General features: G+C 50.6%; 55 protein-coding genes (2 of these 55 cut by a window edge). 29 read left to right on the forward strand and 26 right to left on the reverse strand.

Annotated elements, in window-relative coordinates; translation table 11 throughout:
• From gpsA to ACZRKO_RS21210, 4 genes are all read right to left on the reverse strand, one after another.
• A protein-coding gene (gene gpsA / locus ACZRKO_RS21195; RefSeq protein WP_463739219.1) for an NAD(P)H-dependent glycerol-3-phosphate dehydrogenase crosses the window boundary here: on the reverse strand, positions 1 to 122 show its start. 898 nt of this gene lie to the left of the window's left edge; 122 of the gene's 1020 nt are visible here — the first part of the coding sequence; the start codon lies at positions 120 to 122; its stop codon lies beyond the left edge, outside the window.
• Complete coding sequence (secB, locus tag ACZRKO_RS21200; RefSeq protein ID WP_463739220.1) at positions 122 to 592, reverse strand: protein-export chaperone SecB; 471 nt, start codon at positions 590 to 592, stop codon at positions 122 to 124. Before secB ends, gpsA begins: the two co-directional genes overlap by 1 nt.
• A gap of 69 nt (positions 593 to 661) precedes the next feature.
• Positions 662 to 910, reverse strand: coding sequence for a glutaredoxin 3 (gene grxC, locus ACZRKO_RS21205; RefSeq protein WP_463739221.1), 249 nt, complete (start codon positions 908 to 910; stop codon positions 662 to 664).
• A 51-nt stretch (positions 911 to 961) separates the two neighbouring features.
• Positions 962 to 1393, reverse strand: coding sequence for a rhodanese-like domain-containing protein (locus ACZRKO_RS21210; RefSeq protein WP_463739222.1), 432 nt, complete (start codon positions 1391 to 1393; stop codon positions 962 to 964).
• A gap of 314 nt (positions 1394 to 1707) precedes the next feature.
• Here ACZRKO_RS21210 and gpmM point away from each other — a divergent pair, with 314 nt between their 5' ends.
• The 3 genes from gpmM to ACZRKO_RS21225 all read left to right on the forward strand — a co-directional run bounded on the left by gpmM (position 1708) and on the right by ACZRKO_RS21225 (position 5619).
• Positions 1708 to 3252 carry a 2,3-bisphosphoglycerate-independent phosphoglycerate mutase gene (gene gpmM / locus ACZRKO_RS21215; protein ID WP_463739223.1) on the forward strand — a complete coding sequence of 515 codons (1545 nt, stop codon included), beginning with the start codon at positions 1708 to 1710 and terminating at the stop codon, positions 3250 to 3252.
• A gap of 172 nt (positions 3253 to 3424) precedes the next feature.
• Positions 3425 to 4690: a murein hydrolase activator EnvC gene (gene envC / locus ACZRKO_RS21220; protein WP_463739280.1), complete on the forward strand. Its 1266-nt coding sequence runs from the start codon at positions 3425 to 3427 to the stop codon at positions 4688 to 4690.
• Positions 4691 to 4692: 2 nt separating this feature from the next.
• Positions 4693 to 5619 carry a divergent polysaccharide deacetylase family protein gene (locus ACZRKO_RS21225; RefSeq protein WP_463739224.1) on the forward strand — a complete coding sequence of 309 codons (927 nt, stop codon included), beginning with the start codon at positions 4693 to 4695 and terminating at the stop codon, positions 5617 to 5619.
• Between the two features lie 65 nt (positions 5620 to 5684).
• Here the strand turns inward: ACZRKO_RS21225 and tdh are convergent, their stop codons facing one another.
• Entirely contained in the window at positions 5685 to 6710 is a 1026-nt protein-coding gene (gene tdh / locus ACZRKO_RS21230) for an L-threonine 3-dehydrogenase (RefSeq protein WP_463739225.1), read from the reverse strand.
• 9 nt (positions 6711 to 6719) lie between these two features.
• Positions 6720 to 7916: a glycine C-acetyltransferase gene (gene kbl / locus ACZRKO_RS21235; protein WP_463739226.1), complete on the reverse strand. Its 1197-nt coding sequence runs from the start codon at positions 7914 to 7916 to the stop codon at positions 6720 to 6722.
• Positions 7917 to 8159: 243 nt separating this feature from the next.
• On the opposite strand from kbl, the gene rfaD reads away from it, so the two are divergent.
• The 5 genes from rfaD to ACZRKO_RS21260 all read left to right on the forward strand — a co-directional run bounded on the left by rfaD (position 8160) and on the right by ACZRKO_RS21260 (position 13227).
• Positions 8160 to 9092, forward strand: a complete 933-nt coding sequence (gene rfaD / locus ACZRKO_RS21240) for an ADP-glyceromanno-heptose 6-epimerase (protein ID WP_463739227.1) — start codon at positions 8160 to 8162, stop codon at positions 9090 to 9092.
• Between the two features lie 47 nt (positions 9093 to 9139).
• Positions 9140 to 10201: an ADP-heptose--LPS heptosyltransferase RfaF gene (gene rfaF / locus ACZRKO_RS21245; protein ID WP_463739228.1), complete on the forward strand. Its 1062-nt coding sequence runs from the start codon at positions 9140 to 9142 to the stop codon at positions 10199 to 10201.
• Entirely contained in the window at positions 10189 to 11157 is a 969-nt protein-coding gene (gene rfaC / locus ACZRKO_RS21250; protein ID WP_463739229.1) for a lipopolysaccharide heptosyltransferase RfaC, read from the forward strand. Before rfaF ends, rfaC begins: the two co-directional genes overlap by 13 nt.
• Positions 11158 to 11237: 80 nt before the next feature.
• Positions 11238 to 12071 carry a sugar glycosyltransferase gene (locus tag ACZRKO_RS21255; protein ID WP_463739230.1) on the forward strand — a complete coding sequence of 278 codons (834 nt, stop codon included), beginning with the start codon at positions 11238 to 11240 and terminating at the stop codon, positions 12069 to 12071.
• A complete protein-coding gene (locus ACZRKO_RS21260; protein WP_463739231.1) occupies positions 12046 to 13227 on the forward strand; it encodes an O-antigen ligase family protein in 1182 nt (393 codons plus the stop codon). Before ACZRKO_RS21255 ends, ACZRKO_RS21260 begins: the two co-directional genes overlap by 26 nt.
• A 32-nt stretch (positions 13228 to 13259) precedes the next feature.
• Here the strand turns inward: ACZRKO_RS21260 and ACZRKO_RS21265 are convergent, their stop codons facing one another.
• Both ACZRKO_RS21265 and ACZRKO_RS21270 read right to left on the reverse strand, forming a co-directional pair.
• Positions 13260 to 14360, reverse strand: a complete 1101-nt coding sequence (locus tag ACZRKO_RS21265) for a glycosyltransferase family 9 protein (protein ID WP_463739232.1) — start codon at positions 14358 to 14360, stop codon at positions 13260 to 13262.
• 1 nt (position 14361) lies between these two features.
• The gene (locus tag ACZRKO_RS21270) at positions 14362 to 15318 is read right to left on the reverse strand and encodes a polysaccharide deacetylase family protein (protein WP_463739233.1); all 957 of its coding nucleotides are present in this window, start codon (positions 15316 to 15318) and stop codon (positions 14362 to 14364) included.
• A 205-nt stretch (positions 15319 to 15523) separates the two neighbouring features.
• Between ACZRKO_RS21270 and rfaQ the strand changes: the two genes are divergently transcribed.
• The 3 genes from rfaQ to ACZRKO_RS21285 are packed head-to-tail and all read left to right on the forward strand — an operon-like array spanning position 15524 to position 18833.
• A complete protein-coding gene (gene rfaQ / locus ACZRKO_RS21275) occupies positions 15524 to 16606 on the forward strand; it encodes a putative lipopolysaccharide heptosyltransferase III (RefSeq protein WP_463739234.1) in 1083 nt (360 codons plus the stop codon).
• Positions 16603 to 17730: a glycosyltransferase family 4 protein gene (locus ACZRKO_RS21280; RefSeq protein WP_463739235.1), complete on the forward strand. Its 1128-nt coding sequence runs from the start codon at positions 16603 to 16605 to the stop codon at positions 17728 to 17730. Before rfaQ ends, ACZRKO_RS21280 begins: the two co-directional genes overlap by 4 nt.
• Before the next feature lie 2 nt (positions 17731 to 17732).
• Positions 17733 to 18833 carry a glycosyltransferase gene (locus tag ACZRKO_RS21285; RefSeq protein WP_463739236.1) on the forward strand — a complete coding sequence of 367 codons (1101 nt, stop codon included), beginning with the start codon at positions 17733 to 17735 and terminating at the stop codon, positions 18831 to 18833.
• A gap of 28 nt (positions 18834 to 18861) precedes the next feature.
• Here ACZRKO_RS21285 and ACZRKO_RS21290 read toward each other — a convergent pair whose 3' ends face one another.
• Positions 18862 to 19875 carry a glycosyltransferase family 9 protein gene (locus tag ACZRKO_RS21290; RefSeq protein ID WP_463739237.1) on the reverse strand — a complete coding sequence of 338 codons (1014 nt, stop codon included), beginning with the start codon at positions 19873 to 19875 and terminating at the stop codon, positions 18862 to 18864.
• A 391-nt stretch (positions 19876 to 20266) separates the two neighbouring features.
• Between ACZRKO_RS21290 and waaA the strand changes: the two genes are divergently transcribed.
• From waaA to coaD, 3 genes are read left to right on the forward strand one after another with little or no spacing between them, the layout of a single operon-like run.
• The gene (gene waaA / locus ACZRKO_RS21295; RefSeq protein ID WP_463739281.1) at positions 20267 to 21541 is read left to right on the forward strand and encodes a lipid IV(A) 3-deoxy-D-manno-octulosonic acid transferase; all 1275 of its coding nucleotides are present in this window, start codon (positions 20267 to 20269) and stop codon (positions 21539 to 21541) included.
• On the forward strand, positions 21541 to 22311 hold the full coding sequence (locus ACZRKO_RS21300; RefSeq protein ID WP_463739238.1) for a glycosyltransferase family 2 protein: 771 nt from the start codon (positions 21541 to 21543) through the stop codon (positions 22309 to 22311). Before waaA ends, ACZRKO_RS21300 begins: the two co-directional genes overlap by 1 nt.
• A gap of 6 nt (positions 22312 to 22317) precedes the next feature.
• Entirely contained in the window at positions 22318 to 22803 is a 486-nt protein-coding gene (coaD, locus tag ACZRKO_RS21305; protein ID WP_463739239.1) for a pantetheine-phosphate adenylyltransferase, read from the forward strand.
• Positions 22804 to 22805: 2 nt separating this feature from the next.
• Here coaD and mutM read toward each other — a convergent pair whose 3' ends face one another.
• The 4 genes from mutM to radC all read right to left on the reverse strand — a co-directional run bounded on the left by mutM (position 22806) and on the right by radC (position 25129).
• On the reverse strand, positions 22806 to 23615 hold the full coding sequence (gene mutM, locus ACZRKO_RS21310) for a bifunctional DNA-formamidopyrimidine glycosylase/DNA-(apurinic or apyrimidinic site) lyase (protein ID WP_463739240.1): 810 nt from the start codon (positions 23613 to 23615) through the stop codon (positions 22806 to 22808).
• A gap of 126 nt (positions 23616 to 23741) precedes the next feature.
• On the reverse strand, positions 23742 to 23909 hold the full coding sequence (rpmG, locus tag ACZRKO_RS21315; RefSeq protein WP_004392084.1) for a 50S ribosomal protein L33: 168 nt from the start codon (positions 23907 to 23909) through the stop codon (positions 23742 to 23744).
• A gap of 11 nt (positions 23910 to 23920) precedes the next feature.
• The gene (rpmB, locus tag ACZRKO_RS21320) at positions 23921 to 24157 is read right to left on the reverse strand and encodes a 50S ribosomal protein L28 (RefSeq protein ID WP_004953342.1); all 237 of its coding nucleotides are present in this window, start codon (positions 24155 to 24157) and stop codon (positions 23921 to 23923) included.
• A 267-nt stretch (positions 24158 to 24424) separates the two neighbouring features.
• Complete coding sequence (gene radC / locus ACZRKO_RS21325) at positions 24425 to 25129, reverse strand: RadC family protein (RefSeq protein ID WP_463739241.1); 705 nt, start codon at positions 25127 to 25129, stop codon at positions 24425 to 24427.
• Between the two features lie 154 nt (positions 25130 to 25283).
• Between radC and coaBC the strand changes: the two genes are divergently transcribed.
• From coaBC to slmA, 3 genes are all read left to right on the forward strand, one after another.
• Entirely contained in the window at positions 25284 to 26501 is a 1218-nt protein-coding gene (gene coaBC / locus ACZRKO_RS21330) for a bifunctional phosphopantothenoylcysteine decarboxylase/phosphopantothenate--cysteine ligase CoaBC (RefSeq protein ID WP_463739242.1), read from the forward strand.
• Complete coding sequence (gene dut, locus ACZRKO_RS21335; RefSeq protein ID WP_463739243.1) at positions 26479 to 26937, forward strand: dUTP diphosphatase; 459 nt, start codon at positions 26479 to 26481, stop codon at positions 26935 to 26937. Before coaBC ends, dut begins: the two co-directional genes overlap by 23 nt.
• A 223-nt stretch (positions 26938 to 27160) precedes the next feature.
• Positions 27161 to 27757, forward strand: a complete 597-nt coding sequence (gene slmA / locus ACZRKO_RS21340) for a nucleoid occlusion factor SlmA (RefSeq protein WP_463739244.1) — start codon at positions 27161 to 27163, stop codon at positions 27755 to 27757.
• A 56-nt stretch (positions 27758 to 27813) separates the two neighbouring features.
• Here slmA and ACZRKO_RS21345 read toward each other — a convergent pair whose 3' ends face one another.
• From ACZRKO_RS21345 to rph, 4 genes are all read right to left on the reverse strand, one after another.
• Positions 27814 to 28347 (reverse strand): GDYXXLXY domain-containing protein, encoded by a 534-nt coding sequence (locus tag ACZRKO_RS21345; RefSeq protein ID WP_463739245.1) that lies wholly within the window; start codon positions 28345 to 28347, stop codon positions 27814 to 27816.
• A complete protein-coding gene (locus tag ACZRKO_RS21350; protein ID WP_463739246.1) occupies positions 28337 to 30541 on the reverse strand; it encodes a DUF4401 domain-containing protein in 2205 nt (734 codons plus the stop codon). The genes ACZRKO_RS21345 and ACZRKO_RS21350 overlap by 11 nt, the downstream gene beginning before the upstream one ends.
• 45 nt (positions 30542 to 30586) lie before the next feature.
• Positions 30587 to 31228, reverse strand: coding sequence for an orotate phosphoribosyltransferase (pyrE, locus tag ACZRKO_RS21355; protein ID WP_463739247.1), 642 nt, complete (start codon positions 31226 to 31228; stop codon positions 30587 to 30589).
• An 86-nt stretch (positions 31229 to 31314) separates the two neighbouring features.
• A complete protein-coding gene (gene rph / locus ACZRKO_RS21360) occupies positions 31315 to 32031 on the reverse strand; it encodes a ribonuclease PH (protein ID WP_140474799.1) in 717 nt (238 codons plus the stop codon).
• Positions 32032 to 32157: 126 nt separating this feature from the next.
• Between rph and ACZRKO_RS21365 the strand changes: the two genes are divergently transcribed.
• The gene (locus tag ACZRKO_RS21365; RefSeq protein WP_463739248.1) at positions 32158 to 33021 is read left to right on the forward strand and encodes a YicC/YloC family endoribonuclease; all 864 of its coding nucleotides are present in this window, start codon (positions 32158 to 32160) and stop codon (positions 33019 to 33021) included.
• 79 nt (positions 33022 to 33100) lie between these two features.
• Here ACZRKO_RS21365 and fabF read toward each other — a convergent pair whose 3' ends face one another.
• Both fabF and ACZRKO_RS21375 read right to left on the reverse strand, forming a co-directional pair.
• Positions 33101 to 34375 (reverse strand): beta-ketoacyl-ACP synthase II, encoded by a 1275-nt coding sequence (gene fabF, locus ACZRKO_RS21370; RefSeq protein WP_463739249.1) that lies wholly within the window; start codon positions 34373 to 34375, stop codon positions 33101 to 33103.
• Positions 34376 to 34531: 156 nt separating this feature from the next.
• On the reverse strand, positions 34532 to 35152 hold the full coding sequence (locus ACZRKO_RS21375) for a TetR/AcrR family transcriptional regulator (protein WP_463739250.1): 621 nt from the start codon (positions 35150 to 35152) through the stop codon (positions 34532 to 34534).
• Between the two features lie 377 nt (positions 35153 to 35529).
• Here ACZRKO_RS21375 and ACZRKO_RS21380 point away from each other — a divergent pair, with 377 nt between their 5' ends.
• Positions 35530 to 36147, forward strand: coding sequence for a trimeric intracellular cation channel family protein (locus ACZRKO_RS21380; protein WP_463739251.1), 618 nt, complete (start codon positions 35530 to 35532; stop codon positions 36145 to 36147).
• On the opposite strand, the gene ligB is transcribed toward ACZRKO_RS21380, so the two are convergent.
• The gene (gene ligB, locus ACZRKO_RS21385) at positions 36144 to 37880 is read right to left on the reverse strand and encodes an NAD-dependent DNA ligase LigB (protein WP_463739252.1); all 1737 of its coding nucleotides are present in this window, start codon (positions 37878 to 37880) and stop codon (positions 36144 to 36146) included. The two genes, ACZRKO_RS21380 and ligB, sit on opposite strands and share 4 nt — an antisense overlap.
• A gap of 279 nt (positions 37881 to 38159) precedes the next feature.
• On the opposite strand from ligB, the gene gmk reads away from it, so the two are divergent.
• Genes gmk through recG form a run of 5 tightly spaced genes read left to right on the forward strand, consistent with a single transcriptional unit; the run spans position 38160 to position 44017 of the window.
• Positions 38160 to 38783 (forward strand): guanylate kinase, encoded by a 624-nt coding sequence (gene gmk / locus ACZRKO_RS21390; RefSeq protein ID WP_463739253.1) that lies wholly within the window; start codon positions 38160 to 38162, stop codon positions 38781 to 38783.
• 54 nt (positions 38784 to 38837) lie between these two features.
• On the forward strand, positions 38838 to 39113 hold the full coding sequence (gene rpoZ / locus ACZRKO_RS21395; protein ID WP_056777549.1) for a DNA-directed RNA polymerase subunit omega: 276 nt from the start codon (positions 38838 to 38840) through the stop codon (positions 39111 to 39113).
• 19 nt (positions 39114 to 39132) lie between these two features.
• Complete coding sequence (gene spoT / locus ACZRKO_RS21400) at positions 39133 to 41238, forward strand: bifunctional GTP diphosphokinase/guanosine-3',5'-bis pyrophosphate 3'-pyrophosphohydrolase (protein ID WP_463739254.1); 2106 nt, start codon at positions 39133 to 39135, stop codon at positions 41236 to 41238.
• A gap of 5 nt (positions 41239 to 41243) precedes the next feature.
• On the forward strand, positions 41244 to 41939 hold the full coding sequence (trmH, locus tag ACZRKO_RS21405; RefSeq protein WP_463739255.1) for a tRNA (guanosine(18)-2'-O)-methyltransferase TrmH: 696 nt from the start codon (positions 41244 to 41246) through the stop codon (positions 41937 to 41939).
• Positions 41936 to 44017: an ATP-dependent DNA helicase RecG gene (recG, locus tag ACZRKO_RS21410; RefSeq protein ID WP_463739256.1), complete on the forward strand. Its 2082-nt coding sequence runs from the start codon at positions 41936 to 41938 to the stop codon at positions 44015 to 44017. The genes trmH and recG overlap by 4 nt, the downstream gene beginning before the upstream one ends.
• A 47-nt stretch (positions 44018 to 44064) precedes the next feature.
• Here recG and gltS read toward each other — a convergent pair whose 3' ends face one another.
• The gene (gene gltS / locus ACZRKO_RS21415) at positions 44065 to 45276 is read right to left on the reverse strand and encodes a sodium/glutamate symporter (protein WP_463739257.1); all 1212 of its coding nucleotides are present in this window, start codon (positions 45274 to 45276) and stop codon (positions 44065 to 44067) included.
• Between the two features lie 238 nt (positions 45277 to 45514).
• Between gltS and ACZRKO_RS21420 the strand changes: the two genes are divergently transcribed.
• Together ACZRKO_RS21420 and ACZRKO_RS21425 are read left to right on the forward strand one after the other, a co-directional pair.
• Complete coding sequence (locus ACZRKO_RS21420; protein WP_463739258.1) at positions 45515 to 46906, forward strand: nucleobase:cation symporter-2 family protein; 1392 nt, start codon at positions 45515 to 45517, stop codon at positions 46904 to 46906.
• A gap of 152 nt (positions 46907 to 47058) precedes the next feature.
• Positions 47059 to 48750 (forward strand): AsmA family protein, encoded by a 1692-nt coding sequence (locus tag ACZRKO_RS21425; RefSeq protein ID WP_463739259.1) that lies wholly within the window; start codon positions 47059 to 47061, stop codon positions 48748 to 48750.
• Between the two features lie 75 nt (positions 48751 to 48825).
• Here ACZRKO_RS21425 and fabY read toward each other — a convergent pair whose 3' ends face one another.
• The 5 genes from fabY to typA all read right to left on the reverse strand — a co-directional run bounded on the left by fabY (position 48826) and on the right by typA (position 53716).
• Positions 48826 to 49758, reverse strand: a complete 933-nt coding sequence (gene fabY / locus ACZRKO_RS21430) for a fatty acid biosynthesis protein FabY (protein WP_463739260.1) — start codon at positions 49756 to 49758, stop codon at positions 48826 to 48828.
• 33 nt (positions 49759 to 49791) lie between these two features.
• Entirely contained in the window at positions 49792 to 50229 is a 438-nt protein-coding gene (gene dtd, locus ACZRKO_RS21435) for a D-aminoacyl-tRNA deacylase (protein WP_463739261.1), read from the reverse strand.
• 23 nt (positions 50230 to 50252) lie between these two features.
• The gene (locus tag ACZRKO_RS21440; RefSeq protein WP_463739262.1) at positions 50253 to 51128 is read right to left on the reverse strand and encodes a virulence factor BrkB family protein; all 876 of its coding nucleotides are present in this window, start codon (positions 51126 to 51128) and stop codon (positions 50253 to 50255) included.
• A gap of 11 nt (positions 51129 to 51139) precedes the next feature.
• Complete coding sequence (yihX, locus tag ACZRKO_RS21445) at positions 51140 to 51727, reverse strand: glucose-1-phosphatase (protein ID WP_463739263.1); 588 nt, start codon at positions 51725 to 51727, stop codon at positions 51140 to 51142.
• 165 nt (positions 51728 to 51892) lie between these two features.
• Complete coding sequence (typA, locus tag ACZRKO_RS21450; RefSeq protein WP_463739264.1) at positions 51893 to 53716, reverse strand: ribosome-dependent GTPase TypA; 1824 nt, start codon at positions 53714 to 53716, stop codon at positions 51893 to 51895.
• 441 nt (positions 53717 to 54157) lie between these two features.
• On the opposite strand from typA, the gene glnA reads away from it, so the two are divergent.
• The 3 genes from glnA to glnG all read left to right on the forward strand — a co-directional run.
• Positions 54158 to 55567, forward strand: a complete 1410-nt coding sequence (gene glnA / locus ACZRKO_RS21455; RefSeq protein WP_463739265.1) for a glutamate--ammonia ligase — start codon at positions 54158 to 54160, stop codon at positions 55565 to 55567.
• Positions 55568 to 55799: 232 nt separating this feature from the next.
• On the forward strand, positions 55800 to 56849 hold the full coding sequence (gene glnL / locus ACZRKO_RS21460) for a nitrogen regulation protein NR(II) (RefSeq protein ID WP_463739266.1): 1050 nt from the start codon (positions 55800 to 55802) through the stop codon (positions 56847 to 56849).
• 7 nt (positions 56850 to 56856) lie between these two features.
• A protein-coding gene (gene glnG, locus ACZRKO_RS21465; RefSeq protein WP_463739267.1) for a nitrogen regulation protein NR(I) crosses the window boundary here: on the forward strand, positions 56857 to 57671 show its 5' portion. Its footprint extends 598 nt past the window's final position; the window shows 815 of its 1413 coding nt (coding positions 1–815); the start codon lies at positions 56857 to 56859; its stop codon lies beyond the right edge, outside the window.

The following is a 57671-nucleotide window of genomic DNA, read 5'->3' on the forward strand; positions in this document are numbered from 1 at the left end:
ATATTTTCGGCGTTATGTCCCCACAACACGACGTTGTGGCCATTTCTGGCAAGGGTTATTGCTAAAGCGGTGCCGTACGAGCCGGCACCGATCACAGTCATTGAAGCATTGACGGTTTTCATCAGGCATCCTGATGTGGTTCTGCACCTTCGCCATCAGCTTGCTGTTGCAAATAGTTCATGAACAGCGCGTCAAAGTTAACAGGTGCTAGGTTGAGCTGCGGGAAAGTACCGCGCGATACCAGGCTGGTAATGCACTCACGGGCATAGGGGAACAGGATGTTCGGGCAGTATGCACCCAGGCAATGCGCCAGCTGATTCCCGTCAATACCAGAGATGGAGAAAATGCCGCCTTGCTGAACTTCACACAGGAACGCAGTGTCATCGCCCAGTGAAGAAGTTACGGTAACGCGCAATACCACTTCATATACGTCATCAGCCAGTTGGCTTGAAGCCGTATCAAGATCAAGTTTAACTTCTGGCTGCCAGTCTTGCTGGAAAACCTGAGGCGCATTTGGCGCTTCGAAGGAAATATCTTTGGTATAGATACGCTGGATCTGGAAAGCCATCTCGGTGTTGTTTTGTTCTGACATGTGAGTAGTACCCTTAAGTTAACAGTCCTTTTAAACACTTAATGAAAATACACAGCAGCAGGATGTCGCTTACAGCAACGGATCCAGCCCGCCTTGCGCATCAAGTGCATGTAAATCGTCACAGCCGCCAATGTGCTGCCCGTCGATAAAAATCTGAGGTACGGTAGAACGACCGCTACGCGCGATCATTTTTTCACGTTTTTCCGCATCGCCGTCAATGGCAATCTCATCGAATGCGGCACCTTTGCTATTGAGCAAAGCCTTCGCACGATGGCAGTAAGGGCAGGTTGCCTTAGTGTAGATTTCAATTTTAGCCACGGGTGCCACCTCTAATCATGTAGGTTTTGGTGCTGCTTAAATGCCCGGTAATTATTTACCGCGCGCCAAAGGCAGGTTTTCACCGCTCCAGCCTGAGATACCATCTTTCAGTGTATAGACACGCTCGAAGCCAGCGCTGATCAAGCCTTCTGCCGCGGTACGCGAAGAAGTGCCATTGGCGCAAACGACGATCACCGGCTGAGATTTATGCTTAGTGAGTTCGCCTAAGTTATTGCTCTTAATGTCAGTACTCAACACGTTTAAAGACGTGGAGATATGACCTTTACGAAATTCTTCACGCGTACGCACGTCAACCACTACAGCGTCTTCTTTGTTGATCAGGCGGGTCGCTTCACCACGGGTGATCTCTTTTACTTTAGAAAAACGTGTTTTAAAGGTGGTCACAATCACTGCAATCAGCAACGCAACCCACGCCAGGCTGAGAACCGGATGCGCACTAATGAACGGCATAATATCTTGCATGGGGTGTAGCAACTCCCGTCTGTTGGGGGAAAATTCAAGGCTTGAGAGTATACCTGCGCGCTGCGGCAAATACAGCCAGTAAGCATCTCCAAATGCCACAAACTGCGGCATATCTCGAAAAACTAACATGCATTTATACCCAAAGTTAATCCAAACATTGCGTCATCTTTGATCTCTCATGGCTATTTGTGTTTCCCCGCTGGGGTAAAATCCCCGCTCAAAGTGGGAATAGTCACGCTGGCTGCCCTCCAGAAGCGGTTGTCGGGAACCAGCAGGCCTATTTCGCATTTACTCTTTTAACGAGGTCATTTGACATGTCGAGCAACAAAAAACCCATGGTACTGGTCATTCTGGACGGCTACGGCCATCGCGAAGAACAGCAGGACAACGCCATTCTGAATGCAAAAACCCCGGTGATGGACAACCTGTGGAATACCTACCCGCATACACTGATCGCAGCATCAGGTCTGGATGTCGGTTTACCAGACGGTCAGATGGGCAACTCAGAAGTCGGTCACGTCAATCTGGGCGCAGGCCGTATCGTTTATCAGGATTTAACTCGTCTCGACAAAGAGATAAAAGAAGGTGACTTCTTCGAAAACCCTGTATTGGCCGCTGCCGTTGACCGTGCCGTAAATGCCGGTAAAGCGGTGCATATTATGGGCCTGCTCTCTGCAGGCGGCGTTCATAGCCATGAGGATCATATTATGGCGATGGTCGAAATGGCTCATCGTCGCGGCGCGAAAGCAATTTACCTGCACGCCTTCCTTGATGGCCGTGACACGCCACCGCGCAGTGCCGAAGCGGCGTTAAAACGCTTCAGTGAAAAATTCGCGCAAATTGGCACTGGCCGCATTGCATCCATAATCGGTCGTTACTACGCCATGGATCGTGACAACCGCTGGGACCGTGTGCAGCTTGCCTATGATCTGATGACTCAAGCCAAAGGTGCTTTCACTGCTGACAACGCCGTAGCGGCGTTGTCAGCAGCCTATGCGCGTGATGAAAATGACGAGTTCGTTAAACCGACCGTGCTACGTAAAGCGGGCGAAGCGGATGCCGCTATTGAAGATGGCGATGCCATGATCTTCATGAATTTCCGTGCGGACCGCGCGCGCGAAATCACCCGTGCGTTCATCAACCCGGATTTTGATGGTTTTACCCGTGAAAAAGTGATCAACTTCGGCGATTTCGTCATGTTGACTGAATACGCTGCTGACATCGATGCCGCCTGTGCCTACCCGCCAGCGTCCTTGAAAAACACCCTGGGCGAGTGGCTGATGGCGCATGATAAAACCCAGCTGCGTATTTCTGAAACCGAAAAATATGCCCACGTCACCTTCTTCTTTAACGGCGGCATGGAGCAGCCTTTCAACGGCGAAGACCGTATTCTGATTAAATCCCCGAACGTGGCGACCTACGATTTGCAACCGGAAATGAGCTCCGCAGAGCTGACCGACAAACTGCTGGGCGCCATTGCCAGCGGTAAATATGACACCATCATCTGTAACTACCCGAATGGCGATATGGTCGGCCATACCGGTATTTATGATGCGGCAGTGAAAGCCGTTGAAACTCTGGATGCGTGCATCGGTCAGGTGGTTGATGCCGTTAAACAGGTGGGCGGCCAGTTACTGGTCACCGCCGACCACGGCAATGCCGAGCAGATGAGTGACCCGGCCACCGGTCAGGCGCACACCGCGCATACCAGCCTGCCGGTACCGCTGATTTACATCGGCGGCAATGCTCAGGCGGTTGAAGGCGGTAAACTTTCTGACATCGCGCCGACAATGCTTTCGCTAATGGGGATGGATATCCCGCAGGAAATGAGCGGAAAACCGTTATTTATCGTAAAATAAACCAGCGATAAACAGCGTTGATGAGGCGTATCTGCGCAAGCGGATACGCCTTTTTTGTTTGTGCATCAGCCTGTTGATTAGTGTTACGATAACCTGAAGGACAGCCAGATTGTCTATCATCCACGGTCGGCAAGCAGGAAAAAGTTTGAGCAAATTCATTATTTTCAGCGCAATGAGAAACCGCCTTTCTGCCAAAGAAAAGGCCACTTCGGGGATCCCGGCGTCGACCCTTTTGCTCTGCGCCTCGTTGCTCGTTCCCTCTTTGGCTGCTCATGCTGATGACAATAAAGATCAGCTTAAAACCCTCCAGCAAAGCATTGCCGAAAAAGAGAAAAGCGTTAAGCAGCAGAAGCAACAACGCGGCTCTTTGCAGCAACAGCTGCAGGCACAGGAAAAAATCATCGCCTCGGCCAGCCGTGGATTACGTGATACCCAGTCGGCCTTATCGACACTCGGTAAAGATATTTCCAGCCTGAATGCCTCAATAGAGAAACTGCAAAAACAGCAAAAAAGTCAGGAAGCCATTCTGGCGAAACAGCTCGATGCCGCTTTCCGCGTCGGCCAGCACAGTGGTTTGCAGCTGCTCCTCAGCGGTGAAGAGAGCGAGCGCAGCGAACGCATCCTGGCCTATTTCGGTTATTTCAACGAAGCGCGTCAGAAATCCATCGAAGAACTGAAGCAAACGCGAACCGATCTCGCTTCGCAGCGTGTCACACTGCAATCAAAACAAACTCAGCAGAAAAGCGTGCTCAACGAGCAGCAAACTCAGCAACAGAAGCTGGAGCAGGCCCGTGCCGCCAGAAAACAGACCCTGACCGCACTGGAAAGCGCATTGCAAAAAGATGAGCAAAGTCTGGCTGAGCTACGCGCCAACGAAACTCGTCTGCGTGACAAAATTGCCGCTGCCGAACGCGCCGCCCGCGCCCGCGCGGAGAAAGAGGCGAAAGAGGCCGCCGCGGTCCGCGCCAAAGAACAGCAGGCGAAGAAAAAAGGCTCAACCTACAAACCGACGCAGGGCGAACAGGCTCTGGTATCCCGCACCGGCGGTCTCGGCCGACCTGCAGGCCAGGATATGTGGCCAGTACGCGGGTCTGTTCTGCACCGCTTCGGCGAACAGTTGCAGGGGGAACTACGCTGGAAAGGCATCGTCATTTCAGCCCGTGAAGGCAGCGAAGTGAAAGCCATTGCCGATGGCCGCGTTCTGCTGGCCGACTGGCTGCAAGGCTACGGTCTGGTGGTGGTCATTGAACACGGCAAAGGCGATATGAGCCTGTATGGTTACAACCAAAGCGCACTGGTGAATGTGGGTGACCAGGTGAAATCTGGTCAGGCCATTGCACTCGTGGGCACCAGCGGCGGTCAGGGCCAGCCATCGCTGTATTTCGAAATTCGTCGTCAGGGCCAGGCCGTTAACCCACAGCCGTGGTTGGGAAGATAGCATTGCGATATAAAAAGTCCGTTTTAGCCGCACTTTGTGGCACAGCCCTGTTTGCCTGCCAGGCACAGGCTGCGAAGTTAGCCATTCTTATTGATGATTTCGGTTACCGCCAGCAAAACGAAAATCAGGTGTTGCAGATGCCGAAGGCTGTCTCCATCGCGATTTTCCCTAATGCTCCGGATACGCGCGTGATGATGGAAAAAGCCCACCAACAGGGCCGTGAAATTCTGATCCATCTTCCAATGGCTCCCCTGAGTAAACAGCCGCTGGAAAAAGACACCCTAACGCCGTCAATGAGCCGTGAAGAAGTCAAACGCATTGTCGACAAAGCCATCGCCAGCGTGCCCTACGCCGTCGGGATCAACAACCATATGGGCAGCGCGATGACCTCCAGTCTGTCAGGTATGGAAAATGTGATGCAAGCGATGAACGCGCATAACCTGTTTTTCCTCGACAGCATGACGATTGGCAATACCAAATCCGTGCAGGCCGCGGCCGGAACGCGGGTTCAGGTGATTAAACGCAACGTCTTTTTAGACGATGTGCAGAACGAAGCCGAGATCCGCCGTCAGTTCGAGCGCGCAATTGCCCTGGCGCGGCGCAACGGTTACGCCATTGCCATCGGCCACCCGCACCCGACTACGGTGCGCGTTCTGCAACAAATGCTGCCCAATTTACCGTCTGACATTGTGCTGGTTCGCCCAAGCGATCTGCTGAATGAGCCGACGCGCAGCGCGCCTTTAGGCAAGAGCCCGATCAAGGTCACTGCGCCTAAAAGCGTGTTCAAAGGTGTACGAGTCTGTTCTGTTAAACAACCTCCTGCCCCGATCTATGCGGACGTAATGTTTAAAACCCTGGGTGAAAGCATCGCGCAACTTCCTGCCGTCACTTTCGTTGAGCGCACCTGGAACACTTGGTTTGCCAAGTAGCCCTGAGTGAAAGTCACGAAAACAAAGGCCAGCTTAGCTGGCCTTTGTTGTTTCTGATGAGGTGTTTACTGCCAGTCGAGGATCACCTTACCCGACTGCCCGGAGCGCATCGCGTCAAAGCCTTTCTGGAAATCGTCGATAGGAAAATGATGAGTAATAAGCGGCGTGAGATCCAGGCCAGACTGGATCAGGGCCGCCATTTTGTACCAGGTTTCAAACATCTCACGGCCATAAATTCCCTTGATAAACAGACCTTTGAAAATAACCTGATTCCAGTCTATCGACATATCTGATGGCGGAATGCCCAGCAAAGCAATGCGGCCGCCGTGATTCATCGCATTGAGCATTGTGCGGAAGGCTGGCGGCGCACCGGACATTTCCAGGCCTACATCAAACCCTTCGGTCATCCCCAGTTCAGCCATCACCTGCTCGAGGTTTTCGTTTTTCACGTTAACCGCACGAGTAACGCCCATTTTGCGCGCCAGAGCCAGACGGTACTCATTCATATCGGTGATAACGACATGACGCGCGCCGACGTGTTTACAAATCGCCGCCGCCATGATGCCAATCGGCCCGGCCCCACAGACCAATACATCTTCACCCACCAAGTCAAATGAGAGTGCGGTATGCACGGCGTTGCCCAGTGGGTCAAAAATCGCCGCAAGGTCATCAGAAATATTGTCGGGAATTTTGAAGGCGTTAAAGGCGGGCAGTACCAGATATTCGGCAAATGCCCCCGGGCGATTCACGCCCACGCCCTGCGTGTTACGGCACAAATGAGTACGTCCACCACGGCAGTTACGGCAATGTCCGCAGGTGATATGTCCTTCACCGGACACGCGGTCACCCACCGTAAAGCCTTTTACTTCCTGACCAATACCGACCACTTCACCCACATATTCATGCCCAACCACCATCGGAACCGGAATAGTTTTTTGCGACCACTCATCCCAGTTATAGATATGTACGTCAGTACCACAAATGGCGGTCTTACGGATTTTAATCAGCAGGTCGTTATGGCCCAGTTCCGGCACCGGTGCATCGGTCATCCAGATGCCTTCTTCACGCTTTAACTTCGCTAACGCTTTCATGTGGCTTCCTCAGGCAATAACGCCAAGCTTTTTACCAATGCGGGTGAAGGCGTCCACTGCCTGTTCGATTTGTTCTTTGCTGTGCGCGGCAGACATCTGAGTGCGAATACGGGCCTGCCCTTTGGGCACCACAGGGAAGAAGAAGCCTGTGACGTAGATACCTTCATGTTGCAACAGAGAGGCAAACTCCTGCGCCAGCTTGGCGTCGCCCAACATGACCGGAATTATCGCGTGATCGGCACCGGCCAGCGTAAATCCCGCAGCGGTCATTTTTTCGCGAAATAGCTGCGCGTTACTCATCACACGCTGTCGCAGTTCGTTGCCCTCTTCGAGCATAGACAGCACTTTCAGCGAAGCGGCGACAATTGACGGAGCGAGAGAGTTGGAGAAAAGATATGGGCGGGAACGCTGACGCAGCCAGTCGATGACTTCTTTACGCGCTGCGGTATAACCGCCTGAAGCCCCACCCAGCGCCTTGCCGAGCGTGCCGGTGATAATGTCAACTCTGCCGATCACGTCACAATATTCATGCGTTCCGCGACCGTGCTCGCCGACAAAACCGACGGCGTGTGAATCATCAACCATCACCAGCGCGTCATAACGCTCGGCCAAATCGCAGATACCGCCCAAATTGGCGATAACGCCATCCATCGAAAATACGCCATCCGTAGCGACCAGGATGTGTCGCGCGCCTTCAGCTTTGGCTTTTTCTAAACAGGCTTCAAGTTCAGCCATGTCGTTATTGGCATACCGGTAGCGCTTGGCCTTACATAAGCGCACACCGTCGATAATCGACGCATGGTTGAGCGCATCGGAAATAATGGCATCTTCGGCGCCAAGCAAAGTTTCGAACAGTCCGCCGTTGGCATCAAAACAAGAGGAATAAAGGATTGCATCGTCCATGCACAGGAAATCTGCCAGACGGCTTTCCAGCTCTTTATGCGTATCCTGCGTCCCGCAGATAAAGCGTACTGAAGCCATGCCAAAGCCGTGGCTGTCGAGGCCCGCCTTGGCGGCAGCGATCAGTTCTGGATGATTGGCTAAGCCGAGGTAATTATTGGCGCAAAAATTGATGACCGGTTGCCCTCCGGCCACGGTGATCTTCGCCTGCTGAGCGGAAGTCAGAATTCGCTCTTCCTTAAACAGACCATCAGCACGAGCCTGATCGAGATCTTCTTCCAACTGGCGATAAAACGAAGCGGACATAACGTTATCTCCTGAAAATGACTCATTCGTCAGATACATTACTAATCCGCCTAAGGAATAACGAGGGAAGCCGCCAGAATATCTTCGTTTTGCAGCATAGTTCACGCCTTAAGTTCAGATACACAAGAATACGACTTATCGGATAGCTTCCCAATGTAGCCTGCATAATGAAGTGTTATGATATTGCCAACTGTATAAGTCACGCATGGTGCGTGATTTTCTAAATGATTAAAGGTGAGTCCCATGATAATCGTCACTGGCGGCGCTGGTTTTATCGGCAGCAACATCATTAAATCTCTTAATGAGATGGGATACCGCGATATTTTAGTGGTTGATAACCTGAAAGACGGCACCAAGTTCGTCAATCTTGTCGATCTGGATATCGCGGATTACTGCGACAAAGAAGATTTCATTGCCAGCATTGTCGCGGGCGATGATCTTGGTGAAATCGACGCTATCTTCCATGAAGGTGCCTGCTCTTCCACGACTGAGTGGGATGGCAAGTACATGATGGATAACAATTATCAGTACTCGAAAGATATTCTGCATTTCTGTTTAGATCGCGGCATTCCATTCCTTTATGCTTCTTCCGCAGCGACTTACGGCAGCCAGAGCACCAGCTTTGTTGAAGACCGTAAATATGAACAACCGCTGAACGTTTACGGCTACTCCAAATTCCTGTTTGACCAGTATGTGCGTGACATTCTGCCGCAGGCTGAGTCACAAATTTGTGGTTTCCGTTACTTCAACGTATACGGTCCGCGTGAAGGCCATAAAGGCAGCATGGCAAGCGTGGCATTCCATCTGAACAACCAGATCAATGCCGGTGAAAATCCAAAACTGTTCGCAGGCAGCGAAGGGTTCAAGCGTGATTTCATCTACGTCGGCGACGTGGCAGCGGTCAATCTGTGGTTCTGGCAAAACGGAGTTTCCGGTATTTTCAACTGCGGAACCGGCCGTTCAGAATCCTTCCAGGCCGTCGCGGAAGCGGTGATCGCACACCACAAAACCGGTCATATCGAAACCATTCCATTCCCTGAAAAACTCAAAGGTCGCTACCAGTCCTTTACGCAGGCAGATATGTCAGCCCTGCGCGCTGCGGGTTATGACAAACCGTTCAAAACCGTGGCTGAAGGCGTAGCTGAATACATGGCCTGGCTTAACCGCACGGCATAATGCGCGTTGAGTAACGTATTAAGCGTTAGCTGAGGAATGAGTACGGAATGAAAATGCTGGTCATTGGCCCTTCCTGGGTGGGCGACATGATGATGTCGCAAAGTCTTTATCGCACCATTAAGGCCATTGAGCCAGCGGCAGACATTGATGTCATGGCGCCCGCGTGGTGCCGGCCTCTGCTCGACAGAATGCCGGAAGTCAGCCGCGCACTGCCAATGCCTCTGGGCCACGGCGCTCTGGAGTTAGGTGAACGCCGCCGTTTGGGGATCTCGCTACGCGATAACCGTTATCAACGTGCCTTCGTGCTGCCGAACTCTTTCAAGTCTGCGCTGGTGCCCTTCTTTGCTCACATTCCTCAGCGTACCGGCTGGCGCGGCGAAATGCGTTACGGTTTGCTTAACGACCTGCGCGTGCTGGATAAAGAAGCCTTTCCTCTGATGGTTCAGCGTTATGTTGCGCTGGCCCACGAAGCAGGAAAGATAAAATCCGCAGCGGATTTGCCCGAACCTCTACTCTGGCCACAGTTGCAGGTTGGAGAAGGTGAGATTGCAGCCATCAGCGAACAGTTTTCGCTTCCGACTTCCCGCCCGATCATTGGCTTCTGCCCCGGCGCAGAGTTTGGCCCCGCGAAGCGCTGGCCGCATTATCATTACGCAGCATTAGCGCAAAAATTGATTGCTGAGGGTTATCAGGTTGTTCTCTTTGGTTCGGCCAAAGATCACCCTGCAGGTGAAGATATTCGCCTGTCACTGCCTGAGCAAGCTCAGGCATTTTGTATGAATCTGGCGGGTACTACCTCGCTCGATCAGGCCGTTGTGCTGATTGCCGCCTGTGATGCCGTAGTCAGTAATGACTCAGGTCTGATGCACGTTGCCGCCGCGCTGAACAAGCCTTTAGTCGCGCTTTACGGGCCCAGCAGCCCCGACTTTACGCCACCACTCAGCCAACATGCCAAAGTCATTCGCCTGATCACCGGCTATCACAAAGTGCGTAAAGGCGATGCCGGGCAGGGCTATCATCAGAGCTTGATCGACATTCAACCCGATCAGGTTTATCAGGAATTGTCACAACTTTTGACTACAGGAAAGGAGCGGGAATGCGGGTATTGATCGTCAAAACGTCGTCCATGGGCGATGTTCTGCATACGCTTCCGGCCTTAACCGATGCAATGAATGCCATCCCCGGTATCTCGTTTGACTGGGTAGTTGAAGAGGGGTTCGTACAGATCCCCAGCTGGCACCCGGCTGTCGACAAAGTGATACCGGTAGCTATCCGCCGCTGGCGAAAAAACTGGTTTGGTTCTGAAACCCGCCAGCAACGCTGTGACTTTAAAAGAGAATTACAGTCGCGCACCTATGATGCAGTTATTGACGCTCAGGGACTGATTAAAAGTGCCGCGCTGATCACCCGCGTAGCCAAAGGCAAAAAACACGGTCAGGATGCAAAAAGTGCCCGCGAGCCTTTTGCCAGTTGGTTCTTCAACCAGCGACATGACATCGATAAAAAGCAGCATGCGGTAGAACGCACTCGAGAACTTTTCGCAAAAAGTTTGGGCTACGTAAAACCCTCAACACAGGGCGATTACGCCATTGCGTCACGCTTTTTGTCGCAACTTCCGGCAGATGCCAACCACTATCTGGTCTTTCTCCATGCCACGACCCGTGCTGATAAACATTGGCCTGAGAGTCACTGGCGTGAGCTGATAGGATCACTGGAAGGCAGCAATATTCGTATCAAACTGCCTTGGGGCGCTGAACATGAATACCAGCGGGCGCTGAGGCTCGCCGAAGGTTTTGATTATGTTGAAGTTTTGACAAAGCTTAGCCTTCAACAGGTCGCGGAGATTCTGGCCGGCGCAAAGGCCGTTGTTTCAGTCGATACCGGCCTGAGCCATCTCACCGCCGCCCTCGACCGCCCAAATATCACCCTTTATGGCCCTACAGATCCGGGTTTGATTGGGGGTTATGGGAGGAATCAAATTACCTGCCGCCCTGAAACAGGTAATTCAATATCGGACATTACAGCGCAGCAGGTTAAGACATTACTTGATAAGGAGATCGTCTAAAAGTGGGCTCCTTCTTTAAGCAGCTATACCGTTATACTCATCCCCGTGCGTACAGGCACAATGAGAATTTATGGCCACATTTGAAGATTACCCGTGCCGAAACGGGTCAAATCAATGCGTTGAAATATCGGGGGGAGGCTATCCGCCTCGCGGATTTATCCGCTTTACGTGGGAAATTCTCTGGGTCGATTATGCTTGCGGCTACAGGTCCATCAATAAATGAGATCGATTTCAGCCAGCATCCCTCCTTGCCCGCCATAGGCGTTAACGGCGCCTGGTCATTGGATAAGTTTTTAGATTTCTCATTCTATGTGGTTGTCGATATGGGTTTTTTTGACAGCAGACCCGAGATAATTTTACAAATAATAAATACTGCTGAACTGACGTTTTTTACGACGGCCCATGGTATTGCCAGAATTATTGACAACTTTGGTTCAGAAAATATCCGTTGTAGTTTAGCCCTCATTGAAGATGCGGCATTTAAAATATATCAACTATCATTAAAACCGATGGAATTGAAAAGTCATTACCTGAATGCATCGGATACTTATTTTCATCCTCACCGTGAGGATATAGGCTTTGCATTAGATATCCGACATGGAGTCTTTGATACCGGCACTGTGGCGTATTGGGCACTCCAAATCATCGCATTTCTTGGTTACACACAAATATTTATTATTGGTCTTGATATGAATAACTTTGATAAGCCTCGTTTCTATGAGGCTGATAATAACAAATTGCCGACTAATCTTGAACGGATTATAGAAGGAACTATTTTTCCCGCGCTGGATCATGCAAGCCGAGTACTTAAGGAACAAGAAACGGAAGTTATCAACCTTTCAGTTAATAGCTCAATTCCCACCAAAATATTCCAGAAGGCCGGATATAATGATACGTTCATTAAAAAGAATTGACACTGAACGGCTGTATTATTTTTTATTTACTTCCTTTATTTTCTTGAGCGCAGTTTTTTGTGGCTACACGCGAGTGAACAATGTGTTCCATTTGTCAGCCTTAACGTTCACACTGACATTGTGTGCAAAGAAAAAGTTCAGAGACCATCTTTTTCAGAATAAAACATTCGTCCGCGGCATAATATTATCAACGGCCTTCTTGTTATTCTTTTCGCTGAGTAACCTTTGGGGCGAAAATCCAAAAAACACAGAATCCGCATTAACTCATAGCTTATACTTGGTCGTTTTCCTTGCCATGCTGGTCACTTTATACAACAGTGATAAGCGTGCTTTGGCCATAGACGCGACAATATTCGGCTTCGTGATACTTGCTATCTATTTAATACTTGTCGATTATCAACACCTTCTTATCAATAGATTAAACATCAGCCACTCTCCGGGCCCAAGCAATGTGATTGACGTCGGGGGATATTTTGCGATCGGCATCATATTGTCATTTATCTCATTTAAAGATTCGAAAAAACATATTTATATTTATACGGCATTTGTATTATTTATCGCTTTATTGCTGACCCAAAGTCGTGGCCCACTTATTGGACTGCTTATTTCTCTGGCGATCACCTCCCATTATACAATTTTTACAAAAAAGAATGTTCCTTATTATCTACTGGCAATCGTCGTTATTGCGGTAGTTCTTTTTTATAGCGGCATCACTGAGATGGTACTGAAACGTTTTGAAGAGTTAACAACTCAGATCTATCTGCGCACAAGTATTTGGGAACACTCATATGAAATCATTAAACAGGCTCCTCTGCTGGGTTATGGGTTTGAAAAAGAGCTGAGTTTTATCAACTACAGTGGCGAGCACATCACTACGACCCATAGTTTATATCTGGGTGTTCTACTTAAAGGGGGTATTGTCGGTTTGGCTATATTCCTGAGTTTGCTATTCTATGGGTTTTTACGGGCAATACATTTCATTAGAAATGAGAAAAGGCTTGAAGCTGCTCTCTTTCTCTTTACGCTTATTTTTTATCTCTCACAGGGAATTTTCAACATTAGCAATCCCAGTGAGGCGTGGTATCTATTTTGGTTCCCACTTGGAATAATGATGTCAAATATCCCACAGAAGAATCAAGGCGATTCTGTAAACTGAATGAACGAAGAGAGGGGGAACCCTCTCTTCGTTCATTGGCTTTTAGAAAGCAGGGATGTGATTCTTTCTAATACTTCGCCGGCACCAATAACAGATAAGGGTTGCTCGAGAGAAGTGGAATTCTGCTTAGCTGCCTCGTAAGGGACCTGCAAAATCTGATGCAATTCAGGATCCTGATAAGGGCCGGTATGAGAAGGATTCGCTGTAACAAATAAGCTTAAAGTGCGGGTCTTGAGAGCGACGGCCAGATGCAAAGGCCCGGTATCCCCGGTTACCAGAATATCTACGTTTTTCAAAATCCCCAGTAACGTCTTAAGATTTGTTTTCCCGATATAGCTGACCACGATACTTTTTGCACTTTCAGGAAGAGCGTTAAAAAAATCTTGCTCATGTCCTTTTTCTTTATTTGTGCCAATAAGGACTATCCGATATTCAGAACCAAGCAGAGATAATTTCTCAGCAAGTTCAACAAAACGAATTACCGGCCAGCACCTCATTTTTTCTGACGCACCCATCTGAAAACCAATAAATATTTTTGAGGTATCCTTAACAACTTCAGGAAAACTTACCGGAATAAACATTTCTTTGTCTGAGACATCACAATTTAATAACTTCAGCAGTTCCAACTTGCGCTGGATAAGATGTCCATCAAATAAAATAGGAGAGTTTACTATCCATTTTTCCATCCCCGTTGTTTTGTTCCCATAAACATCTTTAAATACGTACTCGCACCCTGCCATCACCGCACTGAGCACATCATAAGGTGCTTTAGAATGGAGGATAATCGCCAGCTCAGGTTTACTTTTCTTGAGAGATGAAACTAACCCGGTGATATCTTTTATCTTTTCGTCCCAATACACAACCTGTTGAAAATAGGCACAATCAGAAACCAGTCCTCTATTTTTTTCGCTTGAAACCAACGTGATAAAAGCGTCCGGATAACGGTGCCTGATGGCTTTGATTGCAGGGGTGTTAAACATCAAATCACCCAATGCCGTCGTCGAATAAATAATGATACTGCGGAAATCCCTTGCTGAATCAAATGACTCTTTTGTTTTAAGGCGCTTATTGAAAAAGACAAACCCTTCTAAAAATAGGTTTGCCAACGCCGTTTTCCACTTTTTCTTAGACATCTTAATTCACTTTCTTTTGATAATATTCAGCCAGTGTCATACCGACAGTGCGTTCACTGAGCCAGTTAAACAGACTTTCCAGGTCCCGGTATAATCCTTCTATATCCTCTTGCGTCTTAAACGTCGGGCTGCCGCCTGGCATGAACTCGGAAGAGTGCAGCATAAACTCTACAAAATCATGTCCTTCGGCCAGGCTTTTCGCCGCTACCTTCTGCATACTTTCAGCGTTACCTCCGGAAGGTCGCAGCCAGTGCACAGAGTGAGGTCGAGTTTTCCCGCGCAAGGTATTTACGCCCTGTTTCAGGCTGTTTATCCAGCCAGGATATTTGTACTGAATACTCATCGGGACTTCGAGCAGACTGGAGTGACCTGATTGAGCAATATTTTCCGGATCAATGAAATAGGCGTTTGACGGAAAATGACGATAATCCGTCCCTCCCTTCCCCTGAGGTGCACCTGGCGAGGATTGCCAGTTCACTTTGGGTGTCACGGAGCAATCAATCTGATAACCAAACTCCAGCAATAAAGAGACATAGTATTCATCAAGCGCCCAGCGTCCTGCACGGTGGCTTAACATTTTCGTTTGGAAAGTCTCTTCAAGCAGCCGGGTCATATATTCAAATTTTTCGCGAATTTGCTGCCGGGGGAACTCAATCAGATAAGGCTTATGACGCCAGTCATCTTCAGTCAGGGGTGAAAGAGGAGGGCTGTTCCAGGCATGAAGGTGCATACCCACTTCCCCCTGCCCTCGGGCTATCACATCACGCGCAAACTCGACGTACTGGGCATCGCTCGCCATCTCAAAGTTAGTGAGATAAACCGGTTTGAAACCATACTTTTCGCAGAGAGTCTGAAACCTAGGCAGAAAACGCGTATTTTCTGTCAGTATCTCCTGATGGTTCTGCCAAAGGTTGTCGCCTTCGGTATCAATAGTGATGATAAATGCGGGTTTTGTCATAAAACTTGCCTGATAGAGACTCATTGGATTCAGCTGCCAGTGACCGGTTTCGCGGAGAAAGGCAGGAATCGAATTGGACAACGTGTTACACAGTTTGTTGCCTATTCTTTGGTATTTCCCCGCACAAGGCAAGAAAGGCGTCGAAGTATAGCCACATCCTTTACGCTCCTTTAGAATCAGGGTTTGATTTCTCAGACAGTGATGAATGATGACAAACGCCTCTACTCAAAAATCCGTTTCGCCTCCAGGGCGTATTCTCATCATTAAGCTGCGGCATCACGGCGACATGTTGCTGACCACACCGGTCATCAGTACGTTAAAAGCGCATTATCCTGCCGCTGAAATTGACATGTTGATGTATCTTGAAACCAGGGAAATGCTGGCAAGTAATCCGTTGCTCACGACACTATTCACCATTGACCGCACCTGGAAGAAACAAGGAAAACTTGCCCACATGCGTCACGAGACGCAGTTAGTTAAACAACTAATTTCCCGGAAATATGATCTGGTGGTTAATCTTGCCGATCAATGGCGAAGCGCTTTAGTCACCAAGCTAACCGGCGCACCGGTCAGAATTGGTTTTAATTTTCCAAAGCGTAAAGGCAAGCTGTGGCAACACTGCCATACCGATGTAGTCGATGTTTCCCATCACAATACGTTGCATACGGTAGAGCAGAACCTTTCCATACTTGCGCCGCTGGCGCTTAGCCCGCAGGTGAGCCAGGTCACGATGAATTACTCGGCCGATGACCTGTCGAAAGCAGAGCAACTTCTCAGCAACAGTCACATCACCGGTAATTTTGTCATCGTACAACCTACATCTCGCTGGTTCTTTAAATGCTGGACTGATGAAAAGATGGCCGCGACAATCGCAGCTTTGCGGGCTGAAGGTGTCAGCGTCATTCTCACCAGCGGGCCGGCAGAGAATGAATTGAAGATGGTTGATCGCATACTCTCTCTCTGTCCGGATGAACGAGTCTTCTCTTTTGCCGGGCAGTTAACCTTGCGACAACTGGCGGCATTAATCGATAAAGCTGCCTTATTTATTGGCGTTGATTCCGTACCTATGCATATGGCCGCCGCATTAAAAACGCCCCTTGTGGCATTATTTGGTCCTTCAAAGCGTGTCTTCTGGTCGCCATGGCAAGCTGTTGGCACCGTTATCTGGGCCGGTGATTTCTGCCAGCTCCCGGATCCTGACGATATCGACACCCATACCTCTGAACGCTACCTTGATGCGATTCCTGTCCAACCTGTCATCGATGCTGCGAGAGAATTATTGCCATGAAGCATTTCAGACTGGCGCTCGTTCGCCAAAAATATCGTCCGGATGGTGGTGCCGAACGTTTTGTTTCACGCGCACTGGAAGCCTTGGAGGGTCAGGACCTGGATTTAAGCGTCATTACACGTGAATGGCAGGGCGACAGGAATCCTGACTGGCATATTCGCCTCTGTGACCCTGTGAAATGGGGGCGGGTCAGCCGTGAGCGCGGCTTCGCTGAGAGCGCACGCAAGATATGGCAGGAAGAAAAATTCGATATTGTTCAAAGCCATGAACGTATAGCCGGTTGTGATATATATCGCGCTGGTGACGGTGTCCATCGACGCTGGCTGTTGCAGCGCAGTCGTATTATGCCTAAATGGCGCAGTAAGTTACTGATGGCGGACAGATTTCATCGTTATATCATGCAGGCAGAGCGACAGATGTACTCCGCGCCAGAGCTCAAAGCGGTTATTTGTAATGCACAGATGATCAAAAACGAAATCATGGCTGATTTTGGCGTACCAGACGAAAAAATTACGGTCATCTATAATGCTATTGATAATCAAAAATTTTTACCTGCGACAGAGTCAGTGCGGTACCAGCTCCGTCAGCAGTTAGATATTCCTCAAAATGCACATTGCCTGATTTTTGTTGGCTCAGGCTTTGAAAGGAAAGGCTTAGAAGCTGCTATCCGTGCGGTTGCTTTGACAGACAGTTTCCTGCTGGTCGTCGGGCAAGATAAAGATGAAAAGCGCTATCGTGCGCTGGCCAATACGCTGGGTTATGCCAATAGAATCCGCTTTGCCGGCGTGCAGAAGCAGACGTTGCCTTTTTATCAGGCAGCGGATGCCTTATTGCTTCCTACGCTTTACGATCCCTTCCCAAACGTTATTTTAGAAGCTATGTCATGTGGTTTGCCGGTTATCACCAGTGAAACCTGTGGTGGCTCTGAGTTTATTATTCAAGGCGAGAATGGATTTGTTTGTGATGCTCTTGATATACAGAATTTGACCCAATCGATTCGCTCCCTGCCTAACGAGCTATTAGGTTCAACAATGTCTGCGGCAGCCCGAGCCAGAATTATAGAAGAAACACCGGCCCGCCTCTCGGGGCAACTCATCGGCCTCTATAAAAGAATTTTGGATTAACTATGCGCATCTTGATGATTATTGACGGTTTGCCCGGCGGCGGTGCGGAGAAGGTGGTGCTGACGCTATGTCAGGGCATGCAAAAATCCGGTGTTGACGTCAGTCTGATCTCTTTACGTGACATCTGTCATTACACCATCCCTGAGAATATTCATTATAACGTTGTGGCTGACACTTCACGGAGTCCGTGGAGGAAGTTAACAGAGTTATCGCGTCGGGGAAAACAGCTCGATAAGGCTGTTCTCCAAATTGAAGAACAGCGCGGCCGGTTTGACTTAATCCTGTCAAATCTGCACAAAACCGATCGGATCGTTAAAAAAAGCCATCTTTATTCATCAGACCGTGTGTGGTTTTGCATCCACGGTTTTCTTTCTCTCTCTTATCTGGGTCATAGAAAAGGGTGGGATCGCTGGAATAAACGTCGGAAGCTTGCCAGCGTTTATCACAAAAAAAATGTCGTCGCTGTCTCTGATGCTGTGGCCTTAGATTTAAAAGAAAATGTATTGGCAGTTCCGAAAGACCTACGGATTATAAATAATCCTTTCGATATTGCAGAAATAGAGGCATTAGCTAATCATCCATGCGACATGGCAGGTCAGGACTATTTACTGCACGTGGGAAGGTTTCATATTAATAAAAGGCATGACCGACTCCTGGAAGCCTATGCTAAGAGTCGTTTACAAGTTCCTCTCGTATTGATTGGCACAGGAAGTGACAACTATGTCAATGAGATAAAAAAACTGGCTACAACACTGGGTATTGCTGACCGAGTCATATTCGCCGGATTTAAAGCTAATCCGTTCCCCTATATTAAACATGCCAAACAACTTATCCTAAGTTCCGATAGCGAAGGATTCGGGAATGTACTGATTGAGTCACTTATTTGTGGAACGCCGATTGTCAGCACCGCTTGCCCAGGCGGCCCTGCCGAAATAATGGAAAAAACAGGAATGATACAAGGACTGGCGGAAGTCAATGTAGCCTCATTGAGCCAGAAAATAATTGATGTTTATAACAATCCACCGGTTATTGATAAGAGCACACTAAAAATCTACGAAATAACTTATATTTGCGAAAAATATAAAAACCTTGCCAATAGATAAAATAGAAGGCGGACACTCCGCCTTTTCTTTATTTCATTTCCACAAGTGATTGCCAAACCTCATCGACCGAAACATCCATACATTCTCCGCTCGGCGTTTGCATTATCTTATATTTACCTGACCACGGGTGCCATGCATCACTGTCAGTGTCGCCAAAAAAGACCACCAGATTTTTTTGCAATGCCGACGCCAAATGCATTTGTCCGCCATCGCTGCAAAGTATCGTGCTGCATTGTGCAAAACCGCCAAGGAGCTCACGTACCGAACCTGTGGGATAAAGTGCAACCCGGTCATTAGAACATAATTTTATCAATTGCTCAGCGCGAGCCTGATCGCCAATATCGTCTGGTGATAATGTCCCTTGTGGTGACCAGAAAATTAAAACGCCACTATTATTTCCGGCGGTTAGGCGCTGGATAATTTCGGCATAATTCTCAAGAGACCAACGCCGCTTAGGGCTACGGCTACTGATATGCACCCCATAAATAGGACCGCAATGTGGCAATAACCTTGCACATTTTTGTTGTGCGAAGACGAGTTCATCTGGACCGGGAAAAACCTTAACTGCAGGAATAGAAATATTGTCCTGAGTGATCGATTTCAAATAACTAAATGTTTTCTCGACCTGATGTTTACCTGAAAAACTTGCAGGGAAATAGGGGTGCGTGATTTTTTTATTAGCTAAATCTGCACCTACAATATTCTTCACGCCTGCTAATCTTGCCATTCTAAGACTATAATTACAGGGTTCCGGGTTCGCAAGAATAGCCACATCAAATCGAATCGATCTTAATTTCATAAATATCGCTGCACGTTGCAGATAGACCCCGAGAGCAGTCTGATTTTTTGCCCGATGTTTGGATTTCTTATAAACGTAGGTACGGTAAATAAAAGGGTTGTGCTTAACAACATCCTGACTGACTGAATTAATCAACAAATGAATATTTGCGGCAGGATAGGCTTTTTTGATACCTTCGATCAACGGCGTGGTACAGACTAAATCGCCAATATTATCTCGCCGAATAATCAATATGTTTTTCATTATAACCCTATCAAAATTATCATTATTTTCTCATCGCTATCTCAGATAGTGATGTAAGACTCCCTCCCTCCCTCATTCGAATTGTACTATCCTTGATTAACTTAATAAAGCATACGGGCAGGTTAAGGTTTGGATAAGAATGTCCCCAAAAATTGCTCACTCTGTCGATTGGTATTCAAAATTGCGCGCAATTGATGGCTCACTTTTTCACCATCACCCCTCTGCCACGCCCCCCTATTTCCAGCCATTATTGAAACCTGCCGGTTTTCACTCACATGCTTAACGTGACTGCGTCTGCCCATCGGACCGGGTATGTACAAGACACTGTTAGACATGGCAGGTCTAAAAACTTAGAATCCTAGTTCTACTCTAGATTATTACGGATGTTATGTTGCAAACGCTGTATACCGTACTGATATACCTTATTCAGCCCCTTATCTGGATCCGTTTACTTTTACGTAGCCGAAAATCACCCGCCTACCGTAAACGCTGGGCTGAACGCTATGGCTTTTGCAAAGGCAAAGTCGTTCCTGGCGGTATCATGCTGCATTCCGTTTCGGTTGGCGAAACACTGGCAGCGATTCCGTTGGTGCGCGCGTTACGTCATCGCTATCCCTCATTACCCATTACCGTGACCACCATGACACCAACGGGCTCTGAGCGCGTTCAGTCAGCTTTCGGAAAAGATGTGCACCATGTTTATCTGCCTTATGATCTGGTCGGCTCGGTCAACCGCTTCCTCGATCAGGTTAATCCCAAACTCGTCATTATTATGGAAACTGAGCTGTGGCCTAATCTGATCAGCGCATTACATAAACGCGAAATCCCTTTAGTGATCGCCAATGCGCGCCTGTCTGAACGCTCCGCGAAAGGGTATAAAAAACTTGGCGAATTCATCCGTAAAATTTTGCAGCGCATCACGCTAATTGCTGCGCAGAATGAAGAGGATGGTGCCCGCTTCATTTCACTCGGTCTTAAGCGCAATCAACTGGCGGTCACGGGCAGCCTGAAGTTTGATATTTCTGTTACGCCAGAGCTTGCAGCCAAAGCCATTGCCTTGCGCAGCCAATGGGCTTCCCGGCGTCAGGTCTGGATTGCGACCAGCACCCATGATGGCGAAGAGACACTCCTGCTTGAAGCACATAAAACGCTGCTGAGATCCTACCCGAATTTATTGCTGATTCTGGTGCCTCGCCACCCGGAGCGTTTCGCTGTGGCCCGCGAATTAACGCAAAAAGCAGGCCTCACCTATATTCAACGCAGTACCGGTGAAGTCCCCTCAGCTGCTACGCAGGTAGTGATCGGCGACACCATGGGTGAGCTGATGCTTCTTTATGGTATTGCCGATCTGGCATTTGTGGGTGGAAGCCTGGTGGAGCGCGGAGGGCATAACCCTCTCGAAGCAGCCGCTCATGCCATCCCGGTGCTGATGGGGCCGCATACCATTAACTTCAAAGATATTTGCGCAAAACTGGCGCAGGCCGATGGGCTGATCACTGTCACGGATACCACATCACTGGTAAAAGAAATTACCACGTTGCTGACTGACGAAGACTACCGACTCTATTATGGCCGCCATGCCGTCGAAGTACTTCGCCAGAATCAGGGCGCCTTACAACGTCTGCTGCACTTGCTGGAGCCTTATCTGCCGCAACGGAGCCACTGATGAACGATAAAAAACGCCTTTCGGTAGTGTTGATCACCCGCAACGAAGCTGATCTGCTGACCGATTGTCTGAACTCAGTTTCCTGGGCCGATGAAATTATCGTGCTGGACTCCGGCAGTACCGATGCAACAAAAGAGATAGCAGAACAGTTTGGCGCGAAGTTTTACCAAAACCTCGACTGGCAAGGCTTTGGAAAACAACGACAACTCGCACAACGCTATGCGACGGGTGACGTGATTTTGATGATCGATGCCGACGAGCGTGTCTCACCGCAACTGCGTCAGTCGATAGAATCTGCCTTACCCTCTGTCGATCCCCACACCGTTTACAGCCTGGGTCGGCTCAATTTGTTCCTGGGACGCTTTATGCGCCACAGTGGCTGGTACCCAGATCGCGTTAACCGGCTGTACAGCGCCGCCCATTTTCACTTCAACGATGATCTGGTTCATGAGTCTCTGGAAACCGGCCACGCTAATGTCATTGCCCTCAAAGGCGACCTGCAACACCTTACTTGCCGTAACTTCTTCGATTTTCAACGTAAACAGCTTAATTATGCTGAAGCCTGGGCACAACAGCGCCATCAGCAAGGCCGTCGTTGTAGCTTCTCTTCTATTATCAGCCATACTTTGGGCGCATTTTTTAAAACCTGGGTGCTACGGGCGGGTTTTCTCGACGGGAAACAAGGTTTGATTCTGGCAGGGGTCAACGCGCAGTATACCTTTAATAAATATGCCGCCCTGTGGGCGCTGAGTCACCAACTGCAGAAGTGAGCCACCATGAGCACTAAGGCGATTTATCCCGGCACATTCGACCCAATGACCAATGGTCATCTGGATTTGGTTACCCGTGCGGCGTTGATGTTCGATCACGTGATTCTGGCGATCGCCGCAAGCCCAAGTAAAAAGCCCCTGTTTACGCTGGATGAGCGCGTTGTGCTGGCAACAGCTGCCATCTCTCATCTCAAGAACGTTGAAGTTATCGGCTTTAGCGATCTTATGGCGACCTTTGCCAAAGACCATAATGCGACCGTACTGGTCCGGGGCTTACGGGCAGTGTCTGATTTTGAATATGAGATGCAATTGGCGAATATGAACCGGCATCTGATGCCTACGCTGGAAAGCGTGTTCATGATGCCATCAAAAGAGTGGTCGTTTATCTCTTCATCACTGGTGAAGGAAGTGGCGCGTCACGGCGGTGATATCACACCCTTCCTCCCCGACAATATCACGCAGGCCCTGCTGAAGAAAATAGCCGAAGGCTAAGCTCAGCGCTGGCACTGCGGACAGAAGAATGTGGTTCGCTGAGCCTGTTTCAGGCTGAGTATCGGCGTACCACACGCCCTGCAGGGTTCTCCGGCGCGCCCATACACCTGTAATTCCTGCGCAAAATATCCCGGCTTACCATCAGTTTGCAGAAAATCACGCAGCGTCGTGCCGCCCTGCTCAATCGAGCGCAAAAGCACCGCTTTGATAGTCACAACAAGCAATGACACTTCATCATCTGTCAGGCTATTGGTAGGCCGCTCAGGGGAGATACCGGCGACAAACAGCGATTCACTGGCATAAATATTCCCCACCCCAACGACGATTTTGTTGTCCATCAACCAGGGCTTCACCGGCGATTTTTTGCTGCGCGATTTCTCAAAAAGATAATCAGCCGAGAAATCCTCGCTCAGCGGTTCAGGCCCAAGATGGGCAAGTACGCTGCTCGCTTCTAAATCCTCACACCACAGCCAAGCACCAAAACGACGTGGGTCGGTATAACGCAGTACATAGCCGCTCTCCATAACCAAGTCAACGTGATCGTGTTTCCCCGCCTCGGTCTCTTCACGCAGCATCCGCAAGCTGCCAGACATCCCAAGATGGATGATGATCCACCCTGTCTTCAATTCGATAAGCAGATACTTCGCCCGCCGCTGAACGCTGAGCACAGGCTGATCGCTGAGCCCCATGATTTCCAGTGAAACCGGCCAGCGGAGACGGGAATTACGCACAATGGCATGAACGATGGTATGCCCGGCAAGGTAAGGCTCAATACCTCTTCGGCTGGTTTCCACTTCTGGCAATTCAGGCATGGTTTCTCCTACAAAACGGCAAAACAGGCGTGCGGGGTAAACCGCGGCAATACCCAAGAATACGGATACTCAGAAAACAGGCAATAAAAAACCCGGCCGGAGCCGGGTTTTATTAATCCACTAAAATTACTTAATTTTAGCTTCTTTATAGATCACATGTTGACGGACAACTGGATCGAACTTCTTCAGTTCCAGTTTTTCCGGCTTAGTGCGCTTGTTCTTCGTAGTGGTATAGAAGTGACCAGTACCAGCAGAAGAAACCAGCTTGATCTTCTCGCGAACACCTTTAGCCATGATTCAGTTCCTTAATACTTCTCACCGCGGGTACGCAGATCGGCCAAGACCGTCTCAATACCCTTCTTATCAATAACACGCATACCTTTAGCAGATACGCGCAGAGTTACAAAGCGCTTCTCAGCCTCAACCCAAAAACGGTGTGAGTGCAGGTTTGGCAGAAAACGGCGTTTGGTCGCGTTCATTGCGTGGGAACGGTTGTTACCGCTCACCGGGCGCTTGCCAGTAACTTGGCAGACTCGGGACATGTCTATATCTCCAAAAATCAAATCAGCTCGAGCTTCGTATAGGGTATGGCCGCCTCGTCAGGCTTTTAGAGCCCATCTCAGCAAACTCCACTGAGAACCGACTCACTGTCGTCGGGTAAAAAACCAATTCATCAGGTATGAAACCTGCTGAGATAGGCTCTTAACGCCAAACCCAAGATTCTCAAAGGTGGCGTAGTATACGCTCTGTAGCGTAAGTGCTCAAGTCCCGAACAGCTAAAGATCCTCAAGGATCTTCAAAAAAGAACTCTATATCCAACCGCGCTCGGCAAAAGAGACCGTTTCTCCGTGACCTATGACTAAATGGTCAAGTACACGAATACCCAACAGTTGGCAGGCTTTTATTATCTGCTCGGTCACCCGAATGTCCATTGCGCTGGGTTCAGACACGCCGGACGGGTGATTATGCGCCAGAATGACAGCTGCCGCATTAACCTTCAGCGCCTCGCGAACAATTTCGCGTGGATGAATTTCTACGCTGCTAATGGTACCAGCAAACATCTCCTCATGGCGAATAACGCGGTGTTGATTGTCGAGAAAAAGTACCAAAAACACCTCCCTTTCGCGGTAAGCGAGAATATTTTGCAGGTATTCCTCGATTATTGCCGGGCTCAGCAGCGCACTTTCACTGGAAAGACGACAGGCATGGCACCGTCGTGACAACTCTGACACCGCAGACAGTTGCACATATTTCACTATGCCAAGGCCTTTTACGGCATTGGCGTCCTCAAACTCTGCAGACATAAGGCGGTACAACGAGCCAAAGTGATCGAGCATATTCTCGGCCAGTTTCATTACATTGACGCCCCGCCCTCCCGTACGTAAGAAGATGGCTAACAACTCAATGTCAGTTAGCGCCCGTGCACCGAATTTTAGTAGTTTCTCTCTTGGGGCAAGTTCTCCTTGCCAGATATCCCTATTTTTTTCCACATGCGCTCCTTGTTGCGGCCACATACTGGCACACCCTGCCGTCCGTGCATTTGTCGTTTTTCATCCTTGCGAGGCATCGCGCAAAAAATTAATTATCAACCATCGGACCGCGCCAGATGCTGTCATCAATCGGCGTTATGCTAAAATGTCGCTTCTTTCGGCTTAGAATCGGACAATCATGATGACGGGGATCTCCGGCAAACATATTGTGCTCGGTGTCAGCGGCGGTATCGCTGCTTATAAAGCACCTGAGCTGGTACGCCGCTTACGCGACAGGGGCGCTGATGTGCGGGTAGTGATGACCAGCGCGGCGAAATCCTTTATTACTCCGCTCAGCTTGCAGGCGGTGTCCGGCTATCCGGTGTCCGATGACCTGCTCGACCCTGCGGCCGAAGCGGCCATGGGACACATCGAGCTGGGCAAGTGGGCCGATCTGGTACTAATTGCACCGGCAACCGCAGATTTACTTGCCCGCATGGCTGCAGGTATGGCTAACGATTTGCTGACAACCGTTTGTCTGGCAACCGCCGCCCCGATTGCCGTCGTTCCCGCGATGAATCAACAGATGTACCGGGCTGTGGCCACGCAGGAAAATCTGCAACGCCTGGCCCAGCGAGGAACACTGTTATGGGGACCGGACAGCGGCAGTCAGGCCTGTGGTGATGTAGGCCCTGGCCGAATGCTCGATCCCTTAGTCATTGTGGACATGGCGAATGAGTATTTTGCTCCACGCCGCGACCTGGCTCATCTGAACATTATGGTCACGGCAGGTCCAACTCGTGAAGCACTGGATCCGGTAAGATTCATCACTAACCACAGTTCGGGGAAAATGGGATTTGCTGTTGCCAAAGCGGCCGCCGATCGGGGTGCTCATGTGACGCTGATTGCCGGCCCGGTAACACAACCGACACCCGCCAATGTCACAAGGATAGACGTTGAAAGTGCACTCGACATGCAGCGTGCGGTGCAAGCCAGTATCACGTCCCAGCAGATTTTTATCTCCTGCGCGGCGGTGGCTGATTATCGTGCAGAAGTCATTGCCAATGAGAAAATCAAAAAGCAAGGCGATGAAATCACACTGAAATTAGTTAAAAACCCTGACATTGTGGCTGCCGTCGGTGCAATGAAAAGCCATCGCCCCTACGTTGTCGGGTTTGCTGCCGAAACCCAGAATGTGGAAGAATACGCACGGCAAAAACGGATTCGTAAAAATCTGGACCTGATTTGCGCTAACGACGTTTCCCTTGCAGGGCATGGTTTCAATGGTGATACCAATGCGTTGCAGCTCTTTTGGCAGGATGGAGAGGCTGTTTTACCGCTTAGCGATAAAACTCTCCTTGGCCAACGTTTACTCGATGAGATAGTCAGCCGTTATGATGAAAAAAATAGACATTAAGATTCTCGATCCGCGTATCGGTTCGACTTTTCCATTACCAGCTTATGCCACTCCAGGTTCAGCCGGGCTTGATCTGCGTGCCTGCCTTGATGCAGCCGTTGAATTAAAACCGGGCGAAACAAACCTGCTGCCAACGGGTCTGGCTATTCACATCGGTGATGCTAATCTGGCAGCGGTTATTTTACCGCGCTCGGGTCTCGGTCATAAACATGGTGTAGTGTTAGGTAATCTGGTGGGTCTGATTGACTCGGATTATCAAGGCCAGCTAATGGTGTCAGTGTGGAACCGCGGCCAGACAACATTCATTATTGAGCCAGGCGAACGTATTGCCCAAATGGTCTTCGTGCCGGTTGTTCAGGCCGAATTCAATCTGGTTGAAGACTTTGAAAGCAGCGAACGTGGCGAAGGTGGCTTTGGCCATTCAGGACGCCAATAAGAACCTGTTCAGCACCGCGCGATAGTCACGGTACTGAACAGATCCTTATCACTACCAGTCCACATTGTAATACCCACTCTATTCATGTTGCTGATAGCTGCCGCACCGGCGGCTTCTGTTACGAAGGGTATTGAACTAATAAGCCGCAGGATCTCTGAGATTCATGCGGCAAGCGTGTGGGCTCTTATGTTTTAAGCCGTTTTTAGCAAGGGTCTATTAAGACATGGCAGAAAAAGAAACTACCAAAAGGAACCGGCGTGAGGAGATTTTGCAGGTATTAGCGCAAATGCTCCAATCCAGCGATGGGAGCCAGAGGATCACTACGGCAAAGCTTGCCGCCAATGTTGGGGTCTCTGAAGCTGCACTTTACCGTCATTTTCCCAGTAAAACGCGGATGTTCGACAGCTTAATTGAGTTTATCGAAGACAGTTTGATCACCCGTATTAATCTGATTCTGCAAGATGAGAAAGATACGCTGAACAGACTTCGTCTGATCCTGCTGCTCATTCTTGGCTTTGCGGAACGCAATCCTGGCCTGACCCGAATCATGACCGGGCACGCATTGATGTTTGAACAGGACAGGCTTCAGGGACGCATCAATCAGTTGTTTGAACGCATTGAGGTGCAACTCAGGCAAGTACTGCGGGAAAAGAAACTGCGTGAAGGCAGCGGTTATACCTACGATGAAACACTGCTGGCAAGCCAGTTGCTGGCTTATTGTGAAGGTATGCTCTCTCGATTTGTCAGATCAGAATTTAAATACCGCCCGACGCAAGATTTCGATACCCGTTGGCCGCTGATAGCAGCTCAGTTGCAGTAAATCGTTGCAATGTACTACCGAGAAAAAAGGGCCTTCTGGCCCTTTTCTTTTTATGTTCAGGGAAGAATACGTTGCCCTTGTGCATCCAGCAGATAAGTCAGCAATGCCGTCCCTTCCGTGTCGACCCGAAACTCCCCATAGCGCGCCCCGGCAAAACGTTCGGCATGCCCTTCCTGAAAGAAATAGCTCGGCGTGCCAATATTAAGTCCGCTGGCAGACAAGTGATATTTCATCACCATCTCCTGCGGCTGTAATGGCTGTCCTTTATCAAAGTCCGCACGCACTGCGCGACGCTGTGCATCCAGCGCCACAATGATTTTCCCGTTGGCAGGCAAACACGCCGTGCCGGGATCCTGACAGGCATTACTTTGCTCATACAACTGCTGCTGAAGTGGGCGGGTAATGGCATAACTCAGCGCCATATAATCCCCCTGCATCAGCGAACGTGGATCAACAGGTGCCAGTTCTAAAATCACCACAGCTCCATTTTTAAGCAACTGTTCTTTTTGATAAATCGACACGTTGGTGGCAATCAACACGAACAGCACTACGCCGCCAGCGAGCCACTTCAACAGAGGCTTAGTTCGCATAAGTCGCTCCCGTGCCAGCTGGCAGCAGTTTCTTCGCCACAAAGGCCAACCCCAAAAGGATAACGCCGGTGACCAGCAGCAGCAGTGATTTTTGCAATAAGGTCACGTTGAGGAAATAGTACCAGTCGGTGAGGTAGAGCATCAGGAAGCAACCGGAGGTCACCAGCCATCCTTTACTTCCCAGATAACGGGCCACCAACAACAGCGCCAGCCCGAAGCCGATACCCGGTGCAAAAATGGCCATTACCGCGCAGATAATGGCTGCTGGCAGATAAATCGCCGTTGCGGGTGAACGGAAGGCACCCACCTGAACCAACCCGCAGCCAAATAATCCGGCGGCGATGCCAAAGCCCATAACGGCAGGAAGATAAGCCGTCACCGTGTTGTCCCAGATAAATTCGTCAACAAAATTGGAGTGGACACCGGCAAGACACAGCAGCATCAGGGCTGTCGGAATTCCGTACATAAGGCAAGCCACTACCTCCCGGTTAACGCTCTCCTGACGGCAGATAATCCACAGCCATAGCGCAACAATGCAGGCCACCAGCAACGATAATAGGCCGACAGCCAGGCGGGGTGTGAGATACAAACTGGCGCTGTAACCCGATGACAAAACCGTAACGAGAATAAACGCAGTGACCGCCATAAAACGGTACATGCGATTTGGCATGAAAAGCCCCATCAGTGCCAGCACCGGCAGGAACCAGAATGAGCGGAGTACAAAACTTTCGTCCCACCGCGGATCAATCAGTAAATAGACGCCCAGACATAGTCCGCAGGTGGCGGCGATGGCCCAGGCCAAACCAATGTGCTGTATGCCAATACCCTTAGCCCGTAAAAAAACGCCAGCCAGAGCAGCGATCAGCAATGAGGGGATAATCAACGTAGTACCGGTCAGCGAGTCCAATAAATCAGTGGTATACAGCATCAGAGCCAGCAGCAACAGAATGATCAGCGCCGCTGCCCAGCCGCCCGCGGCTAACACCGCGCGCAGATACCAAGGTAGATCATCCGAGTGATCGCGCTGCTGAATATCAGATACCTGTTCATCGTTGAGAAGTTGATGGTGGCGAAGTTTACCCAGCAGGCCGTCAATCTCGCTGGGCGTGATATCAGCCACTTGCCGTGGGTACAATTTACGCCGCCAATGCAACAACACAGCGCCACCACCTGCAAGCCATAACGCGATTAAGCATCCCGCAGCAAAAAGCGTTCCGACGTCCCAGGAACGGTCAAACAGCTGCATGATCACGGCGCAACCGACAAGCATGACGCTTATTACGCCCAGCGTGAGCACACATAAATCCGGGCGCCGGTAGTGATAATAAAAATATCCGGCCAACAAGGTCACGGCCCAGATTAGCAGGGATATTTTACTGCCGTACTCACTGCCCCAATATGAGACGGCTTCGGCAGCGGCAGGGGTGATTGTCATCAGCAGGTAGGCCGCCATCGCCCGTGGCATCCAGCGGCGTGCCCACCAGCTATGCGATTCTTTTCTTGCCGCCCGTTCAGATAACGCTTCGCGCAGGATCAGTAACATCCCCTGAATGGCGAAATAGGCGTAAAGCGTGGTATCAGCCAGCCATGAGAAATGCGTCAGCATGACATCATCAAACAGAGATACCACACGGCTGGCGTAATAGAGCTGGAAGGCCAGATTGGCGATGACCCAGGTGCAGAACCACAGGGCATTCTGACGGCCAATCAGTGCCAGTGGCAGAAGAACCAGCGTCCATGCGCGAAACAGCTCCCAGCTATCGGCACCGGTCTGATAAATCTGCCCATATAACGCAAACAACCCGCCAAAACTTAACCCCAGAGCCAACAGCGCCACACGGGAAACACCGTCATACCATCGCCACCAGACCACAACGGCCAACGCAATAATCAGCAATTCCACCGACGCAAACTTCACCATCTTCGGCATACTGGCCCAGTTCCAGGCGACAAAAAATATGACGCCCGCTACCAGTGCCAGAAATCCCAGCAGGGAAAGAAACAGCGTAAGGAATCTTCGCCAGACGGGGATGTCAGGGCGTACGCCGCAAAAGATAAGGATTTGCTGAAAAACCGCCGGCGATAACCGGCTGTTTTCCGTAGATGGAGAGTCCACGAGTGAGGAGAGAGAGCGGCAAAGATGTTCTGCCGCCCCCGACGGCATGACACCCTTCTTATGCGACGACAGATCCATACTGACTTCCTTGCAGATTTAAGGGGACGATTCAGAGATGAGAAATCAGACGCCGTATTTTTGCTGATAAGCACGAACTGCCGCCAGATGATCGGCCATTTCGGTTTTCTCTTCCAGATAAGCAATCAGGTCAGCCAAGGTAATAATCGAGATAACCTGACAGTGGTAATCACGTTCGACTTCCTGAATCGCAGAGATATCAGCACGCCCGCGCTCCTGACGATCAAGAGAAATTAGCACTCCTGACAAGGTTGCCTGGTGGTTTGCGATGATCTCCATTGACTCACGGATAGCCGTACCGGCAGTGATCACATCATCTACCAGCATGACTCGACCTTGCAACGGGCTACCTACCAGCAATCCGCCCTCTCCGTGATCTTTGGCCTCTTTGCGATTGAAACAATAAGGGACATCCCGGTCATGATGCTCAGCCAGCGCGACAGCCGTCGTTGTGGCAATCGGAATACCTTTATAAGCCGGACCGAAGAGTAAATCGAAATCAATTTTAGAGTCCATCAAGGCTTCGGCATAAAAACGTCCCAGTAATGCCAGGTCACGTCCTGTATTGAACAAGCCAGCGTTGAAGAAGTAAGGGCTGATACGGCCAGACTTCAACGTAAACTCGCCAAATTTCAAAACCTGTTTGTTCAGGGCGAACTCGATAAACTGGCGCTGATAAGCTTTCATGGGTGTACTTCCTCTCTAAACTGTTCTCATCCGACATCGTCGACCCGCAGGCCATAAAAAAGGCGACTCATGAGTCGCCTTAAAAACTATTCAGCCAGCGCCGCTTTCTGCGCTGCAAAGATAGTGTTGATTCCCTCTCGTGCGAGAGACAACAAACTCAGTAACTCTTCATGGCTGAACGGCTCGCCCTCTGCAGTACCCTGCACTTCGATCATGCGGCCGTCTTCCATCATCACCACGTTCATGTCGGTTTCTGCAGCAGAATCTTCAACGTATTCGAGGTCACAAAGCGCTTCGCCTTTCACGATACCCACGGAAACTGCGGCCACCAGACCTTTCATCGGGTTAGCTTTCAGTTTACCGGCGGCAACCAGTTTGTTGAGCGCGTCGGCTAAAGCAACACAGGCACCGGAAATTGACGCGGTGCGGGTACCGCCATCGGCCTGCAGAACATCACAGTCGAGGGTGATAGTGAATTCACCGAGCTTTTTCAAATCTACTGCGGCACGCAGGGAGCGGGCGATCAGACGCTGGATCTCCAGTGTACGGCCACCTTGTTTGCCTTTTGCGGCTTCGCGGAAATTACGGGTGTGCGTTGAGCGGGGTAACATGCCGTATTCGGCAGTGATCCAACCCTGACCCTGGCCTTTCAGAAAGCGCGGAACACCCTCTTCAACCGTGGCGGTGCAAAGCACTTTGGTGTCACCAAATTCCACTAAAACTGAGCCTTCGGCATGTTTGGTATAGTTACGGGTCAGTGTCAGGGGGCGCACCTGTTGTGCATTTCGGCCTGCTGGACGCATGGGTTGATCTCCGGGTCGCGATTCATGTTTGGCTGCGCATTATACGGGCTTCATCAGGTAATGCCTATCATGACCCGCCCACCGAAGCTATAATCGCTTCATCTTTACATTAACAGGTATGCAGACATGATCCGTAGTATGACAGCTTATGCCCGCCGCGAAATTAAAGGCAACTGGGGCAGCGCAGCGTGGGAACTCCGCTCGGTAAACCAACGTTATCTCGAAACTTACATCCGTCTGCCGGAGCAATTCCGTAGCCTGGAGCCGGTCGTTCGTGAACGCATCCGTGCCCGCCTGACTCGCGGCAAAGTAGAATGTAATTTGCGTTTTGATCTCGACCCAGGTGCGCAAAGCGCGCTGCAACTCAACGAAAAACTGGCTAAACAGCTGGTCGAAGCGGCGCAGTGGGTCAAAATGCAAAGCGATGAAGGCGAAATTAACCCGCTGGAAGTTCTGCGCTGGCCGGGTGTGATGCTAGCTGAAGAGCAAGATTTAGATGCAATCAGCACTGAGCTGCTGTCAGCACTGGATGCCGCCATTGATGACTTCATCGCCGCCCGCGAAAGTGAAGGCGCGGCATTGAAAGTCATGATCGAACAACGTCTCGATGGCGTCAGCGCTGAAGTGGTGAAAGTTCGTGCCCACATGCCTAATATTTTGCAATGGCAGCGCGAGCGTCTGATCAGCAAGCTGGAAGATGCGCAAGTTCAGCTAGAAAATACCCGTCTGGAGCAGGAACTGGTATTGATGGCGCAACGCGTAGACGTGGCGGAAGAGCTGGACAGACTGGAAGCACACGTCAAAGAAACGCATAAAATCATGAAGAAAGAAGAGGCTGTAGGCCGCCGTCTCGATTTCATGATGCAGGAATTCAACCGCGAATCGAACACCCTGGCCTCCAAGTCGATTAACGCTGATGTCACGACCTCGGCTATCGAGCTGAAAGTACTGATCGAACAAATGCGTGAGCAGATTCAGAACATCGAATAATCTCAGGCTGGTGAACACAACAAAAAGCCCGCTAAAAATCAGCGGGCTTTTTTCGTTTAGCACCTGGAAAACCGTCGAATCAGTTTTCCCAACGTTTCAACAGTACGCAGGCATTGACGCCACCAAAACCAAAACCATTCGACAGTGCGTAGGTGATGGCATGGGGCTGTGCGGTGTTACCGACAATATTTAGGCCTTCGGCTGCGGGATCTTTATTTTCCAGATTCAGCGTAGGCGGCACGATTTGGTCGCGAATCGCCAAGATGGTGAAAATAGTCTCCAGACCGCCCGCCGCACCAAGTAAATGACCGGTAGCCGATTTGGTCGAGGTCACAGCCAGTTTACCGTCAGTGCCGAACAAGGTTTTAATGGCGTTGATTTCACCCAGATCACCTACAGGTGTAGACGTGGCATGTGCATTCAAATGCTGAATATCCGACGGCTGTAAGCCCGCCTGACGCAAAGCGATTTTCATCGCGCGCCCTGCGCCATTACCGTCTTCCGCACCGGACGTCATGTGATAAGCATCACCACTGGTACCATAACCGACAATCTCAGCCAGAATGGTCGCACCCCGCGCTTTGGCATGTTCCAGTTCTTCGATAACCAACATACCGGCGCCTTCGCCCATGATAAAACCATCACGGCCACTGTCGAATGGACGGGACGCTCTCTCAGGATGATCGGTGTGGCCAGCGGACATCGCTTTAGCCGCAGCAAAACCACCGAGGCTGACGGTATCGATCGCCGCTTCAGCACCACCGCAGAGCGCTACGTCGGCTTCGTCATTGCGAATCAAACGCACTGCATCGCCAATTGCCTGAACACCAGCGGCACAAGCCGTTACAGGCGCGCCTATCGGCCCTTTGAATTGGTGCTTAATGGAAACCTGACCCGCTGCCAGATTGACCAAGAATGACGGAATGGTGAAAGGTGACAAACGTTTAGCACCACGGCTGTCGTTGGTGCGTACCGCATGAGCAATAGCCGGGAATCCACCGATACCGGAACCGATCACGGTCGCCGTGCGTTCCTGCTGTTCTGCGGTTTCCGCTTTCCAGCCCGCATTGGTAATGGCCATATCCGCTGCTGCCATGGCGAACAGAATGAAACGGTCCATTTTTTTCTGATCTTTCGGCACCACGAACTGGTCTGGATCGAAACCAGACTCAGGGTCTTGCTCTTTGGTTTGCACCTGACCACCAATTTTTACGGTCAGCGTTTCAACGATCTCTTCCGGCAACACACGGATACCCGATTGCCCCGCCAGCAGGCGTTTCCAGATAGTTTCGATATCGCAGCCAAGAGGACTCACAGCCCCCATGCCGGTAATAACCACTCGACGATGAGTCATAAAATGTTCCTCTTTCGTTCTCTACGTTCATTTTAATGCGCTGGCTCGCTGGAAAACTGACTCAGCAACAGCGGGATGTTTTGCCATAATGGATGACAGTATGTGATGAATTACGATTTTGCAAACCTGTAACCTTAAAATATCTTATGCAGAATGTTAATTCGACAGGCTACGTAATACCAAAGAAGTGATAGCTACCACGCGTTCTTCAAGCTGCTCAGGTGTTTTCTGCTCGAGCATTAATGGATGTGAGAACGGCGTCATGACACTGGTAATGGCCAGACAGACTTCATCAAGGGGCGTTTTGCGCTCGAACTCTCCGGACTCTCTGCCATCGACAATAACCTGCTGGATAATACTGTAGACCTCAGCCCGATGATTCTGTGCTGAAGTCCAGCGCTGAGCCGCGGCAGCAGCGGCAATATCATGCAACTTCCGGTCTTCGAAAAACAGATCCAAACTCTTGGTCATCAGTGCTTTAAAGATCGTACGAAGCCGCAATGTTGCCGATTCATCACTATTGGCAATCTCGCGCAACGCTTGGTCTATCTGTCCCACGCGTTGAGAACATACAGCTTCACCAATCGCCTGTTTTGATTCAAAAAACTTATAAATATACGCACTGGAGACGCCAATTGCCTTTGCCAGATCGGCAACTGACGTTTTGGCGTAACCATAGTGACGGAAATGGTCAAAAGCGGCATTGATGATTTGTTCGCGCCGTTCATGTTCTGCGGGTCCGCGCTGCGCTAGGGCAACCGAAATATCAGGCTTCATGCAATCCTCCCGGCGTGTACGTCAGTGATTTATTCCATGATGGATGGATATTGTAATTGGTAATGATTTTTAATAATCGTAACCTTTCAACCTTCTTTACGCCATACCTATTGATGACTTAAATGTCTCGAAGGTAGGCGAAGAGCATTTCAGGTACGCGTAAATCACTCTGAACAAGAATGATGGAATACCGATTATTTCTAATCCGAAAAAACAAAACCATGACTGTGACCCTTGCATACATTGCTTAAAATGACCTCATGCATTAGATTTATTAATCTGGGTTGGTATCTCACAGAAAAACTCAGTCGTGACATTTAACAAATCTCTTTACCCTGAAGAGCGATAAATCCTTATTTTTAAACCTGCGAAAATCTATGTTGCTTACCGTTCTTTATATTATTGGCATCACTGCTGAAGCCATGACCGGCGCGTTGGCGGCCGGCCGTCGTAAAATGGATACTTTCGGGGTGATTATTATCGCTTCAGCCACGGCGATTGGCGGCGGTTCGGTACGTGACATGTTGCTGGGTCATTATCCTTTGGGTTGGATTAAACACCCTCAGTACATTGTGATTGTGGCGGCTGCCGCAATCCTGACCACCCTGCTGGCACCGCTGATGCGCCATCTGCGCCGCCTGTTCTTGGTTCTTGATGCGTTGGGTCTGGTGGTCTTTTCCATTATCGGTACGCAGGTGGCTCTCGATATGGGGCACGGCCCAATTATTGCGTCGGTTTGCGCAGTCATTACCGGCGTATTCGGCGGCGTTTTACGCGATATGATGTGCAATCAAATCCCTCTGGTATTTCAGAAAGAAATCTATGCCGGCATCTCTTTTGCCTCGGCCTGGGTCTACATAGGTCTGCAATATTTCTCTCTGCCGCATAATCTGGTAGTGATCATTACCCTTCTGGCAGGCTTTATTGCACGCCTGATTGCTTTACGGTTCCGGCTCGGTTTACCGGTATTTAACTACCCGCATTCTGACCACTAATTTCTCTCAATTTTTTCCTCGTTCCCGGAAGTGCCGGACTCCAAAAATGCCGGCACTTTTTCCTTACTTAATAATTCAGTCAGCGCATCCACCTGAGGATGATTGATAAAAGCCATAATATCGTCCACCCGCCTTTCCCCTATCCCTGCCGAATGCCGCCATTGCGAAGACTTAACATTTTTGACCTGATACCAGTTTCTGTAAGTCGCCGCTTCATTGACGGCAAATACCGGGAAGCCCAAAGCGGATAGCCACTGCCTGAATGTTTTTTGTCGCGAAAGCTGGATCTGAGCGAAAATCTTTTGCGCCTTTTTGGCGCTGATGCCCGGTACTGAGCCCAATGTTTCCGGTGTCAGCTGTAACCAGTCGGTCAAACTTCTGACTTTGTGATCCACAACCAGCGAACGCCATGTGGCACCACCAAGCCCTGACATATTTAGTCCCTCGGGACCGCTAAGCCAAATAAGGCGGGCAAGGAATTGCGGCCGACATTCTGGCGTAGGTAAAAAGCAACTGAGAGCAGAGAACTCTTCAGATTGAGGCAAAGTGGGTAATGTCCGATCTTTCACTCTCCAAATCACGCTGTCTAACTTCGGAATCCCCTGCCCGGCAAGTGTGATAGCAACTTGATCGCCGGGAACAACATCCCATTGTTTGAAACGTGCCAGAGAACCAAGACTGACTTTGCTGACGGTTTTGTCATCGATTTTGATTTCTTTCAGATGGAGCAAAACCGTCATTTTTCCTCTCCGCCCTAGTGTTGTTTCAATACCCGTAACTTCAGTAGCCTCTGTCACCGGCGGATATTTCCAGGCCACAGCCCAGTCAGCTGTATTATTTCTCCAGTACTGCCCGGCGGGTTCTTCACCTTGGCGAATCACAATACCGTCTGTCGCAAAAGGCAGGGGCTGTCTAAACCACTCTTCGCGCCAATAGGCGACGTCATCCACAGAGTCAACTTTCCGGGTAAATGTGGACGTTTGTGTAAAGCCCAAACGGGTAAGACCAGCCAGGCGATTCTCCATCGTTTGCGGACCATCTGGCCACGACCAGACGAACAAACCGAGCTGCTTTAATAGATCTGATGGCAAATGCCGCATCATGGCGCCCGCAACTTTGGAGCGGGCATTCACTCCGCCAGCCGATTGTTGCTGATGTCCGTTCATCATCAGATAGAGTTCGCCCTGCAGAACCACCAGTTCGCTCTTATCATCAATGATGGAGGGGATTGCAGGAATGAACGGCGCCTTGTTTGTCCAGTCCTGGCCAAACTCACCATCACCACGGCTGAGAAAAGACACCAGCTGACCTTTGCGGTAGACAAGCGAGACCGCCACGCCATCAATTTTGGGTTGTACCCACAAACCCTGATGGGCACGCATCCAGGTTCCGAGCGCTGCTTTATCCCGCATTTTCTTCAGGCCAGTGTGAGCGACCGGGTGCGCCATCAAAATCTGGTGCGCAGAGGCAATATCGCGGGGAGGATTGGGTTCATAGTCTGGCTGTTTGGCACACGCCCGCCAAAAGCGTTCTTTAAGACGTAAATTATCGTAGGACGCATCGTCAATTGGACTCTGCCCTTGCAGATGGTAAATGCCATCCCATTGCCCTAACTGTGCAGCCAGACTGTTGGTTTCTTCACGCAGACGTGACTGAGGCCAGTCAGGGCACTGCGCAGCCTGACAAGATGAGTAAATCAATAATATCAGTAACATTTTGAATATCTGGCGCATTGGCACCTCCTTGTGGGTGTCAAGTAAACGCCGGATTTTTAGAACCTTCCAGTCCCATTAACGGGTGATGCGAGCGACATTCACATCATTAATGTAGGTTGCAGCTAAAAGTCGATATTTTGGAATACAACGCGAGAAATTGACTAACGGCACTGTTTTATCTTATTCAGGTGCGATGAAATACGTCTGAACGCTGCACCAGAAGCGGCTAGCGTGTATACTGTGCGGAAGATCACTCTTCGCACTCTTCCCATCAACCTATTCAGTTGAAATGTCATCATGGTCCAAGGCACGTTATATATTGTCTCCGCACCGAGTGGAGCAGGTAAATCAAGTCTGATTCAGGCTTTGCTGAAAACACAACCGCTCTACGATACGCAAGTTTCTATTTCGCATACGACCCGCGCAGTCCGTCCGGGCGAGAAACATGGCGAGCATTATTTCTTCGTCTCTAAAGAAGAATTTTGCGGAATGATTGAAAACGATGCGTTCCTGGAGCATGCAGAAGTTTTCGGAAACTATTACGGCACCTCACGTGAAGCTATCGAGCAAGTTTTGGCTTCTGGTGTTGACGTGTTTTTGGATATTGACTGGCAGGGCGCCCAGCAAATTCGCAAAAAAATGCCGCAGGCTCGCAGCATCTTCGTACTGCCACCGTCGAAAGACGAGCTTGACCGCCGCCTGCGTGGCCGGGGTCAAGACAGCGAAGAGGTTATTGCAAAACGCATGGCGCAAGCCGTTGCAGAAATGACGCATTTTGCTGAGTACGACTATTTAATTGTGAATGATGATTTTGATCTGGCACTCTCGGATTTAAAAACCATTATTCGCGCCGAACGTCTTCGTCTAAGCCGTCAAAAGCTTCGTCATGACGGATTAATCACCAAACTATTGGCAGACTGAAGTCACTTTCAGTATTATGCCCAGTCTTTCGTCACCCTGTGGAGTAGCACATATATGGCACGCGTAACTGTTCAAGACGCTGTAGAAAAAATTGGTAACCGTTTTGACCTGGTGTTGGTGGCTGCTCGTCGCGCACGCCAGCTCCAATCTGGTGGTAAAGATCCACTGGTCGCTGAAGAAAACGACAAGGTCACCGTTATCGCCCTGCGCGAAATCGAAGAAGGCCTGATCACGAATAAGATCCTTGATGTTCGCGATCGTCAGGAGCAACAAGAGCAGGAAGCCGCAGAGATTCAGGCAGTTACTGCCATCGCTGAAGGCCGTCGTTAATTAACGAAACGGATCTCACTTGTACATCTTCGAAAGCCTGAATCAACTGATTCAAAAATACCTGCCAGAGGAGCAAATTAAGCGCCTCGTGCAGGCTTACCTCGTTGCGCGGGACGCGCACGAGGGGCAGACTCGCTCCAGCGGTGAGCCTTACATTACTCACCCGGTAGCGGTAGCCTGTATTTTGGCTGAAATGAGGCTCGATCATGAGACTCTGATGGCGGCGTTATTACACGACGTCATTGAAGACACGCCTGCGACATATCAGGATATGGAACAACTGTTCGGCAAAAGTGTAGCTGAACTGGTTGAAGGCGTTTCCAAGTTGGACAAGCTGAAATTCCGCGATAAGAAAGAAGCTCAGGCGGAAAACTTCCGCAAAATGATCATGGCGATGGTGCAGGATATCCGCGTCATTTTGATCAAACTCGCCGACCGTACCCATAATATGCGCACACTGGGCTCTTTGCGCCCGGATAAACGCCGCCGTATTGCCCGCGAAACGCTGGAAATTTACAGCCCGCTGGCACACCGTTTGGGGATTCACCACCTGAAAACCGAGCTCGAAGAGCTGGGTTTTGAAGCACTCTATCCGAACCGTTATCGCGTCATTAAAGAAGTGGTGAAAGCCGCGCGTGGTAACCGTAAAGAGATGATTCAGAAGATTCTTTCTGAAATCGAAGGGCGTTTAAGCGAGGCAGGAATTCAGTGCAGGGTCAGTGGTCGCGAAAAACATCTCTATTCGATCTACTGCAAGATGCACCTGAAAGAGCAGCGCTTCCATTCCATCATGGATATCTACGCTTTCCGGGTCATCGTTAAAGAACTCGACACCTGCTATCGCGTATTGGGTCAGGCTCATAGCTTGTACAAACCGCGACCTGGCAGAGTCAAAGATTACATTGCCATTCCAAAAGCCAACGGCTATCAATCTCTGCATACCTCCCTGATTGGCCCTCACGGCGTACCGGTTGAGGTTCAGATCCGTACTGAAGATATGGATCAGATGGCAGAGATGGGGGTTGCCGCTCACTGGGCTTATAAAGAGAATGGCGAGAACAGCACGACTGCGCAAATCCGCGCACAGCGTTGGCTGCAAAGCCTGCTCGAACTGCAACAAAGCGCCGGGAACTCTTTCGAATTTATCGAAAGCGTCAAATCAGACCTTTTCCCGGATGAAATCTATGTTTTCACGCCAGAAGGCCGCATTGTTGAACTGCCTGCCGGGGCGACACCTGTCGATTTCGCTTACGCCGTGCATACCGACATCGGCCATGCCTGCGTTGGCGCGCGCGTGGACCGTCAGCCTTATCCGCTGTCGCAACCACTGACCAGCGGACAAACCATCGAGATTATTACGGCACCGGGTGCTCGTCCAAACGCGGCCTGGCTCAATTTTGTCGTGAGCTCACGCGCCCGCGCCAAAATTCGCCAGATGCTCAAGAATCTCAAACGTGATGACTCCGTTTCTCTTGGCCGTCGTTTGCTCAATCATGCGCTGGGCAGTGGCAAAAAAATCTCCGATCTTCCCCCAGAAAATATCAAAAACGAGCTGGACCGCATGAAGCTCCCAACCATGGATGATCTGCTGGCCGAAATTGGGCTAGGGAATGCCATGAGCGTGGTAGTAGCTAAAAATCTGATGGGTGACCAATCGTCAATGGCAACCAGCGGAACACGCAATCTGCCGATTAAAGGCGCCGATGGCGTGCTGATCACTTTTGCCAAATGCTGCCGCCCTATTCCTGGTGACCCGATTATTGCTCACGTCAGCCCAGGTAAAGGTCTGGTGGTCCACCATGAGTCCTGTCGTAACATTCGCGGCTATCAGAAAGAGCCCGAAAAGTTCATGGCGGTCGACTGGGACGACCAGGAAACCGATCAGGAATTTATCGCTGAAATCAAAGTGGATATGTTTAACCATCAGGGTGCGCTGGCCAATCTTACGGCGGCGATTAACGCTGCACAGTCCAATATTCAAAGCCTTAGCACCGAAGAAAAAGATGGCCGCGTATACAGCGCGTTCATTCGCCTGACTACCCGCGATCGTGTACATCTGGCGAACATTATGCGGAAAATTCGTATCATGCCGGATGTCATCAAAGTCAGCCGTAACCGAAACTAAATGTTATGACTCCAGAACGTTATGCGCGCATCTGTGAAATGCTTGCAGCCCGTCAGCCTGACCTGACGATATGCATGGAAGAAGTGCATAAGCCGCATAACATTGCTGCTGTCATTCGTACTGCTGATGCCGTTGGAGTACACGAGATCCATGCGGTCTGGCCATCAAGCCGGATGCGGACCTTAGTCTCTTCGGCAGCAGGCAGCAACAGCTGGGTTCAGGTTAAAACGCACCAAACAATTCAGAATGCCGTCGCCAAAATGAAGGCGAAAGGGATGCAGGTGCTGGCAACACACTTGTCTGACAAAGCCGTCGACTTCCGCACCATCGATTACACCCGCCCAACCTGTATTCTGCTCGGCCAGGAAAAAACCGGTATTACACCCGAAGCACTGGCACTGGCTGACAGCGATATTGTTATTCCGATGGCGGGAATGGTTCAGTCTCTGAATGTCTCTGTAGCCTCTGCACTGATTCTGTACGAAGCTCAGCGCCAGCGTGAAAATGCGGGCATGTATCGGCGTCAGATAAGCCTTCTGGGCCCAAAAGAACAACAACGGCTGCTGTTTGATGGCGGCTATCCGGTATTATCGAACGTAGCAAAGCGCAAAAAATTACCCCGCCCTTTTATCGATGAAACCGGGCAAATTATTGCTGACGAACAGTGGTGGGCAGCCATGCAAATGACGGTTAAAAGATGAAAGGCCGCTTGCTCGACGCCATCCCGCTCACGTCACTTTCCGGCGTTGGGGCCAGTCAGGCTGAGAAGCTCGCTAAACTCGGCCTCGAAACCATCCAGGATCTCCTGCTCCACCTCCCTTTACGTTATGAAGATCGCACACGTCTATATGCCATTACTGATTTGCTACCCGGGATTTTTGCCACAGTAGAAGGTGAAGTCCTGCGCAGTGATATCAGTTTTGGCCGTCGCCGGATGATGACCTGCCAAATTAGTGATGGCACGGGTATCGTCACCTTACGCTTCTTCAACTTCAATGCGGCGATGAAAAACAGTTTGGCGACTGGCCGTCGCGTGACAGCCTACGGCGAGATCAAACGTGGAACTCATGGAGCAGAGATTATCCACCCGGAATACCGTATCCAGGGTGAGAATAGCGAAGTGGTTCTGCAGGAGTCATTAACACCTGTCTACCCGACCACCGAGGGCATTCGTCAGGCAACGCTGCGTAAGCTGACCGATCAGGCACTCGAACTGCTGGACACTGTCCCTATCGCCGAGCTTCTGCCTGAAGAGCTGAGCCGTTCGTTGATTTCACTGCCTAAAGCCTTGCATCTCCTGCATCGCCCGCCGCCTGATATTCAGCTTGCTGACCTTGAGAAGGGCCAACATCCGGCACAGCGCCGGCTGATTATGGAAGAACTGCTAGCGCATAACCTGAGCATGTTGGCCGTACGCGCCGGAACTCAAAGCTATAAAGCATCACCCTTGCAGCAAGATCACCGCCTGAAAGATCTATTTTTAGCCTCGCTGCCGTTTAGCCCGACGGGCGCACAACAGCGCGTCGTGGCCGAAATAGAGCAAGATTTAGCGAAAGGCTATCCGATGATGCGTCTGGTTCAGGGGGATGTGGGTTCAGGTAAGACACTGGTCGCCGCATTAGCTGCGCTGTGTGCCATTACTCAAGGCAAGCAGGTAGGTCTGATGGCGCCGACAGAACTTTTGGCAGAACAGCATGCCAATAATTTCCGTCAGTGGTTCGAGCCGCTGGGCGTCCAGGTTGGCTGGCTCGCGGGTAAGCAAAAAGGCAAAGCAAGACAGGCACAGCAAGAGGCAATTGCCAGCGGTCAAGTTTCCATGGTGGTCGGAACACATGCGATTTTTCAGGAACAGGTTCTGTTTTCCTCACTGGCACTGGTCATTATCGATGAACAGCACCGGTTTGGTGTCCACCAGCGTCTGGCGCTGTGGGAGAAAGGCAAACAGCAAGGTTTCCACCCGCATCAGTTAATTATGACCGCCACGCCTATCCCGCGTACGCTGGCCATGACCGCCTACGCCGATCTCGACACCTCAGTTATCGATGAACTGCCGCCGGGCAGAACGCCGGTCACGACTGTCGCCATCCCTGATACCCGCCGCAGCGATATAATCGCCAGGGTAAAAAGTGCCTGCGAGCAGGAAAATCGCCAGGCTTATTGGGTCTGCACGCTGATTGAAGAATCGGAAATGCTGGAAGCACAGGCGGCGGAAGCGACCTGGGAAGGGTTGAAAGTTGCCCTGCCCGAACTGAAAATCGGTCTGGTACATGGCCGGATGAAAGCCCAGGAGAAGCAAGCCGTGATGCAGGCTTTCAAGCTGGGTGAAGTGCAGCTATTGGTCGCCACTACGGTGATTGAAGTGGGTGTCGATGTGCCAAACGCCAGCCTGATGATTATCGAGAATCCGGAACGTCTGGGGCTCGCCCAACTGCACCAGTTGCGTGGCCGCGTTGGCCGTGGCGCCATCGCATCACATTGCGTCCTGTTATATAAAACGCCGCTGAGCAAAATGGCGCAAAAACGCCTACAGGTTCTGCGCGACAGTAATGATGGATTTGTGATTGCGCAGCAGGATTTAGAGATCCGTGGGCCGGGGGAATTACTCGGAACCCGTCAGACCGGCAGCGCAGAATTTAAAGTCGCAGATTTATTACGTGATCAGGCGATGATCCCCGAAGTTCAGCGTGTTGCCCGCTATCTGCAACAGCAGTTCCCCGAGCATGCACAGGCTTTGATCGAACGCTGGTTACCTGAACGCGTGCGATACACCAATGCCTGAGACCCTCTTCTCTCGTATTTGAGAGCCTTCCATGGCACTCAATCTCATCATGCGACGGCGGGAAATACCGGTAATAACAAGAATAATTTGATGACTATCGCGTTGGCGATATCAATAAAGAATGCGCCGACCATCGGCACCACCAAGAAGGCCAGATGGGACGGCCCAAAACGGTTGGTGATAGCCTGCATATTGGCGATTGCCGTTGGCGTTGCCCCCAACCCGAAGCCACAGTGCCCCGCTGCCAGTACCGCCGCATCATAGTTTTTCCCCATCACCCTGTAGGTCACGAAGATGGCATACAGCGCCATTGCCAGCGTCTGCACGCCGAGAATTGCCATCATTGGCAATGCCAGTGATGCCATTTCCCATAGCTTGAGGCTCATCAGCGCCATCGCCAGAAACAGTGAAAGACTGACGTTGCCCAGCACCGATACCGCGCGATCAAAGACCCGGTAAAAGCCAAGCCATGCCAGCACATTACTGAGGATAACACCGACAAAAAGCACGCAGACAAAAGTCGGGATCTCGAACGCTGAGCCCTGCAACAGCGTTGAAACATGGCTGCCTGCCGTAAGACAGATAGCAATCAACGCAATAGTCTCCACCATCACCAAAGGCGTGATCATCCGGCCAATCGTTGGCTTCTCAAATGCACTCGGGTCTGCGGCATCTTCCGGTGAACCATTGGGGGTTGAAGAGTGGCTGACCAGATAACGGGCGACCGGCCCGCCGATAATTCCCCCCAGCACCAGACCAAAGGTCGCACAGGCCATGGCCACTTCTGTCGCATTTTCAAAGCCGTACTTTTCGCTGAACAATTTACTCCAGGCCGCGCCCGTGCCATGTCCACCTGACAGAGTGATTGAACCGGCCAGCAGGCCCATCAGCGGGTCAAGCCCCAGCAATTTTGCCATACCAATGCCAATCGCATTTTGCAGCAGCAACAATCCCAGCACGACGAACACCAGCAAGACCAGTGCCTTACCGCCGGAACGCAGGCTGGCGAGATTAGCATTCAGACCGATGGTGGCGAAGAAGGCCAGCATCAGCGGCTCTTTCAGCGACATATCAAAGGTGACTTCCCAACTGAAAAGTTGATTAGCCAGTAGCAACAGAAATGCGACCAGCAAACCGCCGGCGACAGGTTCAGGAATGGTGTATTTCTTGAGGAACGAAATTGTCTGGACGCATTTACGTCCCAGAAGGAGTACCAGAGTCGCGGCAACCAGCGTGCCGTAGGTATCGAGATGAATCATTGAAATGCTCCATTTTAAAAAAATCCAATAATATTATTGAGTTATAAGAATTCCAGTTCGCTGATATTTTTCAGATACGGGATTAGAAGTCAGATAACCAACTCAACGCAAGAAAAACAGCCTATTTATGCTGATTAAATCGCAATTATTGGAGGAACAAATCAACAAAGCAAACGATTGCTTTTATCGGCATTTTCATTAAAAATGCCCGCTTTGCCGCTTAATGGATGCCCAAATCATGAGTACGCAATCCGCCGAGCCAGATACTCAGCGCCCTGAACTTTCCCGCCAGCATAATAGTGAATTGATTTACCGCCTGGAGGACCGCCCTCCTCTGCCACAAACCCTGTTTGCCGCCTGCCAGCACCTGTTGGCGATGTTTGTCGCAGTGATCACGCCTGCACTGCTGATATGTCAGGCGCTCGGACTTCCGGCGCAGGACACTCAACACATTATTAGCATGTCGCTTTTCGCGTCGGGACTGGCATCTATATTGCAAATTAAAACCTGGGGGCCGGTGGGTTCAGGCTTGCTGTCGATTCAGGGCACCAGTTTTAACTTTGTCGCTCCGCTGATCATGGGGGGTATGGCGCTGAAAAACGGCGGCGCGGACGTACCCACCATGATGGCAGCGCTGTTTGGTACGCTGATGGTTGCATCCTGCACGGAAATTATTCTGTCGCGTTTCCTCCATCTGGCGCGCCGGATTATTACCCCGCTGGTTTCAGGTATCGTGGTGATGATCATTGGTCTGTCACTGATTCAGGTCGGGCTGACCTCCATTGGCGGCGGTTATGCAGCGATGGGCGATCACAGCTTCGGCTCGCCTAAAAATCTGTTGCTCGCTGCCGTGGTGCTCGTGGTGATCATCCTCCTGAACCGGCAGAAAAACCCTTATCTGCGTGTCGCGTCGCTGGTGATCGCCATGGCCATCGGCTATCTGGCTGCATGGATGATGGGAATGCTGCCCGAGGCAGTAACGGTAACGCAGAGCCAGTGGATAACGCTGCCAACACCACTCTATTACGGTCTGGGTTTTGACTGGAATCTGCTTATACCGTTGATGTTGATTTTTATGGTGACGTCACTAGAGACAATCGGCGATATCACAGCGACCTCCGACGTTTCCGAACAACCGGTCAGTGGTCCGCTTTATATGAAGCGCATCAAAGGCGGCGTACTGGCAAATGGCCTGAACTCAATGCTTTCGGCAGTCTTCAACACATTCCCTAACTCCTGCTTCGGCCAGAACAACGGCGTTATTCAGCTGACCGGGGTTGCCAGCCGTTATGTGGGTTTTGTGGTCGCGCTGATGCTGATCGTACTGGGCCTGTTCCCGGCGGTGGCAGGTCTAGTACAGCACATTCCTGAACCGGTACTTGGCGGGGCAACCATCGTGATGTTCGGTACCATTGCCGCTTCTGGCGTACGTATTGTGTCGCGTGAGCGCCTTAATCGCCGAGCGATTATGATCATGGCCTTATCTCTGGCAGTCGGCATGGGCGTTTCACAACAACCGCTGATTCTGCAATTTGCGCCTGACTGGCTTAAAACCTTGCTCTCATCCGGTATTGCAGCCGGGGGTATTACAGCCATTGTGTTGAACCTCATTTTTCCACACGAAAAGTAAACTTCTGCTGTAACTCCTGCAAACACGGCGAGCGGTCCTGAACCCTCGCCGCATTTTCTTGTCTCTGTCATGCTAACCTATTGAGAAAGGCCACTGTTTGCGGCATAAACAGGGTATTCTTTTCCCTTTCCCGACGGATATGGATTCAGACGATGAAATTTATCGGCAAAATTTTACTGACACTCCTCCTGCTGTTGGTGCTGGCAATCGTACTGTTTTATGTGGTGTTGCAGACCCGCTGGGCCGCAGGCCATCTCAGCCAATGGATGAGCAATAACAGCAACTACCGCCTGTCAGTTGAAAAAATTGATCACGCTTGGTCGGAACCCGGGCGCATAACGCTAAACGGCGTGAAACTGGGGCAGAAAAACCAGCCCGATGCACTTAATGCCGCTCAGGTGAATCTGGATCTGAGCTGGCGTCAGATAACGGAGCCCCGTTTTTTCGACCGCATTGTGCTGGTCAATGGGCAACTTAATCTGAATCCGTCAGCCTTAAATCTCCCTGTTCAGGCAAATACACTTCAGCTAAGCAAAATGGCAATCACTGGTGATGCCGATAGCTGGGCGGTCGACGGTCAACAGGTAAATGCCGGCATTTACCCGTGGCAACCTAAAGCTGGGCATCTGCTGGGCGAAAATACGGAATTCCAACTGAGTGCAGCGTCGCTGAGCCTGAATGGTATTCCTGCCGAGAACGTTCTGGTGCAGGGACAAATCAACAATAACCAGCTTACATTGAGTAACTTCGGCGGGGATTTGGCGCGAGGTCAGCTGACGGGTAAAGCCAGCCATGCACCTGATGGCAGCTGGACCCTCGACAACGTGCGGTTAAGCAATGTGCGATTACAAACTTCACAGCCCCTTTCGGCATTCCTGCAGGAGTTTAACCAGCAGCCGAAGGTTATCGTTAAGCGCTTTGATTTGATCGACGCCCGCCTGCAAGGGCAAGACTGGACGTTCAGTGATGTCGATCTGTCAGTGAAAGATGTCACCTTTGAGAAGGGTGACTGGCAGAGTCAGGATGGGGAAGTCTCGCTCAATGCCACAGAGATGATCAATGGCAACCTGCACGTGATTGACCCGATCATCAATCTGGATCTCTCCCCGCAAGGTATTGCTATCAAACAGGTCAGTGCACGTTGGGAGGGGGGTCTGCTGCGCACAACAGGCAACTGGATTCGTGATAGTCACAGGCTACAGCTGAACGAACTCACCGTCGCGGCGCTGGAATATACGCTGCCGCAGAACTGGCGCCAGCTGTGGGTGCAGAATTTGCCTGACTGGTTGTCAGAAGTTTACGTTGGGAAGTTGATGACCAACCGTAATTTGATCATCGATATCTCTCCGCAGTCTCCGTTCCAGCTGACCGCACTGGATGGTTTTGGCACCGATTTACTGCTGGCACATAATCATCAGTGGGGCATTTGGTCCGGTAAGTTGAATCTCAATGCCAGTGATGCCACGTTTAATAAAGTTGATGTTCGCCGCCCTTCTCTTGCGCTTGAAGCATCGGACAGCCAGGTGAAATTTACTGAGATGAGTGCGTTCACTAAAGAAGGTCTGCTGGAGGCAACGGCCAGCGTCGATCAACAACCACAACGTAACTTTACCTTGGCGATGACTGGACGCGCGGTTCCAGCCAATGTGCTGGAAACCTGGGGCTGGCCGCATCTCGACCTGCAAGGCAATGCCAACATGCAACTCAACTTACAGGGCCAGATGCCCGCCAATGTGGATTTCCAGCCGACATTAAACGGTAAATTGCACGTCATTACCGCTGACGGAAAACAGCTTGATCAGCAGATGAACAAGGGCATTGTTGCTGGCACGCCCGCGCCGTAGAAGGTCATCGCAGATTTAGAAACAACAAAAGGCACTCCATCACGGAGTGCCTTTTTCTTAGTACGGTGACCGGGATCAGTTAATTTGCGGCTCAAGAGGGGCTTCAGGCGCAACCGGCAAGACCAGATAAGTGCCTTCAAAAATAGCGCCATCGGTTTCATCGCCCAACAGATTGACTTGCAGTTGAACGCGGGCCCGACGGCCCTTAGCCAAACGGTCAAGATCACCGCTGATAGAGCTGAGATCGGCAATCGCACGCGGCCGCCCGGTGACCGGAGCGCTGTAGCGGATATGGGCATCAGCGAGAATAATAGTTCCCCCCAGATGGCGTTCGCGCAGCAGCAGCCAGATCAATCCCCATCCTGTCAGGGTCGCCAAAGAAAACAGACTCCCGGCAAACAAAGTATGGTGAGGATTCTGATTACCGTTCTCCGGCATCGTAGTGACAAAGCGCTGGCCGGTATATTGGCTGATACGCACACCCATTTTCTCACTCAGTGGAATATGGTCGTACCAGGCCTGCTGTAACTGTCCGCACCAGTCGGGCCGATGCAAAATATCATCCAGCGTTGCGACCGGTTTGATCATCAGAAAATGGCGTACCGGTGTCGTTTGCGGAGTCGTAATTTCCCCCTGATTCACAAACCCCAGTTTGCCAAAGAAGTCCACGGCATCTTCACGCGCACTACATACCACACGCTTTACGCCTTCCTGACGCGCCACAGACTCCAGGGTCATCGCCACCAACGTACCTAGCCCTTTTGCCTGAACATTTGGGTCAACGGCTAAGAATCGAATAGAGGCCTCATTGTCGGCATTGATATACAAACGGCCGACTGCCACGGTTTTACCGCTCTCATCCACCACCATTTGGTGATGCGCCATTGCATCATAGGCATCACGCTCTGAACCTTCCGGCTGATGCAAAGGTTTACGCAGCATTTCCCATCGGAATGTGTAATAGGCAGCCAGCTCTTTTTCAGTAACAGGAACTCTCAAATGGTACATAGATACGTTCTCTCCGGCGTAATGCCTTTACGTTCAGACTTGTAGCCAGAAGGTCACCGGCCCGTCATTAACCAGTGCCACTTTCATGTCAGCAGCAAAGCGGCCAGTTTGGGTTGTGATCCCCTTTTCACGGCACTCTCCACAAAAATAATCGTATAAACGTTCTGCTTCCTGCGGTGCGGCCCCTCTGGAGAAACCGGGGCGATTGCCCTTTTGCGTGTCGGCCACCAGCGTAAACTGGGAAACCACTAACAGGCTACCGCCCGCTTGCTGAACGTTCAGGTTCATCTTGTCGTTTTCATCACCGAAGATACGGTATCCGATCACCTTATCGCACAATTTTTTGGCTTTCTGCTCGTCATCGCCCTGTTCGATACCCAGTAAAATCAATAATCCGGGGCCAATTTCCCCACAGATTTCACCCTCGACAGTGACGCTGGCACTTAATACCCGCTGGATTAAAGCAATCATACAAACCCTTCAGACTGTGAAAATTATGACTCTTTGACGTTTAACGCAGCGGAGTCAGCGGACTGCAACTTGCGCAGCGATCGGTATTCGCCCAGCGTTACGGTGATCTCTGCCCCCAAAAGGACGATACACCAGCTCACATAAACCCAGAGGAATAAAATCGGGATCACCGCCAGCACGCCATAAATCAGCTGATAGGACGGGAAGAGCTGAACATAGAGAGCAAAAACTTTTTTACCCAGCTCGAATAAAGACCCGGCCACCAAAGCACCGATCAGTGCATCCAGGGGCGGAACGCGAACGGTCGGCACCACCTGATAAAGTAGCCAGAAAGAGATCCAGGAGATAAGTAACGGCAGAACCCGCAGTGTGTGGTCAATGACCGAATGGACACCGTTGATTCTGAGCCAGTTCAGTGACAAGAGGTAGGAGCTTATCGCCACGCTCGCCACCAGCAGGATTGGCCCCAATGTTAATACCATCCAGTAAACCGCGAACGAAAAGACAATCGGCCTTTTCGTTTTACTGTTCCAGATTTTGTTCAGCACGCTGTCAACTGAAGCGATGAGCAACAATGCGGTGACAATAAGCCCGCAAGTACCGACCGCCGTCATTTTGCTGGAGTTGGCAACAAACTGCTCAAGATAGCGCTGAATAACATCGCCGGTGGCAGGCATGAAGTTATTGAAAATAAAAGTCTTCAGCTGAGCGCTGATTTCTGAGAACACAGGAAACAGCGCAAATAAAGAAAAGACCACGGCGATGAGCGGTACCAATGACAGCAGAGAAACATAAGCCAGGTGGCCAGCTAACAGCGTCAGCCCATCTTTATCCGCACGCTTAAGCAACAGGTGTACAAAATGCAGACCCGTTTTAACACGATGCCACAGCTTTCTCATTCACACCCCACTCAGGAAAACCAGGCCGGGATGGTGTTCTTGTCTTCCACCAGCACAGCGTCAATACCCAACGATCTTGCTGCTTCTACGTTTTCGACAACATCATCAAAGAAAACAGCCTGACTGGCCGTCACGCCTTCTTTGTTAAGCACATACTCGAAAATACGGGGCTCTGGCTTACGCATACCCAAATCTTGTGAGAGGTAGAGCGCATCGGTATTGGCTTCAATTTCCGGATAATGTTCAGGCCAGTAATTGAGATGTAGGCGGTTGGTGTTCGACAGCACAACGACGCGATGTCCTTGTTCACGTAAGGTTTTGAACACATCGATAACGTCCGCTCGTAAGCCAACAAACACGGCCTGCCAGCCCACGCTGAACTGCTCAAAACTCAATGCTATACCCATTTCATGGCTGAGTTCTGCGGCAAATTCTTCGTCGCTTAGTTCACCCCGCTCGTGTTTCTGGAACGCCTCGCCCATGGAGAAACGTTCAGTCAGCGTCGCCAAAGGCGTACCGCTGAGATTGCTCCATACGCCGAGTACACGTTTGAAATCGATATCAATAATGACGTTGCCCATATCAAAAATGTACAGCATTGCACGCTCCTGATTTCAAAGATGATGATTAACTTTAGCGGGAAAAGGTGCACATGAACAGGGATTGAAACGCGGAGCTGCGAGGTAGTATCAGAAAAAAGTATAAAAAAAACAGGGCGCCCGAAGGCACCCTGCTTTATTGAAAACGGCTAGCGTAAAAGAAACTTAAGCTTCTTTAGGACCACGTCCAGCACGTTTACGATCATTCTCAGTCAGGTGACGTTTGCGAATACGTACAGACTTAGGCGTTACTTCGACCAGTTCGTCATCATCGATGAATTCCAGAGCTTGCTCCAGAGACATTTTGATAGCAGGAACCAGAGTCGTTGCTTCGTCAGTACCGGACGCACGCATATTGGTCAGCTTTTTACCAGTCAGGCAGTTCACGGTCAGGTCGTTAGAACGTGAGTGAATACCGATGATCTGGCCTTCATACACTTCTGCGCCATGGCCCAGGAACAATTTACCGCGGTCTTGCAGGCTGTACAGTGCGAACGCAACTGCTTTACCCTGACCGTTGGAAACCAGAACGCCGTTCTGACGTTGGCCGATTTCGCCTGGACGCACATCATCGTAGTGACTGAATGTGGAATACAGCAGGCCGGTACCAGAAGTCATGGTCATGAATTCAGTACGGAAACCGATCAAACCACGTGCTGGGATCAGGTAATCCAGACGAATACGACCTTTGCCGTCTGGGATCATGTCCTTAACGTCGCCCTTACGCTCACCCATGGCTTGCATGACTGAACCCTGGTGCTGTTCTTCGATGTCCAGCGTTACGTTTTCGAATGGCTCTTGTTTACGACCATCAATCATCTTGTTGATAACTTTTGGACGGGAAACAGCGATTTCGAAACCTTCACGACGCATGTTTTCGATCAGAACTGACAGGTGAAGTTCACCACGGCCAGATACGCGGAACGCATCTGAATCTTCAGTTTCTTCAACACGCAGTGCCACGTTGTGCACCAGTTCTTTGTTCAGGCGGTCAAGGATCTGACGTGAAGTCACATACTTGCCTTCTTTACCACAGAACGGAGAGGTGTTTACGCAGAAGTACATGGTGACGGTTGGTTCATCAACAGACAACGGAGGCAGCGCTTCAACAGCTTGGACATCACAAACAGTATCAGAGATGTTCAGCTCGCCCAAACCGGTGATTGCAATGATGTCGCCTGCTTCAGCCAGTTGAGTTTCGATACGTTCCAGACCCATATGGCCCAGTACTTTGCCGACTTTACCGTTACGGGTTTTGCCTTCGCTATCGATGATAGTGACTTGTTGGTTAGGCTTAACCACACCGCGTTTGATACGGCCGATGCCGATAACGCCAACGTAGTTATTGTAGTCCAGCTGAGAGATTTGCATCTGCAGTGGGCCGTCACGGTCAACTTTAGGTGCTTCAACGTGGTCTACGATTGCCTGATACAGCGGGGTCATATCTTCGGCCATATCGTTATGGTCGGTACCCGCAATACCTAACAGGGCAGATGCGTAGATAATTGGGAAATCGAGTTGCTCGTCGGTCGCATCCAGGTTAACGAACAGGTCGAAGACCTGATCAACAACCCAGTCAGGACGTGCGCCAGGACGGTCAACCTTGTTGATTACCACGATCGGCTTCAGACCATTAGCAAATGCTTTTTTGGTCACGAAACGGGTTTGCGGCATTGGGCCATCCATTGCATCCACAACCAGCAGCACCGAGTCAACCATTGACATCACACGCTCAACCTCGCCGCCGAAATCGGCGTGTCCCGGGGTATCAACGATGTTGATGCGGTAGTCTTTCCAATTAATGGCGGTGTTTTTTGCGAGGATGGTGATCCCACGCTCTTTCTCCAAATCGTTGGAGTCCATTACGCGTTCGGTTGCTTCTACACGCTCTCCGAAAGTACCGGATTGTTGGAGCAACTTGTCGACCAGGGTAGTTTTACCATGGTCAACGTGGGCAATAATGGCGATGTTACGCAAATTTTCGATCACAGCTTTGCCTCAGGCATTAGAAATAGCGCGCTATTGTACACGTATTAAGCGAGGTTCTAAACAAGATCACAAGGATCTTATCGAAACAACTCGATGATGGTTACTTTGTGATCCCTTTCACGGTGCAAAGAGACCCTCAGGCCCTTACGGTGCACCATTTTGGTGCTTCACGTCTCACGATAAGCACCATAAAAGTGCAAACTTTCCGTTATGGTGCATACTCATCAGGTGCAAGAGCCCCTTAAAATGGCGTTGTGTGCATTTTCTCAAAGTTGGCACAGATTTCGCTATTACTTTTGCAGGGTGAAAAGAGTCTTATCAGGGTAGTAAAGAAACTGTTTAGGCCACACGCCAGTTCCAGTAGGGTTGTTATTTCCAATAAAATGCCAACTAAATGGTTATTCGTTCCACGACGATAATGAGAAATTCGGGAGAACTAGTATGTCCGCTGAACACGTTTTGACGATGCTGAATGAGCACGAAGTGAAATTCGTAGATTTACGTTTCACTGATACCAAAGGCAAAGAACAGCACGTCACCATTCCTGCACACCAGGTTAGCGCCGACTTCTTCGAAGAAGGCAAAATGTTTGATGGCTCTTCAATCGGTGGCTGGAAAGGCATTAACGAATCTGACATGGTTCTGATGCCAGATGCCAGCACTGCTGTTCTGGACCCATTCTTTGAAGAAACCACACTGATCATTCGTTGCGATATTCTTGAGCCGACCACGCTGCAAGGTTATGACCGTGACCCACGCTCAACGTCCAAACGTGCTGAGGATTTCCTGCGCGCTTCCGGTATCGCGGACACCGTGCTGTTCGGGCCAGAGCCAGAATTCTTCCTGTTTGATGATGTGCGCTTCGGCAGCAGCATCTCCGGTTCTCACGTTGCTATCGATGATATCGAAGGCGCATGGAACTCATCGACCAAATACGAAGGCGGCAACAAAGGCCACCGTCCTGCCGTAAAAGGCGGCTATTTCCCGGTTCCTCCGGTCGACTCCTCTCAGGACATGCGTTCTACCATGTGTCTGACCATGGAAGAAATGGGCCTGGTTGTTGAAGCTCACCACCACGAAGTAGCAACCGCCGGTCAGAACGAAGTGGCAACTCGCTTCAATACCATGACCAAGAAAGCTGACGAAATCCAAATTTACAAATACGTGGTTCACAACGTGGCTCACGCATTTGGCAAAACTGCGACCTTTATGCCAAAACCAATGTTTGGCGATAACGGTTCCGGTATGCACTGCCATATGTCTTTGTTCAAGAACGGTAACAACCTGTTCTCTGGCGACAAATACGGCGGCCTGTCTGAAATGGCACTGTTCTACATCGGCGGTATCATCAAGCATGCTAAAGCGATTAACGCTTACGCCAACCCAACGACTAACTCCTACAAGCGTTTGGTCCCGGGCTACGAAGCACCCGTAATGCTGGCGTATTCTGCGCGTAACCGTTCTGCGTCTATCCGTATTCCACACGTATCAAGCCCTAAAGCGATGCGTATCGAAGCCCGTTTCCCTGATCCAGCAGCAAACCCATACCTGGCGTTTGCGGCACTGATGATGGCTGGCGTCGACGGTATCATCAACAAAATCCATCCTGGCGATGCGATGGATAAAAACCTGTATGACCTGCCACCGGAAGAAGAAGCAGAAATTCCAAAAGTTGCAGGTTCACTGGAAGAAGCCATGAACTGCCTGAGCGAAGACCGCGAGTTCCTGACCCGTGGTGGCGTGTTCACTGATGACGCGATCGATGCCTACATCGCTCTGCGTAAAGAAGAGATGGATCGCGTTCGTATGACTCCGCATCCGGTTGAGTTCGAACTGTACTACAGCGTGTAATGCACCATTCAGCGCTGGCTATGTTGGCGCTGAACGTAATATCCGACTGAAGGCCATCAGTTCAAGACCTTCAGCGTCTGAATAAGTAAGACGATTTTTGTTGCCGTGGAAATTTTCAGCCCATCTCCGGATGGGCTTTTTTCTCCACACTCTTTCCTGCTTAACCTATCTGACCCGTGAATTCGCCGGGTAGCCAGATAAAATGCACCGACCAGGTGCGGGAGACTGCGGTATGGCAACTGGCAAGCTGCCCGATGCTGGGCAGATCCTGAATTCCCTCATCAACAGCATTCTGTTGTTGGACGACGATTTGGCTGTGCATTACGCCAATCCGGCGGCTCAGCAATTATTGGCTCAAAGTTCCCGCAAACTTTTCGGTACACCACTGCCGGAACTGGTGGGCTATTTCTCTTTAAATATCGACCTGATGCGTGAAAGTCTGCATGCCGGACAGGGGTTTACAGACAGTGAAGTCACATTGGTGGTCGATGGCCGTGCTCACGTTCTTTCTTTGACAGCTCAGGCGCAGCCGGATGGCTTCATTTTGATTGAGCTGGCGCCGATGGATAATCAGCGTCGGTTGAGTCAGGAACAGTTACAGCACGCCCAGCAAGTCGCGGCGCGGGATTTAATCCGCGGACTGGCACATGAAATTAAGAATCCGCTCGGTGGGTTACGCGGTGCGGCGCAGCTTTTGTCGCGTGCGTTGCCGGATCCGGCGCTGCTGGAATACACCAAAGTCATCATCGAGCAAGCTGACAGGCTGCGAAATCTGGTGGACCGTTTGCTCGGCCCTCAGCGTCCAAGCCAGCACATTACGCAAAGTATCCATCAGGTCGCCGAACGGGTTTGCCAACTGGTCTCGATGGAAAAACCAGACAACGTGCAGCTGATTCGGGATTACGACCCAAGCTTGCCGGAACTGGCGCACGACCCGGACCAGATAGAACAAATTCTGCTCAACATCACCCGCAATGCCTTACAGGCTCTGGGTGAAGAGGGCGGATCTATTACATTGCGTACGCGCACTGCTTTTCAAATTACCCTGCACGGCGTGCGTTACCGTCTGGCGGCCCGGATAGATATTGAAGATAACGGCCCCGGCGTACCGGCACATTTGCAGGATACACTTTTTTACCCCATGGTCAGTGGCCGCGAAGGAGGCACAGGTTTAGGCCTGTCCATCGCGCGCAGTTTGATTGACCAGCATTCGGGTAAAGTTGAATTTAACAGTTGGCCAGGACATACCGAGTTCTCGGTTTACCTGCCTATTCGCCAGTGAGGTTCTTATGCAACGAGGGATAGTCTGGATCGTCGATGACGATAGCTCCATCCGCTGGGTACTTGAACGCGCGCTCACTGGAGCGGGTTTACATTGTACCGCCTTCGATAGCGGCAGTGACGTGCTTGAAGCCATTGCGACTCAAACCCCTGACGTATTGTTGTCTGATATTCGCATGCCCGGCATGGATGGTCTGGCGCTGCTAAAACAGATCAAACAGCGCCACCCGATGCTCCCGGTCATCATAATGACGGCGCACTCTGATTTGGATGCCGCCGTCAGCGCCTATCAGCAAGGGGCATTTGATTATCTGCCAAAACCTTTCGATATCGATGAGGCGGTGGCGCTGGTAGAGCGCGCCATCAGTCACTATCAGGAACAGCAACAACCTGCGCGAACCCAACCGGCCAGCGGCCCGACGGCGGACATCATCGGCGAAGCGCCGGCGATGCAGGATGTTTTCCGCATTATTGGTCGCCTGTCCCGCTCATCGATCAGCGTTCTGATCAATGGCGAATCGGGTACCGGTAAAGAGCTGGTCGCTCATGCCCTGCACCGCCACAGTCCACGGGCCAAAGCGCCGTTTATCGCGTTGAATATGGCGGCGATCCCGAAAGATTTAATTGAATCAGAATTGTTCGGCCATGAGAAAGGCGCATTTACCGGCGCGAACACCGTTCGTCAAGGGCGTTTCGAGCAGGCCGATAACGGCACGCTGTTCCTCGATGAAATCGGCGATATGCCTCTCGACGTTCAAACCCGCCTGCTGCGCGTGCTGGCTGACGGGCAGTTTTACCGCGTGGGTGGTTATGCGCCAGTGAA

This window comes from Ewingella sp. C233 (assembly GCF_055407225.1).

Bases quoted from the DNA above. Each gene is read 5' to 3' on its own strand.
- rph (WP_140474799.1), bottom strand. From the start codon at position 32,031: ATGCGTCCAGCAGGCCGAAATGCACAACAGGTGCGCCCCCTGACACTG.
- ACZRKO_RS21210 (WP_463739222.1), bottom strand. From the start codon at position 1,393: ATGCAAGATATTATGCCGTTCATTAGTGCGCATCCGGTTCTCAGCCTG.
- glnL (WP_463739266.1), top strand. From the start codon at position 55,800: ATGGCAACTGGCAAGCTGCCCGATGCTGGGCAGATCCTGAATTCCCTC.
- radC (WP_463739241.1), bottom strand. From the start codon at position 25,129: ATGTGGCCGCAACAAGGAGCGCATGTGGAAAAAAATAGGGATATCTGG.
- dtd (WP_463739261.1), bottom strand. From the start codon at position 50,229: ATGATTGCTTTAATCCAGCGGGTATTAAGTGCCAGCGTCACTGTCGAG.
- secB (WP_463739220.1), bottom strand. From the start codon at position 592: ATGTCAGAACAAAACAACACCGAGATGGCTTTCCAGATCCAGCGTATC.
- fabY (WP_463739260.1), bottom strand. From the start codon at position 49,758: ATGTACCATTTGAGAGTTCCTGTTACTGAAAAAGAGCTGGCTGCCTAT.
- yihX (WP_463739263.1), bottom strand. From the start codon at position 51,727: ATGCTGTACATTTTTGATATGGGCAACGTCATTATTGATATCGATTTC.
- ACZRKO_RS21425 (WP_463739259.1), top strand. From the start codon at position 47,059: ATGAAATTTATCGGCAAAATTTTACTGACACTCCTCCTGCTGTTGGTG.
- rpmG (WP_004392084.1), bottom strand. From the start codon at position 23,909: ATGGCTAAAGGTGTTCGCGAGAAGATCAAGCTGGTTTCTTCTGCTGGT.
- recG (WP_463739256.1), top strand. From the start codon at position 41,936: ATGAAAGGCCGCTTGCTCGACGCCATCCCGCTCACGTCACTTTCCGGC.
- ACZRKO_RS21440 (WP_463739262.1), bottom strand. From the start codon at position 51,128: ATGAGAAAGCTGTGGCATCGTGTTAAAACGGGTCTGCATTTTGTACAC.
- kbl (WP_463739226.1), bottom strand. From the start codon at position 7,916: ATGTCCGCTTCGTTTTATCGCCAGTTGGAAGAAGATCTCGATCAGGCT.
- ACZRKO_RS21280 (WP_463739235.1), top strand. From the start codon at position 16,603: ATGAAGCATTTCAGACTGGCGCTCGTTCGCCAAAAATATCGTCCGGAT.
- ligB (WP_463739252.1), bottom strand. From the start codon at position 37,880: ATGCGCCAGATATTCAAAATGTTACTGATATTATTGATTTACTCATCT.
- tdh (WP_463739225.1), bottom strand. From the start codon at position 6,710: ATGAAAGCGTTAGCGAAGTTAAAGCGTGAAGAAGGCATCTGGATGACC.
- rfaD (WP_463739227.1), top strand. From the start codon at position 8,160: ATGATAATCGTCACTGGCGGCGCTGGTTTTATCGGCAGCAACATCATT.
- mutM (WP_463739240.1), bottom strand. From the start codon at position 23,615: ATGCCTGAATTGCCAGAAGTGGAAACCAGCCGAAGAGGTATTGAGCCT.
- dut (WP_463739243.1), top strand. From the start codon at position 26,479: ATGATGAAAAAAATAGACATTAAGATTCTCGATCCGCGTATCGGTTCG.
- ACZRKO_RS21350 (WP_463739246.1), bottom strand. From the start codon at position 30,541: ATGGATCTGTCGTCGCATAAGAAGGGTGTCATGCCGTCGGGGGCGGCA.
- rfaF (WP_463739228.1), top strand. From the start codon at position 9,140: ATGAAAATGCTGGTCATTGGCCCTTCCTGGGTGGGCGACATGATGATG.
- envC (WP_463739280.1), top strand. From the start codon at position 3,425: ATGAGAAACCGCCTTTCTGCCAAAGAAAAGGCCACTTCGGGGATCCCG.
- ACZRKO_RS21270 (WP_463739233.1), bottom strand. From the start codon at position 15,318: ATGACAAAACCCGCATTTATCATCACTATTGATACCGAAGGCGACAAC.
- rfaQ (WP_463739234.1), top strand. From the start codon at position 15,524: ATGATGACAAACGCCTCTACTCAAAAATCCGTTTCGCCTCCAGGGCGT.
- gltS (WP_463739257.1), bottom strand. From the start codon at position 45,276: ATGATTCATCTCGATACCTACGGCACGCTGGTTGCCGCGACTCTGGTA.
- coaBC (WP_463739242.1), top strand. From the start codon at position 25,284: ATGATGACGGGGATCTCCGGCAAACATATTGTGCTCGGTGTCAGCGGC.
- ACZRKO_RS21345 (WP_463739245.1), bottom strand. From the start codon at position 28,347: ATGCGAACTAAGCCTCTGTTGAAGTGGCTCGCTGGCGGCGTAGTGCTG.
- ACZRKO_RS21290 (WP_463739237.1), bottom strand. From the start codon at position 19,875: ATGAAAAACATATTGATTATTCGGCGAGATAATATTGGCGATTTAGTC.
- ACZRKO_RS21265 (WP_463739232.1), bottom strand. From the start codon at position 14,360: ATGTCTAAGAAAAAGTGGAAAACGGCGTTGGCAAACCTATTTTTAGAA.
- ACZRKO_RS21300 (WP_463739238.1), top strand. From the start codon at position 21,541: ATGAACGATAAAAAACGCCTTTCGGTAGTGTTGATCACCCGCAACGAA.
- ACZRKO_RS21285 (WP_463739236.1), top strand. From the start codon at position 17,733: ATGCGCATCTTGATGATTATTGACGGTTTGCCCGGCGGCGGTGCGGAG.
- rpmB (WP_004953342.1), bottom strand. From the start codon at position 24,157: ATGTCCCGAGTCTGCCAAGTTACTGGCAAGCGCCCGGTGAGCGGTAAC.
- ACZRKO_RS21420 (WP_463739258.1), top strand. From the start codon at position 45,515: ATGAGTACGCAATCCGCCGAGCCAGATACTCAGCGCCCTGAACTTTCC.
- trmH (WP_463739255.1), top strand. From the start codon at position 41,244: ATGACTCCAGAACGTTATGCGCGCATCTGTGAAATGCTTGCAGCCCGT.
- ACZRKO_RS21375 (WP_463739250.1), bottom strand. From the start codon at position 35,152: ATGAAGCCTGATATTTCGGTTGCCCTAGCGCAGCGCGGACCCGCAGAA.
- coaD (WP_463739239.1), top strand. From the start codon at position 22,318: ATGAGCACTAAGGCGATTTATCCCGGCACATTCGACCCAATGACCAAT.
- ACZRKO_RS21260 (WP_463739231.1), top strand. From the start codon at position 12,046: ATGATACGTTCATTAAAAAGAATTGACACTGAACGGCTGTATTATTTT.
- rpoZ (WP_056777549.1), top strand. From the start codon at position 38,838: ATGGCACGCGTAACTGTTCAAGACGCTGTAGAAAAAATTGGTAACCGT.
- fabF (WP_463739249.1), bottom strand. From the start codon at position 34,375: ATGACTCATCGTCGAGTGGTTATTACCGGCATGGGGGCTGTGAGTCCT.
- glnA (WP_463739265.1), top strand. From the start codon at position 54,158: ATGTCCGCTGAACACGTTTTGACGATGCTGAATGAGCACGAAGTGAAA.
- ACZRKO_RS21365 (WP_463739248.1), top strand. From the start codon at position 32,158: ATGATCCGTAGTATGACAGCTTATGCCCGCCGCGAAATTAAAGGCAAC.
- rfaC (WP_463739229.1), top strand. From the start codon at position 10,189: ATGCGGGTATTGATCGTCAAAACGTCGTCCATGGGCGATGTTCTGCAT.
- gpmM (WP_463739223.1), top strand. From the start codon at position 1,708: ATGTCGAGCAACAAAAAACCCATGGTACTGGTCATTCTGGACGGCTAC.
- pyrE (WP_463739247.1), bottom strand. From the start codon at position 31,228: ATGAAAGCTTATCAGCGCCAGTTTATCGAGTTCGCCCTGAACAAACAG.
- gmk (WP_463739253.1), top strand. From the start codon at position 38,160: ATGGTCCAAGGCACGTTATATATTGTCTCCGCACCGAGTGGAGCAGGT.
- slmA (WP_463739244.1), top strand. From the start codon at position 27,161: ATGGCAGAAAAAGAAACTACCAAAAGGAACCGGCGTGAGGAGATTTTG.
- ACZRKO_RS21380 (WP_463739251.1), top strand. From the start codon at position 35,530: ATGTTGCTTACCGTTCTTTATATTATTGGCATCACTGCTGAAGCCATG.